Source organism: Flavobacterium algoritolerans, from assembly GCF_030010385.1.
GTDB lineage: Bacteria > Bacteroidota > Bacteroidia > Flavobacteriales > Flavobacteriaceae > Flavobacterium > Flavobacterium algoritolerans.
In genome coordinates, this window is the sequence record NZ_JASCRZ010000006.1 from 1 (window position 1) to 57,671 (window position 57,671).

At 32.8% G+C, this 57,671-nt stretch carries 51 protein-coding genes, 1 tRNA gene and 1 other RNA gene (1 of these 53 running past the window's edge); 18 read left to right on the top strand and 35 right to left on the bottom strand.

The window, feature by feature from the left end:
* Together QLS65_RS12705 and QLS65_RS12710 are read right to left on the bottom strand one after the other, a co-directional pair.
* A partial coding sequence (locus QLS65_RS12705) for an Ig-like domain-containing protein (protein ID WP_282718194.1) occupies positions 1–3,996 on the bottom strand: 3,996 nt, incomplete at its 3' end.
* A gap of 133 nt (positions 3,997–4,129) precedes the next feature.
* Positions 4,130–4,339 carry a hypothetical protein gene (locus QLS65_RS12710; RefSeq protein WP_282713073.1) on the bottom strand — a complete coding sequence of 70 codons (210 nt, stop codon included), beginning with the start codon at positions 4,337–4,339 and terminating at the stop codon, positions 4,130–4,132.
* 423 nt (positions 4,340–4,762) lie between these two features.
* On the opposite strand from QLS65_RS12710, the gene QLS65_RS12715 reads away from it, so the two are divergent.
* The 3 genes from QLS65_RS12715 to QLS65_RS12725 all read left to right on the top strand — a co-directional run bounded on the left by QLS65_RS12715 (position 4,763) and on the right by QLS65_RS12725 (position 8,324).
* Positions 4,763–5,248: a SixA phosphatase family protein gene (locus tag QLS65_RS12715; protein WP_282718196.1), complete on the top strand. Its 486-nt coding sequence runs from the start codon at positions 4,763–4,765 to the stop codon at positions 5,246–5,248.
* On the top strand, positions 5,245–7,332 hold the full coding sequence (ppk1, locus tag QLS65_RS12720; protein WP_282713071.1) for a polyphosphate kinase 1: 2,088 nt from the start codon (positions 5,245–5,247) through the stop codon (positions 7,330–7,332). Before QLS65_RS12715 ends, ppk1 begins: the two co-directional genes overlap by 4 nt.
* A gap of 101 nt (positions 7,333–7,433) precedes the next feature.
* Positions 7,434–8,324 (top strand): Ppx/GppA phosphatase family protein, encoded by an 891-nt coding sequence (locus QLS65_RS12725; RefSeq protein WP_282713070.1) that lies wholly within the window; start codon positions 7,434–7,436, stop codon positions 8,322–8,324.
* Positions 8,325–8,345: 21 nt separating this feature from the next.
* Here QLS65_RS12725 and QLS65_RS12730 read toward each other — a convergent pair whose 3' ends face one another.
* On the bottom strand, positions 8,346–8,762 hold the full coding sequence (locus QLS65_RS12730) for a DNA polymerase III subunit gamma/tau (protein WP_233206906.1): 417 nt from the start codon (positions 8,760–8,762) through the stop codon (positions 8,346–8,348).
* 7 nt (positions 8,763–8,769) lie between these two features.
* On the opposite strand from QLS65_RS12730, the gene QLS65_RS12735 reads away from it, so the two are divergent.
* The gene (locus tag QLS65_RS12735) at positions 8,770–8,898 is read left to right on the top strand and encodes a hypothetical protein (RefSeq protein WP_282713069.1); all 129 of its coding nucleotides are present in this window, start codon (positions 8,770–8,772) and stop codon (positions 8,896–8,898) included.
* Between the two features lie 97 nt (positions 8,899–8,995).
* Here QLS65_RS12735 and dnaX read toward each other — a convergent pair whose 3' ends face one another.
* The 3 genes from dnaX to QLS65_RS12750 all read right to left on the bottom strand — a co-directional run bounded on the left by dnaX (position 8,996) and on the right by QLS65_RS12750 (position 11,787).
* Positions 8,996–10,081: a DNA polymerase III subunit gamma/tau gene (gene dnaX / locus QLS65_RS12740; protein WP_282713068.1), complete on the bottom strand. Its 1,086-nt coding sequence runs from the start codon at positions 10,079–10,081 to the stop codon at positions 8,996–8,998.
* 224 nt (positions 10,082–10,305) lie between these two features.
* Positions 10,306–11,418 carry a class I SAM-dependent methyltransferase gene (locus QLS65_RS12745; RefSeq protein WP_282718199.1) on the bottom strand — a complete coding sequence of 371 codons (1,113 nt, stop codon included), beginning with the start codon at positions 11,416–11,418 and terminating at the stop codon, positions 10,306–10,308.
* Between the two features lie 60 nt (positions 11,419–11,478).
* Positions 11,479–11,787 carry a hypothetical protein gene (locus tag QLS65_RS12750; protein ID WP_282713065.1) on the bottom strand — a complete coding sequence of 103 codons (309 nt, stop codon included), beginning with the start codon at positions 11,785–11,787 and terminating at the stop codon, positions 11,479–11,481.
* Between the two features lie 121 nt (positions 11,788–11,908).
* Between QLS65_RS12750 and rnpB the strand changes: the two genes are divergently transcribed.
* An RNA gene (rnpB, locus tag QLS65_RS12755) (RNase P RNA component class A) lies at positions 11,909–12,226 on the top strand.
* 127 nt (positions 12,227–12,353) lie between these two features.
* Entirely contained in the window at positions 12,354–13,271 is a 918-nt protein-coding gene (locus tag QLS65_RS12760) for a ketopantoate reductase family protein (protein ID WP_282718200.1), read from the top strand.
* Between the two features lie 17 nt (positions 13,272–13,288).
* Here the strand turns inward: QLS65_RS12760 and QLS65_RS12765 are convergent, their stop codons facing one another.
* Together QLS65_RS12765 and QLS65_RS12770 are read right to left on the bottom strand one after the other, a co-directional pair.
* Positions 13,289–13,885 (bottom strand): RsmD family RNA methyltransferase, encoded by a 597-nt coding sequence (locus QLS65_RS12765; protein WP_121341989.1) that lies wholly within the window; start codon positions 13,883–13,885, stop codon positions 13,289–13,291.
* Positions 13,882–14,688, bottom strand: a complete 807-nt coding sequence (locus tag QLS65_RS12770) for a DUF3822 family protein (RefSeq protein ID WP_282718201.1) — start codon at positions 14,686–14,688, stop codon at positions 13,882–13,884. Before QLS65_RS12770 ends, QLS65_RS12765 begins: the two co-directional genes overlap by 4 nt.
* A 166-nt stretch (positions 14,689–14,854) precedes the next feature.
* Here QLS65_RS12770 and QLS65_RS12775 point away from each other — a divergent pair, with 166 nt between their 5' ends.
* On the top strand, positions 14,855–16,276 hold the full coding sequence (locus tag QLS65_RS12775; RefSeq protein WP_282718202.1) for an ATP-dependent DNA helicase: 1,422 nt from the start codon (positions 14,855–14,857) through the stop codon (positions 16,274–16,276).
* 102 nt (positions 16,277–16,378) lie between these two features.
* Positions 16,379–17,209 (top strand): 4,5-DOPA-extradiol-dioxygenase, encoded by an 831-nt coding sequence (ygiD, locus tag QLS65_RS12780; protein WP_282718203.1) that lies wholly within the window; start codon positions 16,379–16,381, stop codon positions 17,207–17,209.
* A 2-nt stretch (positions 17,210–17,211) separates the two neighbouring features.
* Here the strand turns inward: ygiD and QLS65_RS12785 are convergent, their stop codons facing one another.
* The 11 genes from QLS65_RS12785 to QLS65_RS12835 all read right to left on the bottom strand — a co-directional run bounded on the left by QLS65_RS12785 (position 17,212) and on the right by QLS65_RS12835 (position 30,798).
* The gene (locus QLS65_RS12785; RefSeq protein ID WP_282718205.1) at positions 17,212–19,758 is read right to left on the bottom strand and encodes a hypothetical protein; all 2,547 of its coding nucleotides are present in this window, start codon (positions 19,756–19,758) and stop codon (positions 17,212–17,214) included.
* Between the two features lie 1,111 nt (positions 19,759–20,869).
* Positions 20,870–21,694, bottom strand: a complete 825-nt coding sequence (locus QLS65_RS12790; RefSeq protein ID WP_282718207.1) for a fimbrial biogenesis chaperone — start codon at positions 21,692–21,694, stop codon at positions 20,870–20,872.
* 102 nt (positions 21,695–21,796) lie between these two features.
* On the bottom strand, positions 21,797–22,327 hold the full coding sequence (locus tag QLS65_RS12795; protein ID WP_282713059.1) for a DUF4402 domain-containing protein: 531 nt from the start codon (positions 22,325–22,327) through the stop codon (positions 21,797–21,799).
* Between the two features lie 910 nt (positions 22,328–23,237).
* Entirely contained in the window at positions 23,238–23,951 is a 714-nt protein-coding gene (pgl, locus tag QLS65_RS12800; RefSeq protein WP_282718209.1) for a 6-phosphogluconolactonase, read from the bottom strand.
* Positions 23,952–23,954: 3 nt separating this feature from the next.
* Positions 23,955–25,478, bottom strand: a complete 1,524-nt coding sequence (gene zwf, locus QLS65_RS12805; RefSeq protein WP_282718211.1) for a glucose-6-phosphate dehydrogenase — start codon at positions 25,476–25,478, stop codon at positions 23,955–23,957.
* A 17-nt stretch (positions 25,479–25,495) separates the two neighbouring features.
* Positions 25,496–26,902: an NADP-dependent phosphogluconate dehydrogenase gene (gndA, locus tag QLS65_RS12810; protein ID WP_282718214.1), complete on the bottom strand. Its 1,407-nt coding sequence runs from the start codon at positions 26,900–26,902 to the stop codon at positions 25,496–25,498.
* A 68-nt stretch (positions 26,903–26,970) separates the two neighbouring features.
* Positions 26,971–27,612 carry a 3-hexulose-6-phosphate synthase gene (hxlA, locus tag QLS65_RS12815; protein WP_282718216.1) on the bottom strand — a complete coding sequence of 214 codons (642 nt, stop codon included), beginning with the start codon at positions 27,610–27,612 and terminating at the stop codon, positions 26,971–26,973.
* A 46-nt stretch (positions 27,613–27,658) separates the two neighbouring features.
* Positions 27,659–28,225, bottom strand: coding sequence for a 6-phospho-3-hexuloisomerase (hxlB, locus tag QLS65_RS12820; RefSeq protein ID WP_282713054.1), 567 nt, complete (start codon positions 28,223–28,225; stop codon positions 27,659–27,661).
* Positions 28,226–28,503: 278 nt separating this feature from the next.
* Positions 28,504–29,391, bottom strand: coding sequence for an AraC family transcriptional regulator (locus tag QLS65_RS12825; protein ID WP_282718217.1), 888 nt, complete (start codon positions 29,389–29,391; stop codon positions 28,504–28,506).
* A 140-nt stretch (positions 29,392–29,531) separates the two neighbouring features.
* The gene (locus QLS65_RS12830; protein WP_282718219.1) at positions 29,532–29,951 is read right to left on the bottom strand and encodes a response regulator; all 420 of its coding nucleotides are present in this window, start codon (positions 29,949–29,951) and stop codon (positions 29,532–29,534) included.
* Positions 29,952–30,036: 85 nt separating this feature from the next.
* The gene (locus QLS65_RS12835) at positions 30,037–30,798 is read right to left on the bottom strand and encodes a LytR/AlgR family response regulator transcription factor (protein WP_282718221.1); all 762 of its coding nucleotides are present in this window, start codon (positions 30,796–30,798) and stop codon (positions 30,037–30,039) included.
* A 621-nt stretch (positions 30,799–31,419) separates the two neighbouring features.
* On the opposite strand from QLS65_RS12835, the gene kdsB reads away from it, so the two are divergent.
* Positions 31,420–32,148: a 3-deoxy-manno-octulosonate cytidylyltransferase gene (gene kdsB, locus QLS65_RS12840; RefSeq protein ID WP_282718223.1), complete on the top strand. Its 729-nt coding sequence runs from the start codon at positions 31,420–31,422 to the stop codon at positions 32,146–32,148.
* Positions 32,149–32,161: 13 nt separating this feature from the next.
* Here kdsB and QLS65_RS12845 read toward each other — a convergent pair whose 3' ends face one another.
* Entirely contained in the window at positions 32,162–32,827 is a 666-nt protein-coding gene (locus QLS65_RS12845; protein ID WP_282713049.1) for a spermidine synthase, read from the bottom strand.
* 61 nt (positions 32,828–32,888) lie between these two features.
* Between QLS65_RS12845 and QLS65_RS12850 the strand changes: the two genes are divergently transcribed.
* Positions 32,889–33,440, top strand: coding sequence for a 1-acyl-sn-glycerol-3-phosphate acyltransferase (locus QLS65_RS12850; protein WP_121341997.1), 552 nt, complete (start codon positions 32,889–32,891; stop codon positions 33,438–33,440).
* Between the two features lie 254 nt (positions 33,441–33,694).
* Here the strand turns inward: QLS65_RS12850 and QLS65_RS12855 are convergent, their stop codons facing one another.
* A complete protein-coding gene (locus tag QLS65_RS12855; RefSeq protein ID WP_282718224.1) occupies positions 33,695–34,171 on the bottom strand; it encodes a helix-turn-helix domain-containing protein in 477 nt (158 codons plus the stop codon).
* Positions 34,172–34,482: 311 nt separating this feature from the next.
* Here QLS65_RS12855 and QLS65_RS12860 point away from each other — a divergent pair, with 311 nt between their 5' ends.
* The 4 genes from QLS65_RS12860 to QLS65_RS12875 all read left to right on the top strand — a co-directional run bounded on the left by QLS65_RS12860 (position 34,483) and on the right by QLS65_RS12875 (position 39,401).
* A complete protein-coding gene (locus QLS65_RS12860; protein ID WP_282718225.1) occupies positions 34,483–35,637 on the top strand; it encodes a M14 family metallopeptidase in 1,155 nt (384 codons plus the stop codon).
* Between the two features lie 76 nt (positions 35,638–35,713).
* Positions 35,714–36,193 (top strand): Lrp/AsnC family transcriptional regulator, encoded by a 480-nt coding sequence (locus QLS65_RS12865; RefSeq protein ID WP_114755272.1) that lies wholly within the window; start codon positions 35,714–35,716, stop codon positions 36,191–36,193.
* Between the two features lie 96 nt (positions 36,194–36,289).
* The gene (locus tag QLS65_RS12870; RefSeq protein WP_282713043.1) at positions 36,290–38,875 is read left to right on the top strand and encodes a phosphoenolpyruvate carboxylase; all 2,586 of its coding nucleotides are present in this window, start codon (positions 36,290–36,292) and stop codon (positions 38,873–38,875) included.
* Between the two features lie 10 nt (positions 38,876–38,885).
* Positions 38,886–39,401 (top strand): DinB family protein, encoded by a 516-nt coding sequence (locus tag QLS65_RS12875; protein WP_282718227.1) that lies wholly within the window; start codon positions 38,886–38,888, stop codon positions 39,399–39,401.
* Between the two features lies 1 nt (position 39,402).
* On the opposite strand, the gene QLS65_RS12880 is transcribed toward QLS65_RS12875, so the two are convergent.
* The 7 genes from QLS65_RS12880 to aroB all read right to left on the bottom strand — a co-directional run bounded on the left by QLS65_RS12880 (position 39,403) and on the right by aroB (position 46,328).
* Complete coding sequence (locus QLS65_RS12880; RefSeq protein WP_282718229.1) at positions 39,403–39,879, bottom strand: DNA-deoxyinosine glycosylase; 477 nt, start codon at positions 39,877–39,879, stop codon at positions 39,403–39,405.
* A gap of 10 nt (positions 39,880–39,889) precedes the next feature.
* On the bottom strand, positions 39,890–42,001 hold the full coding sequence (recQ, locus tag QLS65_RS12885; protein ID WP_282718231.1) for a DNA helicase RecQ: 2,112 nt from the start codon (positions 41,999–42,001) through the stop codon (positions 39,890–39,892).
* 87 nt (positions 42,002–42,088) lie between these two features.
* Positions 42,089–42,496 (bottom strand): DNA primase, encoded by a 408-nt coding sequence (locus QLS65_RS12890; protein ID WP_121342003.1) that lies wholly within the window; start codon positions 42,494–42,496, stop codon positions 42,089–42,091.
* Positions 42,497–42,505: 9 nt separating this feature from the next.
* On the bottom strand, positions 42,506–43,477 hold the full coding sequence (locus QLS65_RS12895) for a deoxyhypusine synthase family protein (protein WP_282718233.1): 972 nt from the start codon (positions 43,475–43,477) through the stop codon (positions 42,506–42,508).
* Positions 43,478–43,570: 93 nt separating this feature from the next.
* On the bottom strand, positions 43,571–44,974 hold the full coding sequence (locus QLS65_RS12900; RefSeq protein ID WP_282713038.1) for a type III PLP-dependent enzyme domain-containing protein: 1,404 nt from the start codon (positions 44,972–44,974) through the stop codon (positions 43,571–43,573).
* Between the two features lie 50 nt (positions 44,975–45,024).
* Positions 45,025–45,204, bottom strand: coding sequence for a hypothetical protein (locus QLS65_RS12905; protein WP_282718236.1), 180 nt, complete (start codon positions 45,202–45,204; stop codon positions 45,025–45,027).
* 56 nt (positions 45,205–45,260) lie between these two features.
* Positions 45,261–46,328: a 3-dehydroquinate synthase gene (gene aroB, locus QLS65_RS12910; RefSeq protein WP_282718238.1), complete on the bottom strand. Its 1,068-nt coding sequence runs from the start codon at positions 46,326–46,328 to the stop codon at positions 45,261–45,263.
* Positions 46,329–46,420: 92 nt separating this feature from the next.
* Between aroB and QLS65_RS12915 the strand changes: the two genes are divergently transcribed.
* Positions 46,421–47,596: a proline dehydrogenase family protein gene (locus QLS65_RS12915; RefSeq protein WP_282718240.1), complete on the top strand. Its 1,176-nt coding sequence runs from the start codon at positions 46,421–46,423 to the stop codon at positions 47,594–47,596.
* 83 nt (positions 47,597–47,679) lie between these two features.
* Here QLS65_RS12915 and QLS65_RS12920 read toward each other — a convergent pair whose 3' ends face one another.
* Positions 47,680–49,467 (bottom strand): ABC transporter ATP-binding protein, encoded by a 1,788-nt coding sequence (locus QLS65_RS12920; protein WP_282718242.1) that lies wholly within the window; start codon positions 49,465–49,467, stop codon positions 47,680–47,682.
* Positions 49,468–49,678: 211 nt separating this feature from the next.
* Between QLS65_RS12920 and QLS65_RS12925 the strand changes: the two genes are divergently transcribed.
* Both QLS65_RS12925 and QLS65_RS12930 read left to right on the top strand, forming a co-directional pair.
* Positions 49,679–49,753: transfer RNA gene (locus tag QLS65_RS12925), tRNA-Val, on the top strand.
* A 273-nt stretch (positions 49,754–50,026) separates the two neighbouring features.
* Positions 50,027–51,571 (top strand): hypothetical protein, encoded by a 1,545-nt coding sequence (locus tag QLS65_RS12930; protein WP_282718244.1) that lies wholly within the window; start codon positions 50,027–50,029, stop codon positions 51,569–51,571.
* An 87-nt stretch (positions 51,572–51,658) separates the two neighbouring features.
* On the opposite strand, the gene QLS65_RS12935 is transcribed toward QLS65_RS12930, so the two are convergent.
* A complete protein-coding gene (locus QLS65_RS12935; RefSeq protein WP_282718247.1) occupies positions 51,659–53,116 on the bottom strand; it encodes an FAD-dependent oxidoreductase in 1,458 nt (485 codons plus the stop codon).
* Positions 53,117–53,503: 387 nt separating this feature from the next.
* Here QLS65_RS12935 and QLS65_RS12940 point away from each other — a divergent pair, with 387 nt between their 5' ends.
* Positions 53,504–53,941, top strand: coding sequence for a PepSY-like domain-containing protein (locus tag QLS65_RS12940; protein WP_282718253.1), 438 nt, complete (start codon positions 53,504–53,506; stop codon positions 53,939–53,941).
* 93 nt (positions 53,942–54,034) lie between these two features.
* On the opposite strand, the gene QLS65_RS12945 is transcribed toward QLS65_RS12940, so the two are convergent.
* The 5 genes from QLS65_RS12945 to QLS65_RS12965 all read right to left on the bottom strand — a co-directional run.
* Positions 54,035–54,325: a hypothetical protein gene (locus QLS65_RS12945; protein ID WP_282718259.1), complete on the bottom strand. Its 291-nt coding sequence runs from the start codon at positions 54,323–54,325 to the stop codon at positions 54,035–54,037.
* 265 nt (positions 54,326–54,590) lie between these two features.
* A complete protein-coding gene (locus QLS65_RS12950) occupies positions 54,591–55,523 on the bottom strand; it encodes a transglutaminase (RefSeq protein WP_099715573.1) in 933 nt (310 codons plus the stop codon).
* A 21-nt stretch (positions 55,524–55,544) separates the two neighbouring features.
* Positions 55,545–56,396, bottom strand: a complete 852-nt coding sequence (locus tag QLS65_RS12955) for a substrate-binding domain-containing protein (RefSeq protein ID WP_282718261.1) — start codon at positions 56,394–56,396, stop codon at positions 55,545–55,547.
* Positions 56,396–56,923, bottom strand: a complete 528-nt coding sequence (locus QLS65_RS12960) for a GNAT family N-acetyltransferase (protein WP_282718263.1) — start codon at positions 56,921–56,923, stop codon at positions 56,396–56,398. The genes QLS65_RS12955 and QLS65_RS12960 overlap by 1 nt, the downstream gene beginning before the upstream one ends.
* 114 nt (positions 56,924–57,037) lie before the next feature.
* Positions 57,038–57,671, bottom strand: partial view of an SDR family oxidoreductase gene (locus QLS65_RS12965; RefSeq protein WP_282718265.1) — the 3' portion only. Its footprint extends 491 nt past the window's final position; the window shows 634 of its 1,125 coding nt (coding positions 492–1,125); its start codon lies beyond the right edge, outside the window — the gene reads right to left on this strand; its stop codon occupies positions 57,038–57,040.

A 57,671-nucleotide genomic window follows, 5' to 3' on the forward strand; every position in this document is an offset into this window, starting at 1 on the left:
CGCAATCGGATAGGCTCCCACATTAGAGAACTGAGTCGCGGTAGTAGCTAAGGTATAGTTGATGGTATCTCCATTAACCGCACCACTAACAATAGCAGTAAGTGCAGGATTAAGGTCCCCGTATACTTTGGTTTGATCATCCGCCACCACAGTCACATTAAGGACTTTCGGAGTCACAGTCAACGTAGCAGGATCAGTAGTTGTATTGATACATGTTCCAGTTAAAAGAACACGATATTTGTAATTACTCATTGCAACTGTAGGGTTTGCAATTGTTAATGTTGGTGTTGTAGCATTAGAATAAATACTATTATTTGTAATATTTGTATATCCAGTACCATTATTTACTTGCCATTGATATGTAGTTACATTAGTCGCTACTACTGAAAAACTTATATTATTACCATAAATAATATTCTTATCTGCTGGTTGGCTAGTTATTACAGCTTTAGGATTAATTAAAACAGTAATTGCTTTTTTGGGTCCTAGGCAAGAATTACTTTCTTCAGCCACATAGTATGTGAATTGTCCTGCAGTACTTGTGCTAGGAGTTAAAACAGTTTGCGGTGTTGAATTTAATGAAGAAAAATAATATAGATTATTGGCAGGATTACTAACAGTTGCTGTTAGTGCTTGGGGGATGTCTCCTTGACAATATTCAACATTGTTAGCATTTGGTGTTCCTGGTAATGGATTGATAGTTAATTTAACGGCTGTTCTAGTTATACTAGAGCAAGTGCCGTTGGAAGATTGAGCATAATATGTTTTTGTTCCTATGCCAACTTGAGTAGGAGACGAAACTACATTACCTGCAGTTGCTGCATCATACCAAGTGATGGTTCCACCCGTTGCAGTTGCAGTCAGAGTTTGAGTAGTAGTTCCATCAGTACATACTGTTTGATTACTAGCAGTTGGAGCTGCAGGAGCTACATTGATAGTTAATTTAACAGCAGTTCTAGTTAAGCTTGAACAAGTACCGTTATTAGCTTGTGCATAATAAGTTTTAGTACCTACACCAACTTGAGTAGGAGAAGAAACTACATTACCTGCAGTTGCTGCATCATACCAAATGATGGTTCCGCCCGTTGCAGTAGCAGTAAGAGTTTGAGTAGTAGTTCCATCAGAACATACTGTTTGATTAGTAGCAGTTGGAGCTGCAGGAGCTACATTGATAGTTAATTTAACAGCAGTTCTAGTTAAGCTTGAACAAATACCGTTATAAGCTTGTGCATAATAAGTCTTAGTACCTACACCAACTTGAGTAGGAGAAGAAACTACATTACCTGCAGTTGCTGCATCATACCAAGTGATGGTTTCGCCAGTTGCAGTAGCGGTAAGAGTTTGAGTAGTAGTACCATCGGTACATACTGTTTGATTACTAGCTGTTGGAGCTGCAGGAACTACATTGATAGTTAACTTAACAGGGGTTCTAGTTGAGCTTGAACAATTATTGTTAGAAGCTTGCGCATAATAAGTCTTAGTACCTACACCCACTTGGGTAGGAGAAGCAATTAAATTACCTGCAGTTGCTGCATCATACCAAGTGATGGTTCCTCCCGTTGCAGTAGCGGTAAGAGTTTGAGTAGTAGTTCCATCAGAACATACTGTTTGGTCATTAGCTGTTGGTGCTAAGGGATTAACACAAGACAAGCTTGCACTATTCGAAGTCACACTAGCACAAACATTATTTAAATGTTTAATAAGTACCCTATATTGATAGCCCTTCATATTAGTTGTAACTTGACTAATACTCAATGTAGCGGTTGTTGTATTTGCATATAATGGATTTGTTCCTCCGTTAGAAATATTCACCCAATTTAATCCAGTATTAACCTGCCATTGATAAGTTAATGAAGAACTAGAATCTATTGCAGGTGGTATTGTATAATTAGGCGTTCCGGATGAGAAAGTAGTTGTACTAACTGCAGTAGCTGTAACTGAAAAAGTAGCACTTTGTCCAACTGTTGTAAATGTATCTACAGGATTAGTTGATGACGTAATTTTTGTAGCAATTTTAACATTTGGTGATGGAGTAGTATTGTAATTTTTGCCTGTACTATTTATTCCTGCAGCAATAACTAAACCGTTATTATTTACTTGAGTAATACCTACAACTCCACTATAAGTACCATCGCCATTAGTATCAGCATTAATAGAGCTATAAGCCTCGTTAGCATCTGAACAATCATCATTGTCTGAATCATAATCTAAAGCATTAGGCATTGAATCACCATCTGTATCATCACATAATAATGTTAATGCTCCAAAAATAAAACCATATTGATCATTACCCTCTGTTCTTAAATTAAAAGAAGTAATGTCATCCGGTAAATAGTAAAAAGTATAACCATTAGGTGGTGCTACAGAATTTGCTATTAATGGATTTGATGCCATAATAGTCCCGACTTGTCCTTCAACAGGAGGTGTAGAACCATCAAAATAAGAGTATTTACCAGTATTAAAAACATCAACATTGCCTATTACTTCTAATGGAACGGATGAAGTTATTTTACCTGCAGCATTTGGATCAGATAAGCCAGCAATACCTATAATATATCGATATTTATAATTACCGGAATTTAAACTTTTTGAAGTAACTTGATAATCAAGTTTAACTGTTCTTTCGATAACTTTTGGATTAGTATAAGCTCCTATCAAATCTAAATATTTCGTTGCAAAATTTGTAGGGTTTCCTTGTATGCTAATTGAAGCATTTATTACTGTAGGTTGATATATTCTCCACTGTTGTGAAGATGTAGAAAATCCTGAAATTACACTAACATTGACTCCATTTTGTGGTAATACAGCAGGTCCAAATGGGTCAAGAGGGAATAAACCTGTACCTGAAGTATTTAAAGAGTTTACTATAGCATCTGTTGGATTTGCTAGTACACTTGTAAAATTACAACCTTCATTACCATCAGTGATCCCATCATTATCATCATCCAAATCAATATTATTAATTATTCCATCTGTATCTGTATCTAAAGGTGGGGTGATTTTATAAGTTATTGTTATTGTAGCAATGTTTGACGTAAGATTAGTTAAATCCTTCAAAACATAAGTTATCGGTGTTGGATTACCAATGAATGTTATCAATGGAGTAAAAGTTACAATTCCATTGCTATCAACTTTCCATTCTCCTTCATTTGCAACTGTCAATTTAGTTTGTATACTGCTGGTTGAAGTATTTAAATCTATTGTTGATTTATTGATGTTTTGGTTAGCATCTGTATCGTTAAGAGTTACATCTATGCTTACAGGTCCATTAGTTTGATTTAACTTACTATCATCATTTGCAACAGGGGCTTTAGGTATATCATATGTTACTTCACCAAAACTAATTGAGCTTTGTCTATCATTTGACTCATTAGTACTTCCAAGTCTAAATTTTACAGAGTTAACACGCCCGTAACTAACAGAAGCAATATAGGCAGTATTTGTAATACTTATTGGATCAACTGATTCATTAGGTCCGGTAAATCTGGTGTAAGGAGATACGGTAGAAACAGTAATTTTTGTAGGTGATTCTAGTGTATAATTTGCATTTGTGGGTATAACAATATCAAAAAATTCTCCACCATCAATATCTAAAGTTTCTATAGTAAAAGAATTTAAATCAATTTTTAATTCTAATGCTGTACCATAAGTTCCTGATTTATAAAAAGTAAAATCAAACTCTACATTACCTCCAGAAACAGTACTTCTTATAACGGGTTGGAATCTATTTAGTAAGCTTCCACCTCCATTATTAGGATTGTCAATATCTACAAGTACTACATTTGTAATTGATACAATTGTTACTACGGCATCAACGCTTGTGCCATCTACAGTAGTTACCCCAGTATATAAATATTTAGCTCCAACTGAATTAGCTGTTCCAGATTTTAATGATGGATTTGAAAAAATTGGTGTTTGAGAATATAGATTTAGCGTCGCTAAAAGGAATAAAATGAAAAATATTATTTTATTTGTTTTTAAAGTAATTTTATTCATAAATTTATAGGATTTTTGGTAGTAAAATTCTTTCTTTTAATGTTTTTTATAAAAGCATTTTGAAACATAATCAATCATAAAAAAAATTAAAAAAAGGCATTAATTTCTTTTTAAGTGACTAGTTTGAATTTATTTATAAATCAATTTTTAGGGTTAAATACGAAATTTTTAAAATATTGGTTTTAAATAATTCTATTAAATCAATATTTTGATTAACTACAATTATTTCAAAAAAGAGGATGGTAAAAAATAAAATACCTATTATCAATGAAAAGTATATATTATGTTGAATGAATAAATCGTATTGTGGGTTAACAATTTTATTTAGTAATATTTCAATCATTAGTAGGATTTTTAAATTATAGGAATTTATTTTAAATTCGGTATTTTGGCAAAGGTAAATAAATAGAAATATCTTATATTTTTTTTCTGCCAAAAGCCAATAAACTCGTTAAATGACACTTTTTTAATCGTAGTAATTAATTTTTATTCCTTTTTCACTGATTATTAGGCTTTTTTTACTTGATTGCGGTTCGTTTTTTATTAAAAAGTAAGAGTAGAATTGAGTATTTAACAAGCTGATTGGGAGTGTTTTTATTCTTTATTTGATAATGTTTAACGAAATTTTTTTGCTAAAAAAAATATTTTTTTTCAATGATATTTTCATTATCTAAAATTAAATAAGCAATTGCATTTAAATTTTATTTTGTAATTTGTAAACTCAAATGAATTGATATGATGCCATTGAAAAATAAATATCGGTAATATGAAAAATCTAATTTTAGTTCGGCATGCAAAATCAAGCTGGGAAGTCCCAATGCACGATAAAGATCGTGGTTTGACTTGTCAAGGGATGAAAGATGCACATCTTGTTTCTGTTTATGCTAAAGATTTTATTCCCAAAACATATATTATTTGGGCTAGTACCGCAAAAAGGGCAACAGACACAGCGTTAATTTTTGCTCAAAATTTAACTTATCCTGTGGAAAGTATCGTTTACAATGACGACCTTTATACCTTTGATGAGAAAAAACTGGAGGATATTATTAAATCATGCAGTAATCTTTTCGAAAGTGTTATTGTTTTCGGACATAATGGTGCCATTACAAATTTTGTTAATAAATTTGGGGATGATTATTTTGATAATATTCCTACAAGCGGTTTTGTATCCATGAAATTTGATACCGATGATTGGAAAAAAATTAAAAAAGGTAAAATAAAAAAAACAATATTTCCCAAAGATTTAAGATGAATAAAGTATTAGAATATAAATACATTGATAGAGAAAAAAGTTGGTTAGCTTTCAATGCCAGAGTACTTCAAGAAGCTGGTGATAATTCAGTTCCACTATTAGACAGATTACGATTTTTAGGTATATTTTCGAATAATTTAGATGAATTTTTCAGAGTTCGTTTTGCCGCTATAAGACGATTAAGTCTAACGGGAATCACTGGAGAAAAGTATCTTGGAGGGATTTCTGCTCAGCAATTAGTAAAAGATATAACTGAAATTGTAATCCAACAACAATCAGAAAGTTTACGAATATTAAATATTATTGAAGCTGAACTTGAGACTGAAAATATATTTATTATTACTGAAAATGATATTACAATTGAGCAGGAAATCTTTTTGAAAGACTTTTTTATTCAAAAACTAAGTCCTGAATTAGTAACCATAATTTTGAATGATTTAGCAGAATTTCCCGTGTTGAAAGACACTTCGGGATATTTAGCCATTAAACTGGTTATGAATAAAAATTCTGAAGTTCGTTATGCCGTAATCGAAATTCCAAAAACAATTAACCGTTTTGTTGTTTTACCATCTAATAATGAAAAGCATTATATCATACTTCTGGATGATGTGATTAGACATAATTTGAGCAGTATTTTCAATATTTTTGACTACAAAAGTGTTTCTGCACACATGATAAAAATTACCAGAGATGCTCAATTAGACATCGATAGTGATTTAAGCAAAAGTATGATTGAAAAAATATCATTGAGTGTTAAAGATCGTAGAATTGGTGAACCGGTTCGCTTTATTTACGACCAATTAATAGAAGAAGATACCTTGCAATTTTTTCTTGATAAAATGAAAATCGTTTCTACTGACAGTATTATTCCTGGCGGGAGATACCATAACAGACGCGATTACATGAATTTTCCAAACCTGGGTCGATTCGATTTATTATACAAAACCAATGATCCTTTGCCAATTCCTGGATTGAGTCTTGAAGGCAGTATGTTAGAAAAAATAAGCGAAAGAGATTATTTGCTAAATGCTCCATATCAATCCTTTTCCTATCTGACAAAGTTTTTGCGTGAAGCGGCATTAGATCCAAAAGTAACTTCAATTAAAATTACTTTGTATCGATTGGCCAAAAATTCTCAAATCATTAGTTCTCTTATAAATGCAGCCAAAAACGGAAAAAAAGTAACCGTTCAAATCGAATTGCAAGCTCGTTTTGATGAAGCTTCCAATATTTCGTATGCTGAGCAAATGCAAACAGAAGGCATCGAGTTAATTTTTGGAATAAAAGGACTAAAAGTTCACAGTAAAATATGTGTTATTGAAAGAAATGAGAATAATAAAATAAGACGATACGGCTTTATTTCGACAGGGAATTTCAATGAATCTACTGCAAAAGTGTATACTGACGTAACTCTTTTTACGAGTCATCAACAAATTCTGAAAGATATCATGCGAATATTTGAGTTTTTTGACATCAATTATAGAGTACATCGCTACAAACATCTTATTGTTTCCCCGCATTACACCAGAAGCCGATTTATAAAATTAATTGATAGAGAGATTACGCATGCATTGGCAGGAAGAAAAACACATATAAAACTAAAAATGAATAGTTTATCTGATTTTGAAATGATAGATAAATTATATGAAGCGAGTAGAGCAGGAGTGAAAATTCAACTTGAAGTTAGAGGTATTTGTTCATTGATACCAGGAATTCCCGGAATGAGTGAGAATATCGAAGCAATCAGTATAGTAGATAATTATTTAGAACATTCTAGGATTTATATTTTTGGTAATGCAGGACAGACAGAAGTTTACATTTCTTCAGCTGATTTTATGACCAGAAATCTCGATGGGCGTGTTGAAGTTACCTGTCCAATATACGATCAGGAAATAAAAAATGAGTTAATTGACAACTTCGATATAGGTTGGAAAGGGAATGTAAAAGCCCGTTTTCATTCTTATAAATTAGATAATAAATACAGAGTCCGAAATCATAATCCTGTTTTTAGAGCGCAATTAGAAACTTACAAATACTATCAGAGTAAAGTTGAATTAGAGTCAAAAACGGAAAAAATAGTATAATTATTTGTTCAAGTTTAGTTTAATATTTCAATAATTTTTTGATTTTAGAATTAATAAATAAACCAATTAATTACTAAAAGAATAAACGAATCAAATCCAAAATGATTAAAATAAAAAAATATGCAGCAATCGATATTGGCTCTAATGCCATGCGTTTATTGATTGTGAATATTGTAGAACAAGAAGGAAAAGAGCCACAGTTTAATAAAAGTTCATTAGTGCGTGTTCCAATTCGTCTTGGCCAAGATGCCTTCACTGTCGGTGAAATTTCAGAAGAGAATTTAGAAAGAATGTGTGATGCTATGAAAGCTTTTAATCTTTTGATGAAGGTGCATAAAGTGGAACGGTATATGGCATTTGCAACCTCAGCTATGCGTGAAGCTTATAATGGTAAGGAAGTTGTAGCTCTGATTAAGAAAAAAGCCGATATAAAAATAGAAATTATAGATGGTAAAAAAGAAGCAGCAATAATTGCTTCAACTGATTTGCATCATTTGTTAAAAACGGATCAAACTTATCTTTTTGTAGATGTTGGTGGTGGAAGCACAGAGTTTACCTTATTTTCTAATGGTAAAATGATAAATTCAAGATCATTCAAAGCAGGAACAGTACGCTTGCTAAATGATATGGTTTGTGATGTTGTATGGGATGAAATTGAAAAATGGATTAAGACAAATACAGAAGAATACGATGAAGTTATTTTAATAGGATCTGGCGGAAATATTAATAAGCTTTTCAAGATGTCCGGAAAAATACAAGAAAAACCATTGTCATATATTTATATGAATTCCCAATACGCTTTCTTAAATTCACTTTCGTATGAACAAAGAATCTCAGAATTAGGTCTGAATCCTGATCGTGCTGATGTAATTATTCCTGCTACAAGAATTTATCTGAATGCCATGAAATGGAGTGGAGCAAGAAATATCTATGTTCCTAAAATTGGGCTTTCTGATGGTATTGTAAAAGCGATGTATTATGGAAAGATATAATTTTCTTCAGAGTTAATTATCTTAAGCATCTAAATCTAATCCAAATGTTGTTCGTAAGAGTTCAATATTTGGATTTATTTCATGAAGTCTGTTGTAGCGATCTTGGTCGTTAAAGCTTCTTTTACTTTCAATACTTTCATTCACAATAACCTCAATTGTGATGTCGTGATTGTGCAAATGCCCTTTTAAATGTCCTAAAAGTCCATTCAATTCTTTTTCAAAATCTAATTTAGAACCTTCATTTGGTAATTCAATTGTGATAGCAGTTCCATTTAGTTTAGGATCGTTAATAAGCAATAACGACTCCATAATTTTATAACCTTTATCTCCTAAACGTTGGGCATATTTGTTCCAATGCAGTAACATTTCTGTTTCGGTAAAAGATTCTGTTGGCAAATGTGCCACTTCTTTTACAATTCCTCTGGTACTTTCTTCCAATACTTTTTTGGCACGGATACTCGATAATGAAAACGCAGAAACCTTAGGTTCGTTAGATTGTGGAATCTCGATTTTTACTGTAGGAGTTGAAACAGGAATTGAAGTAGCAACTATAGCTTCCGGTTCTTTTTCTTGAACTGTCGCTGCAATTGAAGTGTTTGCAATACTTTCTATTTTAGCTTTTGGACTTTCTACAATTGAGTAATCGTTCTTTCTAAAATAAGTAGGTGGAATTATAAATTGGTCAACTTTTTTTTTTCTCCATCAAAAGTGATAGAGGCAAGTTGCATCAGGCAAAGTTCAACAAGAAGTCGTTGATTTTGGCTGAGTTTGTATTTTAAATCACAATCATTTGCAATTTCAATTCCTTTCAAAAGAAAGTCTTGACTGCATTTTTGCGCTTGCACGCCATACATTTGTTGTGCTTGTTCCCCAACTTCTAATAAAAATAAAGTTGCGGGCGTTTTAGAAACTAATAAATCTCTAAAATGCGAAGCCAATCCGGATACAAAATGATGAGCATCAAATCCTTTGGCAAGAATATCGTTGAAAGCGATTAGTAAATCTGGAATTTTGTTTTCCAGAATCAAGTCGGTGGTATTAATATATGTTTCGTAATCCAACACATTCAAGTTTTCCGTAACGGCCTGACGTGTTAAATCTTTTCCACAAAAAGAAACTACTCGGTCAAAAATGGACAAAGCATCACGCATCGCGCCATCTGCTTTTTGAGCAATAATATGCAAAGCGTCATCTTCAAAGTTAACACCTTGACTAGTGGCCACTTCTGCAAGATGTTCTTTAGCATCTTTTACGGTAATTCTTTTGAAATCAAATATTTGACAACGAGATAAAATCGTTGGAATAATTTTATGTTTTTCGGTCGTTGCCAAAATAAAAATGGCATGTTTTGGCGGTTCTTCTAATGTTTTCAAAAAAGCATTAAAAGCGGCCGAAGACAACATATGAACCTCATCAATAATATACACTTTGTATTGTCCCGTTTGTGGCGGAATACGAACTTGGTCAATTAGATTACGGATATCATCAACGGAATTGTTTGAAGCAGCATCTAATTCGAAAACATTAAAAGCAAAATCTTCGTTTGGATCGTCATACCCCGGTTGATTGATTTTTCGAGCGAGAATACGGGCGCAAGTAGTTTTTCCAACGCCACGAGGTCCTGTGAATAATAATGCCGAAGCTAAGTGATTGCTTTCTATGGCATTCAATAAAGTATTGGTAATGGCTTTTTGTCCTACAACATCTTTAAATGTTTGAGGACGATATTTACGAGCCGATACAACAAATTGTTCCATAGAATTTTTATTCGAAAGCAAATATAGGTTTTAATTTAATGATGGAAAAATTTAAGTATTGAAAGATTTTATAATTTTTCAAAGGGTTTTTATATACCAAATTTCCTAGCATAGATAAAAGTGGAAATCCTTATGAATCGTGGTTCGGCGAATAAGATTGTAACGGATAGCTGGACATGAGTGAAGCGAACAGTAGAATAAATTGCTCCTGATAAATTGTAATTTCAAGTGTTTAAAACTCTTGAAGAATTTAAAAATTTCAATCCCGAAAGTGGATATTCCGAAACTCCTTTTTGTTGTATTAATACTTTGAATTTCATACCCATATCCATTAATAATCTATAATTTATAAGTGATTCTTGCATGGCTAATGCTATATTATTTGGATTATTATTTAATATTGAATTTTGATATTCTTTTATACCCAGTGCCAACAAAAATTCTGCTTGATTCACAATTCCACAAGGCTCTATCCCGTATTGTAAACCCCAATGAGATAAAGCTGAAAAGTTAATATGAGTTGTGATGTCTTGTTGGCCAATAAACTGATACGGATTATCGCTTTTATGATGTTTATAATAACACAGGAGTGTCCCGAAACTTCTCCGATTGTTGTATAATTCAGCCGATAATGATCCATAATCGATAGTGATTACGTAGCCTTTTTGTAAAGATTGAGAAATTTCTTTTATCCAAGATACAGCTTCCAAATTGACTTCTGTTCGAAATCCTTCAGGCAAATACACCTTTAATGTTTCGAAATATTGAATGAGTTCAGTCTTTGCAGGTTTTAAAATTTCAATAAAACCTTCTTTGTAATCAACGAACACTTCTTTAAGCTGTTCTTCCATAATTACTTTATGAACAGAAAAATTATCAATCAATTCATTTGATAACACACAGCCGTTAATTTCAGGGATATCTTTAATGGAGTTGTACCAGTTTACTTTTTTTCGTAAATGTTTCTTTTGAATCTCCCGCATACTGGTACTTTTCTCGATAATGCAGTAGTTTAGGTTCTCATATAAAGGAATGTTGTTTTCGAGATAATCTAAAATATCATGACACAATAAACCGGTTCCAGCACCATATTCAATGATTTTAAAAGGTTTTTTTTCTAAGTTTTGCCACATTTCTTCGATTTGGCGTCCTATCATAGCGCCAAAATCAGCAGTAAGATTTGCACTGGTGTAAAAATCACCATCTGCTCCAATCTTGTTTTGGGCCGAATTATAATATCCTAATTCCGGGTAATACAATGCCATCTCCATAAAATCCCGAAAAGAGATTGGTCCTTCTTTCTTAATCCGCTCTATTATGATTTCGGAAAGTAGCATCGAACTTAATAATTAAATTTCTTGAAGTTCTATTTTTTAAAATAAGAAGCTATACAATATTTAGAGTTTGCATTGCCCACTGGATTCAATGCATAATTTTTCCAGAACAAGCGCAGCTTCATTATCTGAATTTGCGGAAAAACCAGCTACAAAAACTCCTTTTTCTCCAGAAGCAGCACTGATACCATAAACCACAGATTCTTCTCCGGGGTCAGTATCTCCTTCATAGCGATACACATGATTTACTTCAAATTTATGTGGATTTGCTTTAATATCATCCTGATGAATATTAAAATCATAGGTAAAACCTTTTTCTTTTAGATCTTCTAAAGCTTCTATTACGGTGGTATAATGGTACGTAGGTTTCATGATTAATTGAAGATTAATTGTTATTTATAAAGATAACTATTTTATTATTAAGTCATTGTGAAATGGTTGTTAAAGTAAATAATCTAAAATTGAGATACATGAAAAATTGTTGTAATTTCGCACCGCAGACCGCCTTATCGCCGTTTTGAGCAATCAAGAGGGAGGAAAGTCCGGACACCATAGGGAAGCATAGCGGGTAACTCCCGTCGGTTCGAGTAATCGGATTAGGACAAGTGCAACAGAAAGTATGTACAGGTAATGCTGTAGTGAAACCAGGTAAACTCTATGCGGTGAAATATCAAGTATATCAGCATTTAAGGGCGTCTCGTTCGTTGCTGAAGGGTAGATAGCTTGAGTCCCGAAGTAATTCGGGATCTAGATAAATGATAAGGCTCCGATTTATCGGAGACAGAATCCGGCTTATAGGTCTGCATTTTTTTATTAAACCATTTAATAAAAGTAAGGATTGTTAAATCTAAAAGAGAACCATTAAGAAATTAAGTTTCATTAAGTCGCAAGGCATAATTTTCTAAATTTCTTAATGGTTTAATTTTTAAATAGCAGGTATGAAAACAAGAATTGGAATTTTAGGACTCGGTGGAGTAGGTGGTTATTTTGGAGGATTATTAGCCAAAGCTTATTTTGAATCAGATACTATCGAAATCATATTTATTGCTCGTGGCGAAACCCAAAAAGCAGTAGCTCAAAACGGATTGAAACTTATTTCTGACACTAATGAAATAACTGTTTTTCCTAGTTTAGTTTCGAATAATTCAGAAGAAATTGGGAAACTCGATTACCTTATTTGTGCGACTAAAACCTATGATATCGAAACCAGTTTTGAATCCATAAAAAACTGCATTATTAACAAAACGGTAATCCTACCTTTATATAATGGTGTCGATGCCACGGAACGCATACAAATACTATTTCCTGAAAATACGGTTTTACAAGGTTGTGTTTATATTGTTTCGATGATTGAATCTCCGGGAATTATCAAGAAAATAGGCCTTTATGAAAAACTGTTTTTTGGTTCTAAAAATGCTCCAGTTTCCAAATTGAATGAACTGCAATCCATTTTCGAAAATGCCAATATCGAAAGTTATTTGGTAGAAAATATTGAAGAAACGGTGTGGGAAAAGTTCATTTTTATTTCCGCATTGGCTTCCGCTACTTCCTATTTGAACCAAAATATAGGAGAGATTTTGAAGCATCCTGAAAATAAAGCAGTTTATATTTCATTGTTAAACGAGATAGCCGCTGTCGCTTTGGCAAAAGGGTTAGCATTACCAAATGATATTGTTAATCAAACAATTATCAAACTCGAAAAAACTCCAAAAGATGCTACCTCATCTATGCACAGAGATTTATTGGCAGGAAGAAATACCGAAGTAGTTTCCTTGACTGAATATGTTGTAAAAGAAGGTTTGAAATATGGAGTTACTACTCCAATATATAAGAAAATATTGGAGAAACTATCTTAAAAAATAAATAGCTAAAACTATTCTTCTTCACCATCGTTTTGGTCTGATTCGTTTTCAGAATCTTCTTTATCACCAGAGCCTATTTCGAAGAAACTAAAAATAGAACCTCCGTAACTTTTTTGGAACGAAAAGTGAATCATGTGATCCAGTTTGGTATATTTCGAATGCTCGATTACCATCATTCCTTCTTCATTAAGTAATTCTTTTTCGAAAACTAACAAGATGATTTTTTCGAAAGTTTTTTGGTCTAAAGCATAAGGCGGATCTGCAAAAATAATATCGTAAGACGTTTTACATCTTTCTAAATAGGTGAAAACATCACTTTTTGTGGCTGCAATATTAAAATCATATTCGGCTGCGACTTGCTTGATAAATTTTACACAACCAAAATCACCATCAACAGAAGTGATTGGCGTACTTCCTCTTGAGGCAAATTCGTAACTGATGTTTCCGGTTCCTGCGAATAAATCTAATATTTTAAGTCCTTCAAAACTGAAATGGTTGTTCAAAACATTAAATAATGCTTCTTTAGACATATCGGTTGTGGGACGAACGGGTAATCCTTTTGGTGGAAAAATGCGTCTTCCTTTGTATTTTCCTGAAATGATTCTCATGAGTTGAAAAGTATAAAATGATTTCTGTTTTCGGCCTCAGAAAAATAATTGTTCCATCGCAAATCCTCTACATCAATAAGAGAAACATTGCGAATGTATTTGTAAGCGATTTTATAATAATCACTTTCGGTATCAATATTTCCGATTAGTTCCAATGGGAAGTTCTCGGGATTTAAATTCAATTGTTCGGCAGTGAATAAAATGTAATACAAGAAATCTTCCGGTGTGTTGTAATCGAAAGAATTGAAAAGTAATAATTTTTGGTTCTGAACCACAATGATTTCAAAATGACCGGTATTAATATGTACAAACATTTTTTTATCATCCTTATTTTTGGATGCTACCAAAAGTTTCGAAACCAAAATGCTATTGGCATGTTTGTAATCGAAAGCACCAAATTGATCAATGAAAAAATTATTGATATTCACATACGGAATATACACCGCATTCATTTGATAATTTGGAATTTCATCAAAAGCGAAAAAATCGGTTTCAAAAACTTTAGTGTTGTATTGGAGATAACTGCCTAAAAAGTTTTCGTCAAATAACGGTTCCGGAACAAAAGTAGAAAGGTTGTTATTATGAATCACTAAAATTTCATCATACGAATCCTTTAATTCTGGATAATCTCTAAAAGCATCGGCAAACAAATCTTCAATTTTTGTGGCTTTGTGAAAGGTCTCAAAATGGACTTCGTTAAAGGAAGTTACTGTATTATTTAGCGTGTCAAAGCAACAAAAAGAAAGCCCCGTCAAGGAAACTTGAATGGAAAGTTTTTTATATTTTTTTTCGGCTATGTTCATAATACTATTGATTTTTTCAACAACGCAAACTTACAAATTTTAAAATCAATAACAATATCAATTGCAATGGCAATGGCAAAAATCAATAGTAGTAATTGAAAATTGAAATTGCTATTGGCATTGAAATTGAAAAAACATTCTTTACTTTGCAGTCAAATAATACGAAATGAATTCCTCCCTGTTTTATAGTCTTTTACAAAAAAAGTTCCCTTTTCAACCAACGTATAAACAGGATATTTTTTTTCAAAAAATTGCTATTTTTTTAACCGAAACGGATAATAAAACCATCTTCGTATTAAAAGGATATGCAGGAACGGGAAAAACAACCGTGATTTCTACGATTGTAAACAGTTTATTGGACATCAATAAAAAATATGTTTTGCTGGCGCCGACAGGTCGTGCGGCAAAAGTAATTGCTAATTATTCGAACAAACCGGCTTTTACAATTCATAAAAAAATATATTTCCCCAAGAAATCTTCCGGTGGTGGCGTTTCGTTTACGTTGCAACAAAACAAACACAAGAACACGATTTTCATAGTCGATGAAGCTTCGATGATTTCGGATACGAATTCCGATTCTAAGTTATATGAAAATGGTTCCTTATTAGATGATTTGATTTCGTATGTATATTCAGGAACCAATTGCAAAATGATTTTATTGGGAGATACCGCTCAGTTGCCTCCTGTGAATTTAGATATCAGCCCCGCTTTGGACATTCGTACTTTGGGAATGAATTATGATAAGGAAGTAGAACATATTGAGTTGGACGAAGTCATGCGTCAGGAAGAAAATTCCGGGATTTTGCATAACGCTACGGAACTTCGGGAATTATTGAAAGATTCCTTTATAGATGAATTCAAATTTGATGTCAAGAAATTCAAAGATATTGTTCGGTTGACCGATGGCTATGATATTCAAGATGCCATCAATTCTGCCTACAGTAATTATAGTATTGAAGATACCGCGTTTATTGTTCGTTCCAATAAAAGGGCGAATCAATATAATGAGCAAATCAGAACCAAAATCCTGGATAAAGAAAGCGAACTATCAACTGGAGATTTCCTGATGGTGGTAAAGAACAATTATTTTTGGTTGAAAGATTCTGATGAAGCCGGTTTTATTGCCAATGGTGATATTATCGAAATATTAGAAATTTTCAATATCAAAGAATTGTACGGTTTTAAGTTTGCCAAAGTAAAAATACGAATGATTGATTACCCCAATCAGATTCCATTTGAAACGGTATTGTTAATGGACACCATAAAAAGTGAATCGCCATCTTTAACCTATGAAGAATCCAATAGATTGTATCAGGAAGTATTGAAAGATTATGAAGGTGAAACCAAATTCCAAAAATTCCAAAAAGTAAAAGCCAATGAATATTTCAATGGCTTGCAAGTGAAATTCTCGTATGCAATTACGTGTCATAAATCACAAGGTGGACAATGGAATACCGTTTTTATAGAACAACCGTATTTGCCGGATGGCATCAATCGAGATTACATTCGCTGGTTGTACACTGCAATGACCCGAGCAAAAAATAAATTATATTTGATAGGATTTAAAGATGAGAATTTTGTAGAATAATTTTTTTAAATTAAACCATTAAGAAATTTAAGGTTATTAAGTCATTATAGTAACACCTTAAATAACTTAAATTTCTTAATGGTTTAAAAATAAATATTTATTATGAATACACTAAACGACTTACATAAAATTTCAGGTTCTTTTTCGAATACCGAAAAAATGCCGGTGCTGTTTCTAGGGCACGGAAGTCCGATGAATGCCATTGAAGAAAATCAGTTTGTGACGGGTTTTCGAAACTTGGCTAAAACGTTACCACAACCAAATGCCATTTTGTGTATTTCGGCGCATTGGTTTACCAAAGGGACAAAGGTTACCGCAATGGATATGCCAAGAACGATTCATGACTTTGGTGGTTTTCCGCAAGCGTTGTTTGACGTGCAATATCCCGCGAAAGGAAGTCCGGAATTAGCGATCGAAACCAAACAATTGTTGACTCCGGTAGAAGTAGAGCTGGACGAACATTGGGGTTTGGATCACGGTGCCTGGAGTGTCATCAAACATTTATATCCAGAAGCGAATGTTCCCGTAATTCAGTTGAGTATTGATTATACAAAATCTGGGCAATACCATTTTGAGTTGGCTCAAAAACTAAGCGAGTTGCGTACCAAAGGAATTCTGATTGTAGGCAGCGGAAATATTGTGCATAATTTAAGGTTGGTCGATTATCACAATTTCGATAAAGACAATTACGGTTACGATTGGGCAATTGAAGCAAGGGAATCAGTAAACAATTATTTACTGGACGGGAATTTCCAACCATTGATTGATTTTGAGAAACAAAACAAAGCGTTTCAATTAGCGATTCCTACACCAGAACATTATTTGCCTTTGATTTACACTTTGGGATTAAAAGGAAAATCCGAAGAACTGAGTTTGTTTAATGATAAACTATTGGCGGGTTCTTTAAGTATGACCTCTGTGAAGATAAAGTAGATTTACTTATTTTTTTTTTGAAGTACAAACTTAAGTGTATCCACAAAAGCCCCATCAACACCATTATCGATTTCAAAATTCTGGTAGGAGGGATCTGCCATCATTTGTAAATTTTCTAATTGAAGTGAGTCTATTTTTGCAACATACTGCCCCGATTTTAAACCTAAGAAACTAAAATAGCCATCAGGCTCCGAAAGAATATGGGTGATAAATGTACCGTTCAGGTCATAAATAGTTATTTTTAAGCCACCAATTCCAGAAAGTTGCTGATTTTTTCTTTGATACACCATTCCAGAGACTTCTCCAACAACTACAAGCGGAATTTCAATTATTTTTAATTGATTGGGATTTAATGTACAATTTAAAGTTTTGTTTTTTATGCGCCAAGCAATGGAATTAACTTTGTTAGTGTTAAGCTCTACATAATTTTTAATATAGGGTTCTAATCCAGTTATAATGGTAGTTCCATCGGGATTAACGAGCTGACGGCCACCGCCCATAAATACAATATTTACTCCTTTTACCAAAGGTTCTTCAGTATCTCTTTTTCCATTTCTATTGATGTCTAAAAATGGAATAAATTTTATACTTCCTCTACCGACACTTATTCGGTTATTAAAACTTACAAAATCAGATTGGGGTTCAAAGATTATACTTCCGGTAGCAGATTGCGAAAAAGAAGCACTATTTTTATAAAAAATACTAGAAAATCCGGTATTGATATGATCGAAATTATGCGTGAAACTAATTTGAAAACTACTATTTTGATTTTTAAAATTATAATCTAAAGAGGCTTGAATATAGCCTTTTTTAAAAATTGGTTTTCTCAATTGTGTTTGCAATGAGGCCATGGCATCAGCATCATATCCGTACCGTAATTGCGGTACAATGACAAATTTTTCAGGAAGTTGTAAGGATATAGAAATATTGCTGTACACTAATGGTTTGTTCGTTTCGGTAAAAAAGGCATTAGTTGTAAAATTTAAATTAAAACCAAACGAATTTCCGGAGAGCAAAAATTCGGAAGTGGTAAATTTTGTGGTATTAAACAGGTTTTGTTGAATGGTAAATCGGGAATTCCCTGAAAAGAAAGGACTGCGTATCGGCATTGAAATACTTGCTTTCCTAATTTCAGAATAATTGAATCGAATGGCTTGTTGGTTCTTGTCGTATTTACTGTAATCAAAGTCAAATCGAAGGTTTTTCGCTGTCGTATAGTTCAAATTTATTTCATAAAGAACTTTAGCATGATAACTTCCCAAAAGAAATAATTGGGAAGCCAATCTAAAGGAAGAATTTAAAAAGGGAATAATTTTATTAGATTCAAAAGAGGAAATATATTCCGCTCCAGCGCCCAAAGTAATATGATTGGAAAGACCATAATTTGCTTTTGCACTGCTAAAAACACTACCTTCTCCATCCTCAATAATCCCGGAACTAATTGTATATTCGATTTCCTTTTTTGGAAGAAAAAGAGCAGGAACTACAAATTGATTGCTGAAAAATTGCTCTTCTCCCCAAGGTCCATAATATCTTAGAGTAACTTCGGTTCGTCCGTACATTAGAGGAACGTTAAACGAAAAAAAACCGTTTGTGTCCGCCTGGAGATAATCGATTAATACATTATTGATGTAAAGTTCAACCATCCAATTGGCTTGGGTATGTTCGCTCAAAATATAGGTGCCGAAAGATTTTCGGATTCGAGTAGAGGCATTCGATAGCTGTACTCCGATAATAGGAAACAAAATTGTCGCTTTAGAAGGAGCTGAAATTTTCCCTAGTGTAAGTTGCTTAATATATTTGTTTTCATTATTCACATACCGCCATCGATAAAACTGGTTTTTAGCTACAATTGCCTGGTTGCTGGTATAATTTAGGGAAGTGGTCAGTTCGCCTCCAGCTACAATACTGCCTAAATTGAGGAGCATTCTTTCTGAATGACTTCCTCCTGATTGCTGGATTGAATTAAAGGCCCAATTTGCTGTTCCAAAATGAAGTAGTGGTTTGTCTCGTACTACTGTCGTATCTGCTATAAATTCCAATTTCATTTTGTTTAAATTATCTCGCATACTTTGTAAACGAGCTTCTCTAATAGTAGGAAGTTCGAGTTTTGAAGACAGGTTAACTGATAAACTTCTAAAGCTGAAGCTGTTTTCCAGATTAAATACTTCATTAAAATAAGAAGCTTTCAAGAATAAATTGGTAGTGGTAGAAATTAAATCATCAGATTTTAAGCTAAAGACCTGTTCCTTGTAGGTAATTGTGTTGGTGCTTTGGTCAATTTTGAAGGTATTCTTTTGATTGATAAAAAATCCATCAATAACGCTAAAATTAGAATTTGGATTATTTTTTATTTTTATAAAATCGAATACTTCAGATACCGAAAGATAGACTTCGGATTTGCATATTATAGAGGAAATTTCGCTATCTCCAATATATTTGACTTTGAGTAGTACTAAGACTTCATCACACTCTTTCTCTTGTGCCGCACCAGAAAAGGATATCGTGCAGAACAATAAAAGGTACAGTATAAAAGACAGTTTAGTCATGTAGAGCGTAGAGATAGCAAGTACTTTTGCTAAAGAAAGTTAATTTTTAAGAATGAGTTGTGGTTTGGCACAGTAGGAGGTTTTAATCAAAAATCTGGATATGATGTAATTAATCAATACTTTAACCAAATTGTTAAGTAGTAGGATTTTTGCACGACTGGTTGCAAACTATTATCATTATTGAGTTGTTATGTAAATAAAATTAATTAGAATTTATTTGCCCATAAATGTTTTCACTTCGAATTTTATCTAAAAAATCCGTCAAAGTCCTTGTAAACGTGTCTAGTTCAGCAACTGAATCTTTTAAATAATTACTGATACTTTCTAACTCTTCTTTTGATATATTGTTAGAATCCACATGATTAATAAGACCTTGAATTCGGCATATAGGACTTCGAATTTGATGGGATACTTTAAAAAGCACTTCACTAATGGAATTTAAGTACTTCTCTTTTTCTGTTTCTTTTAGAATCTTTAAATCCTTGTATCTGAGAATAACAAAGTAAGATATCCAGATAGTAATAATTGACAAGGCTCTGTTAGTAAAAACACTATAATGTACCTCGGAGCTGTAGTAAATGATTGTGTCAATTAATGTTAAAGTAGTCGATACTATGGTGAATATAAGTATTTTATTTTTGCTTAAGGGATAGGAAATAACTAAAGGGACTATATACAAGACTGCTATTGCTGCACCTAACGGAATTATCAAGTCGATAATAAATATAAATAGGATTACACTCGTTATTAGAAGTTTCGTTATTTTTAATTTTTTGATAATACTCAATATTGTATCAATTTAGAGGTTGTATACTTTATAATCTTTTGTGTCTGCAACCTAATTTTTTTTCTCTTTCTATATTTTATTAAATGTAAAAGAGATGAGACTTTTTTTGTATGTTTTAAAAAAGTAGTTTAATTATTTATTTTCCTTTTAGTTACAAATACTTATAAATTGCTGTTTTCGTTATAATTATCATGAAAAACTAGTCCTACCTAACAAATTTTAAATTGTGATTTTTAACTGTGATTTTATAAAAAATCAAAACAAATAACAGAAGAGGAATTCTTATTTGGTGCCATTATTAATATCATCAGACCAAATTCTTTTCTAGGCTGACAAATCTAAGAATGACTCTGCGTAAACAGCTTCTTGATTAAGAGTGAAATAAGTCACTTGTAGTTTTCCCTTGGAAAAATCAATACTTGGAATAGTATTTAGTTTAATTTTGGTTTTACGCAAATTTCCTGGTGCATATATTGCATAGCCTTTTATTAAACCCACATTAGTGCTAATTCCCTCCGGAGAAATATAATTTACATTTAGTTCACCATATGCCGATTGATTACCGGTGCGGTTAATATCCAGGGTTAATTCCTGCGGAGTAAGTAAAGCCAAATTAGATAAGGTCACTACCGTATTTGAGGTTCCTATCGTTATAATATTTGCAATTGAAATCCCATAAATGGGGGTTAATTGAATATCTAAACCCTTTGGCTTTAACGTATCTGTTGCGGGTGTTTCGATTTCTAAAAGTTTAGTTTTAGGAACCGCACGGAAATAAAGATGAGAACGGTATTCGCCTTCTTTTAATTCGCTAGTTTTAATGAGTTGAATTTTTACTATTTGCGATTCATTGGGCGCCAAAGTTACGGTGTGAGGATAATAGCGAAGATACGGTGAGGCAAAATTTTGATTTTCTTCTGGATGTTCTATCGTATTGAATCTACCATCTTTATCCATTTGAATCTGATTATAAGACAATCTATAGGTTATAGTGTCCTTTCCAGTATTGGATAAATTAACATTTTGAACAACGTTTTTAATTCCGTCAAAAACAATGCGTTTAGGGAATACCATTAAATCGCCTTGTGCCAGTAATGGAAACGAAAAATTTAATAAAAGGACTAGAATAAGAACACTTTTTTTGGTCATGAAAATAATTGATTTTGTGGTATTTATTTTTCTATTTTATGGATTAGGCATCCTCAAATTATAAAAAAAGGGTGCTTATTTCTAAGCACCCTTTTATACAATCTAGTTATAATTTACTGTAACTGTGAAGCCAGTAGTGTTTTCATATAAACCAATAGCTTGATCAATTCCAACATTAAGTGTAGCACCAACAGTGAAGTTTTGGGTACCACTAGCCAAAGCACCTATTCCACTAGCAAGTGAACTTGTAAAAGTATCAACTACCATAGTTTTAATTGTTCCTGTACCTGTAGTTGCAGTCGTAAGTGTAAGTGAACTAGGTAATGTAACTGTATAACCGTATGATCCTTCACCTGTTACTGTAAATGCAGCAGCAGTAGGGGATCCAGTAGCTGCAGTTAATTTTACTCCGCCAGTTGAAGTTCTAACTGCTTGAGGACTCATAACTAATGTACCTGCAGTACCAGTTGCAAAAGAACCGAAAGTCATTGAGGTTGTTTTGCTAATTGCAATTGGAGCAACAATAGTAGTACTAGCAGAAGAAGTAGCAGAAGCAGTTTGTTGTGCCAATACACTTGAACTAAAAACAGCAGACAAAGCCATAATTGATAAAAGTAATGTAATTTTTTTCATGGTAAAAAATTTTGAGGTTAAAATTAAGGGGCAAGTACAGGTTATGTCCTCATCCTTAATCAGTTTTAAATAATTGATTTTGTGTTAGTAAAAGCACCAACTACGTCACAAATGTATTTAGTATGTTGATATCTGTAAAACGAGAAGTAACAACTGATGCCTACTACGTCATAAGTGATAAATAAGCAAGGGGAAGACTTTTGATAAAAACCAAGAAAAGCTTTTGTTTTGTTAATTACTTGTTTTTAAAGGCTAAAAAAAAACGTTAAAAATTTAAATTTAACTAAAATAATTTGAATTCAATAATTTGAGTTTTTCAAAAAACTGTTAAAAACTGTTGTGTGTAATTCCATATACTTGCATCAGGTTGACTCTTTTGGCTGGATAGAGGTTATTTGTCTGAATAAATACAATTGGATTTATTTCAAACAGTAAGCGTTAAATTAAAACATTAAAAAGAATAAATTAAAAAGACTAGTAACCACAACCTTATATCTTCAGAAAATTAAGGAAAAGAATAGATAGCTAATGTGACTGAGCTATATAAATGACGGTAAGAGTTCGAGGAGTTTGAGCAAGATTTGATTCTTCATTCCGAAAGAGGTATTTATTAGGACTTGCAAAAATTTTGTAAAAATCTGTAGTTCGGTAAGGAAAAATAGCAATATTAATTTAGAGCGCATAGCAGGAATAATACTGCAGCTTAGTGCTCATTTAAACTAATAAAAGGCAAACAAACTAATTTCTTTCTAAAAGGGGACTAAAAATTGTTAAACCATCACATTTTACACAATTAAAAAAGAAAACAGGACGTTTTTAATTATGTCATTATAGAAGAATTTTAACAATTTAGTTAATTATAAAATGTAGCCAGACTAAATGTAGAGTTTTTGTTTGCATATTTAAGTATTTACCCACTCACAGCGGCTTTATCGGTCAAGAACAACAAATTTCCATCTAAAGGTTTAATTAATTGCATCGGAAATTTTTCGGGATTGTAATCTCCATATAAAACTTCATTTAGTGCATGCGCTTTATTTTCTCCAAAAGTTACTACCACAATTTCCTTTGCTTTATTAATGATAGAAGCAGTAAGCGTTATTCGATACATACTTTGCGACTCAAGATAATAGGCCGATACCCATTTATGATTCTCTTGTAATACAGCTTCACCTGGAAAAAGTGAAGCGGTATGACCATCATCTCCCATTCCTAATAAAATGAGGTCAAATTGTCCATTTTCTCCTGTAAGACCTTTAATCGATTTTTCATATTCCAAAGCATATTCTTCAGGTAAAAAACCTTCCTTATACATTGGAAATATGTTGCTTTTTGGTATTTCAACATGACTTAGTAGGTAATCATATGACATTTTTGCGTTACTGCGAGCATCCTCAAGCGACACCCAGCGCTCATCACCCCAAAAAACAAAAACATTATTCCAATCTATTTTAGTTTTGTATTGGGGAGTTGCCAAAAGCTTATAGATGGAAACAGGAGAAGAACCGCCGGTAAGTGCTACTAAAAAACGGCCTCGTTGCTGTATTGCATTTTGTGCAGCAGCTATAAATATATTGGCTGCGTGGGGTGCTATTTCTTCTTTATTATTGAAAATACTTATCATTTGTTACTTTTTTTCTTCTGGTTCTACGTCATTAAGTGTGTTTGATGCCCAGGCATGTCCCTGTCGGGCTAGTAATTCATTTGCTGCTTCAGGCCCCCAGCCGCCCGCTTCATATTTATATAAACTTGAAAATTTATCATTTTCCCAGGCTTCCTGAATGGTGGTAACTACATCCCAAGCTTCTTCAACCTGATCCGAACGCATAAATAATGTGGGGTCTCCCTGCAAAGCATCCAGTAATAGTGTTTCATAGGCTTCAGGTGATTGTGTAGAGCATGAAAAATAATCAAACACCATCTCAGCAGGTTTCAGCGAAAGAGACAGGCCCGGTTTTTTTGTCATAAACTGTAACCGAATATCCATTGCTGGCTGAATGTTTATAATTAAGCGGTTTGGCATCATATTTTCTTTCCCAAAAGAAAAGGTTGAATGGGTTACCGGATTGAACTGTATGACGATAGAGGATTGTTTTTCTTTCATTCTTTTGCCCGTTCGAACATAAAAGGGAACATCCTGCCACCGCCAGTTATCCAAGTAAAATTTCATCGCTACAAATGTTTCTGTATTTGAATTTGCCCCAACACCTTTTTCCTGTAAATATCCGGGTACTTGTTTGTCTTTTATCGAGCCCTTATCATACTGACCCCTTACCGTGTAATGTTTTACTTCCTCAGCAGTTATGCGGCGTATTGCTTTTAAAACGTCAGCTTTGCGATTTCTTATCTCATCTGCTTGTAATGAGTTAGGAGCTTCCATTGCCACCATAGTTAAAATTTGCATCAAGTGATTTTGTATCATATCTCTTAACGCTCCGGCACCTTCATAAAAACTGCCACGGTCTTCAACCCCCACTTCTTCTGCAACAGTAATCTGTACAGAATCAATAAAGTTACGGTTCCAGAGCGGCTCAAACATTGAATTTCCAAAGCGGAAAGCTAGGATATTCTGTACTGTTTCTTTGCCCAGATAGTGATCTATTCTGTAAATCTGTTTTTCTTTAAATGTTTCTGACAATAACTTATTTAGCAACTCTGCAGAACTTTTATTGTAACCAAAGGGTTTTTCAATAATGATACGATCCTGTTCCGGATTAGCGGCAAGGTCTAATTTTTTTATATTGTTAGAAATCGTTACAATGAATGAGGGTGCTATTGATAAGTAAAAAAGTCTATTGGCACGTTCACCAAAGGACAAATCTATGGCGTCCAATTTTGATTTCAGGATCTGAAATGATTCTTCTTGGTCGATATCATTTTGTAAATAGGTGATATGGGAAGCAAATTTCTGGTAGGCTTTTTCAGAGGTTATTTTATTTCTGGAAAACGCTGTCAAGTTAGTACTCACATTACTTCTAAAGGTATCATCGCTACTTTTTGCTCTTCCGAGCGCAACGATCTCAAACTTTTCTGGCATTCGACCATCAAGGTAAAGATTATAAAAGGCAGGGAAAAGCTTTCTTTTTGCTAAGTCACCTGTTGCCCCAAAAACAAGAATGATGGTTGGCTTTATAGTATCGAGATTATTCATTTTGTTCCATTTAAAATTTAGTCATTCCACTCTGTGTGAAATATACCGTTAGTGTCAATGCGCTCATAGGTGTGTGCCCCAAAGTAATCTCGCTGCGCTTGTATAAGGTTGGTAGGAAGTTTTTCGGATCGGTAAGCATCAAAATAGGCTAATGAATTCATTAAACCCGCAACAGGGATTCCTTTTTGAACTGCGAATTGTACTGTAGTCCTAATGCTGGATTGATTTTCATTTATAGTCTTTGCAATAGCATCATCGAGCAGTATGTTTTTTAGTTCTCCATTCTTGGCATAAGCCTGACGGAAATCTTCAAGTACTACCGAGCGGATAATACATCCACCGCGCCAAATTTTGGCTATGGTTTCTAGGTTCAGATCATAATTATACTCTTGTGAAGCTTTGGTTAATAAAGCTAATCCTTGGGCATAGGTTATTAATATAGAAAAATGTAACGCTCCTTTAAGAGCTTCAATAGCCTTAGGCAGGTCCGTGTTACTTTGTTCCGTATTCCAAATTAATTTTGTTGAAGCTATGATTCTTTCCGGTTTGTTTTTAGACATATTACGCAGCGTTACTGCGGCGTCTATCGTGGGAAGTGGCACTTCTAAATCCATTCCATTTTGTGAGGTCCATTTTCCCGTTCCTTTAGATTTTGCCCAATCGGATATTACATTTATAAGTTTTTGGCCGTCAGTATCTGTTTTCTTTAAAATATGTCCTGTAATTTCAATCAGGTAAGATTGAAGTTCAGTATCATTCCAGTCTTCAAATACGTGTTGAATCGTAGTGTCGTCTAATTCGTACCCTCGTTTCATAAGATCATATACCTCAGAAATAAGCTGCATAATACCATACTCAATTCCGTTATGAGCCATTTTTACGTAATTACCTGCAGATCCGTTTCCTAAATAAGCTACACAAGGTTCTCCGTCTACTTTGGCTGCTATGGATTCAAAAATAGGGCGAAGTCTTTCATAGGCTTCTTTATTACCGCCGGGCATAAGGCTGGGGCCAAATCGAGCTCCTTTTTCACCACCGGAAATACCCATTCCAAAAAAGTGAATCCCTTTGGCGGATAACTCTCTAAATCTACGGTCGGTATCCGTAAAATAGGTATTGCCACCGTCGATAAGAATGTCTCCTTTATCTAGGTGGGGCAGTAGGCTTTGAATTACAGTGTCTACAGGCTTTCCTGCAGGTACTAATAGCATAATAGCTCTAGGTTGTTTAAGAAGTTCGAGAAACTCTTTTACTTCTGTTGTGGCCTTAATTTGGTGTTGGGGATTAGCTTCCTGTGTTAGAGATAAAACTTTTTCCGTATCCAAGTCCAAGCCTGCCACAGCATGTTTTTGGTCAGCCATATTTAAGAGTAGATTCCGACCCATTACCCCTAGGCCAACTATACCAAAATCAAATTTTTTCATAATTATCTAAATTTATAATACAAAAAAAGGCTGGAATTTATTTATAAATTCCAGCCTTAATCCAATAGTTACGCTACAGTTACACTGTTTATAGCGTCTTTTAATGCTTTAGCAGCAGCAGCAGGATCTTCAGCGCCATATATGGCACCACCTGCAACAGCTACATCTGCACCAGCAGCTACAACATCTTTTATTGTATCGATGTTTACACCACCTGCAACAGAAAAGGGAACTTTTGCTAATGTTCCTTCGCTAATCAGTGTTTGTACAGAGTAACCTGCTAATGTTTGTTCGTCAAGACCAGCATGTAACTCTACAAAAGCAACTCCAAAAGCAGTTACCTCTTGAGCTCTTTCTACTCTATTTTTAACTCCAATAGTATCAACTACTACCTTTTTACCGTGTTTTTTTGCAGCTTCTACCGCTCCCTTTATGGTAGCATTATCAACAGCACCCATAACAGTAACTAAATCTGCACCTGCTAAAAATGCGATCTCTGCTTCTAGGAAACCAGTATCAGCAATTTTCATGTCTGCAAAAATTAATTTGTCAGGAAAAGCGGCTTTCATTGCCGTTACAACCTTAAGGCCTTCTGATTTAATTAACGGTGTTCCTAATTCTATAATGTCCACGTAAGGTGCTACTTTGTGTGCCAATTCTAATGCTGCTTCTGTAGTAAGTAAATCAATTGCGACTTGTAATTTTGTCATGTCTAAATGTATAAAAAAAATTAATAATAAATAATATAAAAAATTGTTATTCTAGGTTGGCGTGTTTGGGCCATAGATCTTCTTTAGTCAAACCAGATTCTTGCCATAAGGTCATAAAAACACTTTCTAACACCAGTAATGTAAACTGTTCAAAAAGGCTTCCTGCATATTGTTTAGAAACGGAAACACCGAAGTCTGTTTTTGTCGCAGCGTTTACTAGTATGATAGTGTCTGCTAATACTGCTAATTTGCTTTCTGCATCCGCAGTAATAGCAATTACAGTAGCTTGTTGACTCTTCGCTTTCTCAGCCGATGAAAGCACGGAAGCTGTAGTTCCGGAACCAGATGCCAGAAGGAGTAAATCTCCTTTTAAAATAGCAGGTGTGTTTGTCTCTCCTACAATAAATACAGTATATCCTAAATGCATAAACCGCATGGCTGCCATTTTTAATGCAAGTCCGCTCCTCCCAGCTGCCATAACAAAAATTCGTTTGGCGGCTTTAATTTCGTGAACCAAAACCTTTATCTGTTTAGGATTTATCTGATTTGCCAGTTGTCTATTTTCCTCTAAAATAGCAAGCAGATTATTGTTTGTCAAAGTATCCGTGTTCATTTTGTTTTATTTAAGTAAAGTCATGCGTTCCTTTAAATATTCCAATTCTTAGTAATACGATTGGGTAATTCCAGCATGCTGTTCTCGAGTGTTTGCCTTTTGGTTTTGCGTAATTAAAATTACAGTATACCTTTTTTTAATTTCTCCTAAACAGCATCAAACTAAATAATTAAGCTGAAATCGCTTTTTAGCAACTGCAGTGAGTCTTTATTTGAATAGTATTAATTACTGGTGCAAAGATATGGCAGCAGTGAAGGTGGGATGTTATATAAACAAGACTATGCGGTATAAATTTGCGCCAGTCCGTGTTGGAGGTCTGTTGGAGTTTCCTTTAGTTTAGATTTTACAAATTTATTAAGTGCAGATGGTGAACTAAACCCAAGGTCAAATGCGATTTCTTTGTGAGAGTGATCAGAAAATAATAATTGTCTTTTAATTTCAATAAGAATGCGGTTATGGATTGCATTTATTGCAGTTTCGCCACAATATTTTTTAGTTAAGGAATTGAGTTTTTTAGTACTGATAGACAGTTTAGATGCATAATACTGTACGCTGCGCTCAATTTTATAGTGATGGTTTAAAAGTTTTTTAAAAGCAATATAAATATGTTGGTTTGGTCCTTGCGTGTCGTGATGCAAAACAGGATGTTGCCCGTGTATTGATTCTATAAGTCCTAAAAGAAAAATTTTGATATAAAAACGAGCCTGCTCTTTTTTAACTAAACTTGGGGTATTGTAAATATCTTGTATATTCTTAACAATTGGGATAATATTTTTAAATTCAGGATCAGAAAGCACAGTGTTATTAAGGTGTGACGATAGATTTACATTATAAGCACTAAGTTCATTTTTCAATATATCGGAACAAAATAATACTTCTTCAAATAGTATAATTTTACCAGCCAAATCATTACTTAAATTTGAAAGAAAGTGTATTTGATCAGGAAATATAATAGATATATTTCCTGATTTTAATAAATATATTTTATCTTCAATATGAACTTTAATATTTCCCGACTCGACTAGAATAATACAAAAATGATCTTTTTTATGTGGCTTTAAATAATCTTCAGTGCTTTGAATACCGAGTTCAAAAACACGAAACGACAAGTTTTTATCATCAGTTTTTTGAATATTTTTCTTGATTTCAAATCTCTTTAAATCCATAAGATATATTTTTATAAAAAAGTGCTCCCCTTGCTTTACTCTTATCAGTCAAGTTTGATAGATATGATATGAACGATACTCTCTATGTTAATTTTTTAAATTCAAAATGCTTACATTTTAGTATTACATTTATTATCAATTCAAAAATAAATTTTTTCGGGTATAATTCGATCCAGGAATTTCTTTGTAATTGGTTTTTGTTGAAAGGAAACCACATTTTGATCCCTGTAAACTCGAGCAATATCTACATCGTCAATTGTGTTTGAAATAATAAATACCTTAGAATTATTTTTCACAGTCAGCGGTAATTTGTCATAAGCTTCCAGAAATTCAAAACCCGAAAAATGTGGCATGTATAAATCTATAAAAATTATCTGAGGCATCTGATTTGTATTTTTCTGATTTTCTAAATAACTTATGGCTTCACTTGCTAGTGAGAACTCAATGACTTTTTTTCCAAAATTATTATTGAGAACTATTCTAGAAAAACAGTATCGTTCGATGGGATTATCATCAATAATAATGACTTTTTCGAATTTTGGTTCTAACTCATTTTTCATAATTTTTGTTTTTAAGTGCAGTAATAAAGGGAATACTTAACGTTTTAAAACGAGAAAAAAACTCCTTTATTTTAATATGAAATTACTATTCTTTTAATTTAATGAATTTATTAAAATCTTCTTGTCGTCTTTTGGCTACGGCTAAAAGCACACCATTAGGAAATTCACAAAAGTAACCTTCTTTTTTAGAAATTTTGACTAAGTGACGCAGATTAATAATATAGGAGTGGTGAATTCTAAAAAAATAGTTAGGATCTAGAATCGCACTATACTCTCCTAAATTTTTACTGGACATAATCTTCTTTCCATTCCGGAGAAAAAAAGTAGTATATCTTCCTTCTGCCTGGCAATAAATAATTTCTGCCTTAGTAATGAGTTCAATTTTATCTAAAGAGGATACGGCAACATAATCGTTTGGTTGATTTAAAGAGTTTAATAGCTCAATAGCCTTAATTTTCTGGTTTTGATAAGATCGCTCCATTTTTGTTCTTTTAATTGTTTTGTAAACAGCTAAAATTAGAGAATTAAAATCGACGGGTTTTAAAATAAAATCAATTGCATTTTGTTTAAATGCTTTTACAGCATCTTGCTTATTGGCAGAAATGAATACCAGTTTAGGAATACTCATTTCTAATTCATTGAGCATATCAAAAAAAGTATCGTCTTTAAAGGAAATATCTAATAATACGAGATCTGGTTTGTGTAATTGAATGTTAGTGATTCCTTCAATTATAGAGGTAGTTTCGTTTACTATTTTAAGAATCATAAAGTTTTCTTTTTCAAATTTTTTAATGATTTGTAAAGTGTCTTTTTCTTTCGTAATAATTACTGCATTAATGGGGGTCATAGGTTTGTACTTAAGGGATAATTTATCTTTAAAACCGACGAATATCATTAAATTTTAATGTAGAGTATTCATTTAAGTGTAATAGAAAAAAGATAAAAGATAATTTTGTGTTTCGAAAATAAAATAATAAATAGCACTATTATGCAGTAGTTTTTTTTAATAAAAGTATTAATCCTTATGATTCCTGGATTAAGTGTTGTTAAAAAGGTTGTTTTGCTTAAACAGTATTACTTTTTTTACTTTAATTTTGGTGTTTCCATTAGGACAATGGAATTCATGCTTTTTCTTTTATTTGTGGTCGAAAAAGGATTCAGAATTCACAATCAAATAGTAGTCTTTTGATTAGTTTTAAGGTAATTTTAGAATTTATCCATTAAATGGTTTTTTTAGCAAGGTAGCATTGATTCTTGATAAAAAGAACTGTTTTTGAAAGTATGTGCTTATTTTGGTTTTTACTACATGATTATCAGTTAGTTATCTAATATCTTGTTGAGAGTAATGCAATTGTAAGAAAAATTCCTTATAGAATATTACAAAGTAAATTTAAGTTGAGAATGGATAACAATTTTAGAAATCCTAAAAAAACATGCTAATTTAGCACTTTAGTAATTCCATATAAAAATGAAAATAATAGCAGTCATTCCCGCCCGTTACGCTTCGACACGATTTCCCGCAAAACTGATGCAGGATTTGGGAGGTAAAACGGTCATTTTAAGAACTTATGAAGCAGCCATAAATACGCAATTGTTTGATGATGTTTTTGTGGTAACGGATTCCGATTTAATTTATAATGAAATCGTTTCTCACGGTGGAAAAGCTATTCAAAGTATCAAAGAACATGAATCGGGGAGTGATCGAATTGCGGAAGCAGTCGAAAATCTGGACGTTGATATTGTAATCAATGTACAAGGAGACGAACCATTTATTGATGCAGAACCTTTGGCAAAAGTGATTGAAGTTTTTAAAAATGATTTGGATAAAAAAGTGGATTTGGCTTCTTTGATGCGCGAAATCACAAATGAAGACGATATCAATAATCCTAATAATGTAAAAGTGGTAGTGGATCAAAACGGATTTGCTTTGTACTTTTCACGTTCGGTAATTCCATATCCAAGAGAGAAAAATGTGGGCGTTCGCTATATGCAACACATCGGGATTTATGCTTTTAGAAAACAAGCTTTATTAGATTTTTATAGTTTACCAATGCAATCTTTGGAGGCATCAGAAAAACTGGAACAATTGCGTTATCTTGAATTTGGAAAAAGAATAAAAATGATTGAAACCACTCATGTCGGAATTGGAATTGATACTCCGGAAGATTTAGAAAAAGCCAGGAGAATGATAAAATAAAAAGGCTTTTGTTTTAGGCTATTTTTTCAATAACAATCAACTCATTATGGACTTCAACTCTAGGAATGGTTCTTATTTTAAATTGGTTTTTGTAAAATTCAGAAACGTATTTTTTATTTCTTAGATTTTGGCTTTCGTTCAATAGCATTGTATTGAAAAGAATAAAACCACGACTTTTTAAAAGGGAACAAATTCTATTGATAAAAAAAGTTTCAAATAGAAAATTAGGCATTGTAGTATCTTGGAAAATATCGATAATAATTAAATCGTATTTGGTTTTGGTTTTTAAAACAAATTCGAAAGCATCATCAATTACTATTTCAAGATTTTTTACTTTATCTAATTTAAAATAGGTGTTGGCTATATTTATTATTTCTGGGTCAATTTCTACTCCAGTGATTTTTCCCTTATATTTTATTTCATCAACCAAAGTTTTTATAACGCTTCCGCCGGCAACTCCCAAAACTAAAATATGATTCATTGGAACTATTTTTTCATAGCCAATGTTTTTTAATCCTAATCTTAAGATGCGCTGCAAACTGCCATACGAATAATTTGCATTTTCAGAATCTAAAACCAATTCCCCATTTGCCCAAGTCACCTCTATTGATTTACTCAACGAAGATTTGGTCTCATAAATTTTTATTGGAATTAGATAACTGAATATTTTTTTAATCATTGCTGGCAGTTTTACCCAAAAATAAGATATAAATTATTTATTTTGTACTAAATAATAAAGAATGAAGAAACAATTTTACAAATGGATATTTTTCAAGCTTATGGGTTGGAAAATAGTTGGGACAATTGATGCGGATATCAAAAAATGTGTCATGATGGTGATGCCGCATACAAGTGCGCATGATTTTTATTTGGGAATTTTTACCAGAGGAATAACTGGATTAGAAATGAACTGGGTTGGTAAAAAGGAATTGTTTCGTTTTCCTTTCGGATTTTATTTTAGGTATATGGGCGGCGAACCATTGGATCGTTCTGGAGGTTTGAACAAAGTCGATTCTATTGCGGCAATTTTCCAAAGAAAGGAAATTTTTCGTTTGGCTGTTGCTCCGGAAGGAACCCGTGAAAAAGTTACGGAACTAAAAACCGGATTTTATTATATTGCTTTGAAAGCAAATGTTCCTATTATTCCTGTAGCTTTTGATTTTGGTAAGAAAGAGGTAAATTTAGGAAATCCAGTTTTCCCTTCTGGAAATATCGAAAGCGATATGACTATTTTGAAAAAACATTTTATAGGTGTTGAAGGTAAAATTCCAGAAAAAGGATATTTATTTTAGCAAAAGTTATAATAGTATTAAAAGGTTAAAACCAAAACTTTGAATTTTCCGTAAATACAATTATATTCTAAAAATGATTCACGCGAAAAGTTTATTTGTTAGCTCCGCTTTTTTGATGTTGCTTTTCGCTTAGTGCGATTAATATGTAGAAGTCGAAGCTAGTGTAACTTCAGTTTTTTTTAAGAAAATAAAATTACAATTTAGTTTTTTTTTTGAATGACCCCAATTTGGAAATCTGAATTGGGGTTATTTTTTTAATCGGGGATATAACTTTTAAAAGTTCCATTTTTATAAAAAATTACGATTTTATCAATTTCATCAGAATGCAATTCTTTGGAGCTATTTTGATTTTCTATTTTTTTTGTTTCCAATGCAGAAATTGGATTTGGAATTTTTATTTCCGAAAATAAATTCTCAGGAATTATTTCAGTAAACGGAGGAGTAGCAATATTTTGTTTTACAATTTGCTCAACGCTGTTTTCTTTTTTATCAAACTGTTCTGAATTTTTGGGAAAGTTTCCTTTTCCATTCAAAATCCAATACAAATCCACATCGGGGAAAACCTCCAATATTTTAAGTATAAAATCCAAGCTGGGTTTGTTTCTTCCTGAAAGTAGGTGAGACAAACTGGAACGCTGTACGCCAATTTTATCAGCAAAAGAAGAAGCATTCAAACTGTAGTAATCCAGTATAATTTCTAATCTTTTTATAAAATCTTCTATGTTTACCATTGTAAATTAATACTGAAAATTAACTATTTACAAATGTAATTAAAATAGATTGAAACACCAAAATTACAAGTGTAAATAGTATTTATTACAGTAAATAATGTAAAGTTTAAAATGATATAAATACATTTAACTGTCTGATAAATAATAATATAATTTGCATTCTAAAAATAGATAACAATTGTCAATTATAGGAAGTGGGTTTAGCCGGGCTAGACGCTAAAAACTGTTTACATCATTGAAATATGTGAATTACGAATAGTTTACAAATGTAAATATAAAGATGTTTACTTTTGTAAATCAAATAAAACAGCATGAATTTAGAACAGTTATTCAGTCAATATAAAGAAGAATCTATTCGAGGTCGTTACATAACTTTAGATTCGATTGAGCCATTATTACAAAAATTAAACACCAATAATCAACTAAGTATTATTGGTAAATCAGTTCTTGGAAAATCTATTTATTCGTATGAAATCGGAGCAGGTAAAACTAGAATTTTTCTTTGGTCACAAATGCATGGAAATGAAAGTACAACTACAAAAGCGTTGTTTGACTTTTTAAATGTATTGCATAGTGGTTCAGAATTGGCTCAAAAATTACTAAATACATTTACTTTTTGTAGTATTCCAATGTTGAATCCGGATGGGGCAACATTATATACAAGGGAGAATGCTAACAAAGTAGACTTAAATCGAGATTCGCAAGATCTCACACAGCCAGAAAGCAAGCTTTTAAGAGAGACTTTCGAGACTTTTAAGCCGGATTATTGCTTTAATCTTCATGATCAGCGTACTATTTTTGGCGTAAACGATACGGGTAAACCTGCTACATTGTCATTTTTGGCGCCATCATATAATGAAGAACGAGAAATTAACGATTCTAGATTGAAAGCTATCAATTTGATTGCGAGTATAAATGAAGTGCTTCAGGAATATTTGCCAAATCAAATTGGTCGTTTTGATGATTCGTTTAATATCAACTGTATTGGAGATACGTTTCAGTATTTAGGAGTGCCTACTTTATTGTTTGAAGCTGGGCATTTTGTAAATGATTATGAAAGAGAAGAAACACGTAAATTTGTTTTTATGGCGCTGATTTTGAGTTTTACATCACTTTGCGAAAACGTTATAGTTAGCAACGGAATTAATAAATATTTGAATATTCCTCAAAATAAAGTCGTTTTTTATGATTTTATGTATAAAAACATCAAAATAAATTATGATGGTATCGAAATAATCACCAATTTTGCATCTCAATACAAAGAGGAGTTAATTGAAAATCGGGTTTGTTTTAATGCCTATGTTTCACAAATAGGAAATTTAGAGAATTATTTTGGTCATTTTGAATACGATGCTAAAGGAGCTCTGTATAAAGATAATTTTGATAATATTCCTAAATTGAATCAAAAAGCTGATTTTTATTTAGATAATAACATAAAATTTGTTAACGGAATGATAAAAATTTAATATTTATGTCTTTTTGTTGTTTTTATGTATATTTTTATACTTTGTTATAGCAATTAATAATATTAATTTAAGAATTATGAGTAAATTTCGTTTAGATGAAGTAGATCACCAGATTTTAGATATGTTGATAGACAATACAAGAGTCCCTTTTACGGATATTGCAAAAAAATTATTGATTTCTGCAGGAACTGTTCATGTAAGGGTTAAAAAAATGGAAGATGCCGGTATTATCATGGGATCTTCATTAGTTCTTGATTATGATAAATTAGGATATTCTTTTATCGCTTATGTTGGTGTTTTTCTAAACAATACCTCTCAAACTAAATTTGTTTTAGAGCGGATTAATGAAATTCCTTTTGTGACCGTAGCTTCTGTTACCACAGGGAAATTCAATATCTTTTGTAAAATTAGAGCTAAAGATACCAAGCATGCTAAGGACGTTATCTTTATGATTGATGATATTGAGGGTGTTTACAGAACTGAAACTATGATCTCACTTGAGGAAAGCATAAATGATAAAAAGCGATTGATGCATACTATTTTTAAAAATATGTAATTAATCTTGAACACGCTATATTATAAATATAACCTCAAGTTAATTCTTGGGGTTTTTTTATGACAAATTAACTAACTAAACCAACTACAACTGATTATGTACACGCTACCAAAAATTGAACGTTTCAATCAGGACGTTCTTTCTAAATACAATATTTATAATAGTGTTTTTATAACATTACCCTTTGATTCTATAGATAATACAGGGGTTTTACTTCCTTTATTTACAGATGTTTGTGAAATCGGTTTCAAGAAACAGGAAACACCTAAGGAAATAGTCGACTTTTTTGCAAAAAGATATATGCAGAGTGCTTCAGAAACAGAAAAAATTGATTTAATGTTTCGTTTCATTCAATATATAGAACGTCAAATTGTATTGTTTGATGCTATTGAGGACGCTGCTTTTCCAGTTGTTAATAATATGGAAGGAAGAGGTTCTTTAAGAGATATCAAGGAAAAGTCAGATGCAAAAGACAAGAAAGAAGAATTGATTGATTTTCTGGAAGATTTCAATGTGAGAACGGTTTTGACTGCGCATCCTACGCAATTTTATCCTGGTGCTGTTCTTGGGATTATCAATGATTTGACAGAAGCTATTCGAAAAAACAACTTACTGGATATTAAGCAATTGTTGGCTCAATTAGGTAAGACGCCTTTTATTCAAAACGAAAAACCAAATCCTTTTGATGAAGCGGTAAGCTTAATCTGGTATCTTGAAAATGTGTTTTATCAAACTTCTGGAGAGATGGTGCATTATCTTCAAAAGAATATATATAATGGTGACTCCATAAAAAATCCATTGATTAAACTTGGATTTTGGCCAGGTGGTGATCGTGATGGAAATCCTTTTGTGACAACGGAGATAACTTTGAAAGTGGCGGAACGTTTACGAACGTCTATTTTAAAGTGTTATTACGTAGAAATGAGAAATTTAAAACGAAAATTAACTTTCTCAGGTGTAGATACTTTGGTGACCGAATTAGAACAAAAACTTTACAGGTCAGTTTTTTATTCTAAAGGTGAAATTTTTATCACTTTGAATGAATTTAAATCGCAATTGAATAAAATAAAACAAATTGTTATAGACCAACACCAGTCTTTATATCTGGATGAATTAGATGCGCTTTTGATAAAAGTTAATCTGTTTGGTTTTCACTTTGCGTCTTTAGATATTCGTCAAAACAGTAAAATACACGATGCCGTTTTTAAAGACGTAGTAGGATTATATTCAAATTCGAATACATTAGTTTTTCCTAAAAATTATTATGAGCTTTCTGAAGAAGAGAAATTTTCTGTATTGTCTAAAGTTAAAGGTAATCTTGACCCGATTGTATTTGAAAATGAGATGACAAGATCTACAATTGAGTCAATTCAAGCCATAAAAACGATTCAAGAAAATAATGGGGAATTTGGTGCAAACCGTTATATAATAAGTAATAACGAAAGTGCTCTTAATGTGATGGAGACTTTTGCATTATTCCGTTTGAGTAATTGGGAAAATCCATCCGTTGATATTATTCCGCTTTTTGAATCTGTTGATGATTTGCAAAACGCGCATGAAATCATGGAGAAATTATATACAAATCCTGCTTATGCTAAGCATTTGACCAACAGAAATAACAAGCAAACAATCATGCTTGGTTTTTCTGACGGGACAAAAGATGGCGGATATTTAATGGCCAATTGGAGTATTTACAAGGCAAAAGAGGAGCTTACTGCAATCTCTAGAAAATATGGCATAAAAGCAATTTTCTTTGATGGCCGTGGTGGACCGCCAGCTCGTGGTGGTGGAAAAACACATAAATTCTATGCTTCATTAGGTCCAAACATTGAAAATAACGAGATTCAGGTTACGGTACAGGGACAAACGATTAGTTCTAATTTTGGGACTTTAGATTCTTGTCGTTATAACTTGGAGAATTTGTTAAGTGCCGGTGTAACCAATCAGGTCTTTAGTAAAGGACAAAATGAGTTGACTGTTAATGAAAAAGATATTTTAGATCAATTAGCAGGTTTAGGATATGAAAAGTATTTGAGTTTTAAAAATCATCCTAAATTCATTCCGTATTTGGAGCAAATGAGTACGTTGAAGTATTATGCTAAAACAAATATTGGAAGTCGTCCATCTAAAAGAAGTAAATCGGAGCATTTAGATTTTGCTGATTTACGTGCGATTCCTTTTGTGGGTTCTTGGAGTCAGTTGAAGCAAAATGTACCCGGATTTTTTGGAGTAGGTACTGCTTTAAAGCATTTTGAAGATACGGATCAATGGAATAAAGTTCAAGATTTATATGATAATTCGTTGTTCTTTAAAACCTTGTTAGAAAACAGTATGATGTCATTGGCAAAATCATTTTTTCCATTAACGGCTTACATGAAAAAAGATCCTCAATTTGGTGCTTTTTGGCAAATAATTTATGACGAATTTTTAGAAACAAAAAGATTACTTTTGAAAATTGCCGGTCACAAAGAGCTTATGGAAAATTACCCTGATGGTAAAGCATCAATACAAATAAGAGAGCGTATAGTATTGCCATTGTTGACAATACAACAATATGCATTACTTCGTATAAATGAATTAAACAAAGAGGATAAGCCAGATGAAGCTTTAATAAAAGTATACGAAAAAATCGTTACCCGTTCTCTTTTTGGAAACACAAATGCCAGTAGAAATTCAGCTTAATTATAAAAAAATGAAAACAGATCAATTGCCTGTAAACGAGTATTCAAGTTTTAATGCAACTTATATTCAAGCTGCCGGAAATGTTGAAATGATTGAAGAATTAGAAATTTCTCTTCACGATTTTATTCGTTTTGTACAAAATATTCCGATGGATAAATTTGATTATAGATATGCCGAAGGAAAATGGACAATCAAAGATATTATTCAGCACATCATAGACACAGAGCGCATTTTTGCCTATAGAGCATTGCGAATTTCCAGAAATGATGAAACGCCTTTACCGGGTTTTGATGAGAATCATTATGTAGATAATACGGACGCTAATAGTAGAAATATTCAGGATTTATTAGCAGAATTCTCAGCGGTTAGACATGCTAATTTATTTCTTTTTAAAAGCTTTTCAGAAGAGCAAATGAAAAGAACCGGAACAGCTTCTAATGCAGTTGTCTCAGTTCGTGCAATTGCTTTTATAATTATAGGTCATTTAAAACACCATCAAAAAGTTTTTCAAGAAAGATATTTATAATTTATTCGAAGCAAGTTGACCAAATTTTCAGCTTGTTTTCAAATGACATGGTATTAGCAGGACTAGTGGAAGCCATCACATAATACGTGATGCCTTCTATTTGTCCAAATTTTTTCAGAAAGTATTTATGACTTTCTTTTCCGTTAAAAATGATTTTAGTGATTCCTGGGAATTCTCTAAACAAGGTTTCAAAATCATTTTCCTTTTGATTTTTGATATGAATATCCAGACTTCCTTTTCTTTCGCAATTTTCTAAAACATCCCAAAGTCCTATTTTATTCGCTTGGAGTAATTGTATTTTTTCCTCGAATTTTTCAGATATTGGTAAATTATGCAATAGCGTATACATTATTTTCCAAAAATGATTTCTTTGATGTGCATAATATTCCTGCTTTTCCAGAGAGGCGATTCCAGGCATTGTTCCCAAAATCAAAATTTCGGTTTGAGAATTTACAAAAGGAGGGAATGAATTGATCATTTTAAGTTTTTTAAAGTGCTGTATTTTCTTTTTCTAGTATTGCTAATGCCAAACGGATTTTTCCATAATCTATTTTTTCTTCTAAATAATCAAAATAAGGTTTTAAGGCATTTGGCGATTCCAGTTTTATTTGCGCTTCAGCAATTTGAGAAACTTCTTCTTTTGAGATAAACGGATTCAAATCTACATCAGCTCCATCAACATAAAGTTTCGCTAAATGCGACATAATCGTACTTAAACCTAATTTTCTTTTTTGGGCAATTTCCTCGACTGACAATCCACTTTTATAAAGTTCTAATGTTGCTTTATAAGTTGTGGCTTCTTTCTTTTTTCTGACAACTTTAGATTTTTGAAAATCAATAATTGCTTTGATAAAAGCATCACCATATTTTTCCAGTTTTGCTCTACCAACGCCATCAATTGCTAACAATTCGGTATCACTCATAGGTCTTTCGGTTTCCATTTGGCGTAAAGCCGCATCGCTAAAAATTACATAAGCAGGAACTTCTTCTTCTTTGGAAATCTCATAACGCAATTTTCGTAAGGTTTCAAAAAGTGAATTTACAACCGATTTACTTTTCGTTTCTTTGACTTCATGCTTCTCAATATTGATTTTCTGAACCGTGGTTAGTTGTACTTTTTCGCCTTCAAACAATACTTTTTTAGCAAGAGCCGTTAATCTGATTTTGTTTTGTTTATGAAAAGCAATTTCGCAATAGCCCAGATTGATGAGTTGGATTAAATATTGATTCCAATCAAACCACGAAAGATCAACTCCAACGCCGTATGTTTTCAGATTTTGGTACTGTTTTTCGTAGATATAAGCATTCTTTGAACCGCGTAGAACGTCAATGATTACAGGTAAAGGTTCTGTTTCCTGCAAACGAATAATTGCCGATAATGCTTTTTGAGCAATCACCGTTCCATCAAAAAACAGCGGCGGATTCTTGCAAATATCACAATTTCCGCAATTTTCAGTAATGAGTTCCCCAAAATAGGAAAGCAATATCTTTCTGCGACAACTTAAAGCATCTGCATATTGTTTCATTCGCTCCAGTTTAGCCAGTTGCACTTCGGCATTTAAGCCTTCGGAGGCAAATTTCTGCAATTGAATCACATCGCCATAACTCTCAAACAATACTGTTTCTGATGGCAAACCATCTCGACCGGCACGACCAATTTCTTGGTAATAACCTTCGATATTTTTCGGCAAATTATAATGAATGACCCAGCGCACATTTGATTTGTCAATTCCCATTCCAAAAGCAATGGTTGCACAAACCACTTTACAATCATCGTTGATAAATTCGTCTTGTGTTTTAGAGCGAATTTTAGTGTCTAAACCAGCATGATAGGCTTTTGCACTAATACCAATTTTTTGTAGTTTATCTGCAAGTTCTTCTGTTGTTTTTCTGCTTAAGCAGTAAATAATTCCAGATTCATTTGGTTTTTCTTGAATGAAATCTATAATTTGTTTGACTCTGTCTAAAGCGGGACGCACTTCTAAACTTAAATTTTTTCGATCAAAAGAAGCTACAAATAATCTAGGGTTTTTTAAATTTAATTGTTCGCTAATGTCTTTGCGTGTAGCTTTATCGGCTGTGGCAGTTAAAGCTAAAATTGGAGTGGAAGGGAAGCGGTTTTTTAGATATCCTAAATTAGTATACGCTGGTCGAAAATCATGTCCCCAAGACGAAATACAATGCGCTTCATCTATTGCAATGAGGCTTATGCTTAAACTGTTGAAGATAGAATCCAGAAAAGATAGACTTTCGGGAGCAATGTAAACTAACTTAATTGTGTTAGATTTTAAACGTTCCAAATAAAACTGTCGTTCCTCTTCGGTTTGGCTGCTGTTGATGTAACAGGCTTCAATTCCGTTTGCTTTCAAGCCATCTACTTGATCTTTCATCAAAGCAATTAGCGGGGAAATTACGATTGTAATTCCAGTAAAAATTAGAGCAGGCAATTGAAAGCAAATTGATTTTCCACCACCCGTTGGCATTATTGCTAATGTATCCTGACCGGAAAGAATACAATTTATAATATCTTCTTGATTGGGTCTGAATTTTTCAAAACCAAAGTTCTCTTTCAGTTTGGCGTGTAAAATTTCATGGGTCATTGTGGCGTGTATTTAGAGGTCTAAAGTAATAAAAAAAGGAACTCGTGTTGAGTTCCTTTATAAATGTATTTTTAAAAATGAGATTAATTAATCCTCATCTTCTTCGTCATCATCTTCATCAGAAAAGTCTTTTTCGTCTGAATCGTCATCGTCGTCATCATCTCCTGAATCAGAATCTGGTTTATCGATAGCGTCTTCATCATCGTCATCATCAATATCGTCATCTAAATCTAAACCTTTGATTGGTTCAACAACATCGTCTATGATTATTTCATCATCTTCATCATAATTTTCAATTCTATCAGCAAGTTTAGTGCTCACTTTTACTAAATAAATAGTGTCCTCAGTTCGTACTTCAACTGCTTCAACTAATTCATTTTTAGCGTTTCTAAAACTAATAATGTTTGAATCATCATAACCATCTGGAAATTTATCCACCAATAGGTTTAAAATTTCATTGGTAAGTTTTGCGTAATCAACAATTACTCTTTTCATAAAAATATTCTATAAGTCTAATAAATAAGCGAAAATTAAAGGTGCTACAATGGTAGCATCGGACTCAATAATAAACTTTGGAGTTTTAATGTCTAATTTACCCCAAGTAATTTTTTCATTTGGCACCGCTCCAGAATACGAACCATAACTGGTCGTTGAATCTGAAATCTGACAGAAATAACTCCAAAACGGAATGTCATGCATTTCCATATCTTGGTATAACATTGGTACAACACATATTGGAAAATCTCCAGCAATACCACCACCAATTTGAAAGAAACCTACGCCGTTTTTACTGTTTTTTGGATACCAGTCTGACAAGAAAACCATATATTCGATACCGGATTTCATTGTAGAAGCTTTTAAATCTCCTTTAATTACATACGATGCAAATATATTTCCCATGGTACTGTCTTCCCAACCCGGTACAATAATAGGCAAATTTTTCTCAGCAGCTGCATACATCCAACTGTCTTTTAAGTCAATTTCGTAATATTCTTCAAGAACACCAGAAAGTAACATTTTGTACATAAATTCATGCGGAAAATATCTTTCGCCTTTATCATCAGCATCTTTCCAGATTTTGTAGATATGCTTTTGCAAACGGCGGAATGCTTCATGCTCAGGAATACAAGTATCTGTAACACGATTTAAACCTCTTTCTAGTAAATCCCATTCATCTTGAGGAGTCAAATCACGATAATTTGGCACTCTTTCGTAATGAGAATGAGCTACTAAATTCATGATGTCTTCTTCAAGATTTGCACCAGTACAAGAAATAATATGCACTTTGTCTTGACGGATTATCTCGGAAAAAATCTTTCCAATCTCTGCCGTACTCATAGCGCCAGCCATGCTCACCATCATTTTTGCACCGTTGGCTAATTGTTGTTCGTAGGCCTTAGCTGCGTCAACTAAAGATGCAGAATTAAAATGCAAATAATGCTTTTCAATAAACTGACTGATTGGTCCTTTGCTCATTTTTTAAAATTTAAATACTTAAAAATCAACATGTTAAAAATGGTATTTCAAATTTAACGAATTTTTAAATTGACTAATTGAATTATTGTGAATTTATTTTTTCTTATCGTACCCTAATATTTTCAGAACGTCTTCAGAGGTTTGTTGCTCTGAGAATACCTCAGTTGCCAAAAATCCGTTTTCGTCTCTGTCGATCAATATGTGTTTGGGCTGTGGAATCAAACAGTGATGCAAACCGCCGTAACCTCCAATTGTTTCCTGATAAGCACCCGTATTAAAGAATCCAATGTATAATGGTTTTTCTTTATTGTATTTTGGCAAATAGATGGCATTCATGTTTTGTTCTGAGTTGTAATAATCATCACTGTCACAAGTCATTCCTCCCAATAGTACCCTTTCGTATGTATCATTCCAGCGATTGACTGCCAGCATGATAAAACGTTTGTTGATTGCCCAAGTATCTGGTAAAGTAGTGATGAAAGATGAATCAATCATGTTCCACTTTTCTCTGTCATTTTGTTGTTTTTGATACAAAATCTGGTAAATAGCTCCACCACTTTCACCTACGGTATACGAACCAAATTCAGTAAAAATATTTGGAACATCTACTTCGGCTTCGTCACAAGCTATTTTAATCTGATTGATGATTTCGTCAATCATATATTGATAGTCGTACTCAAATGCCAATGAGTTTTTTATTGGAAAACCACCACCAATATTTAATCCGTCAAGAGTAGGACATTCTTTTTTTAATGCTACGTAAACCTTGATACATTTTACTAATTCATTCCAATAATAAGCATTGTCATTGATCCCGGTATTGATAAAAAAGTGCAACATTTTCAGTTCCAATTTCTTATTTTCTTTGATTTCCTTTTTGTAAAACGGAACAATGTTTTTATATCCAATTCCTAATCTTGATGTATAAAATTCAAATTTAGGCTCTTCTTCTGCAGCAATTCTAATTCCTATCTTAAACTTGTTTTTAATCTGACCTTGAAGTAAATCAAGTTCTTCATAATTATCAATGATTGGAATTGTATTTTTATGACCAGTATTAATAAGTCGCGCTATGTTCTCGATATATTGGTCTCTTTTAAAACCATTACAAATTATATACGTGCTTTTATTTATTTTACCGTTTGCTAATAAATTCTCAACAATATTAATGTCGAAAGCAGACGATGTTTCAATATGGATGTTGTTTTTGAAAGCCTCATTCATAATATATTCAAAATGAGAGCTTTTTGTACAATAGCAATAGTAATATTTTGCCTCATACTTATTTTTTTCCATTGATTTACGAAACCAGCTTTTGGCTTTGTTAATGTTGTTGGAAATTTGAGGTAAATAAGTAAATTTTAATGGCGTACCATATTTCTCTACCAGTTTCATCAAATCAATATTGTGAAACTGAAGATTGTCTTTGTTTAAAGTAAATTCTTCTTGTGGAAAGTAATAGGTTTGATTGATTAAATCAGAATATTTTGTATTCATTGTATTTTAGAATTATAGATTAAAATAGTGTGTATAACTTAATCTAAAATTCAAACTCTGATATTTGCATAAACAATCTGAAGCTTCTCGTTTTCTGCTTTCATGTATTGAAAAATATCAAAACTGAAGTTTCCTTTAATAGAATAAAACCGTTTCAATATTCTTAAAAAAGAGATATTGTTTCGGGTTTTATTAGAACTATAATTTGGCTTGTTTTGACTTTTTTTCATTGATGCAAATGTAAAAAATATTATATACGCAATGCAATCCTTTTCATAAAAAATAATTAAGATTTATAATCTTGAAATGCTTCAAGAATTAATTCATTTTCAACAGATTGATTGATTTTTATTTTTCCGATACCTTCTATTAAAGCAAACTGTATGTTTCCATACTCGTTTTTTTTGTCGTGTATGAGTAATTCCATGATAGGTTCGATGTCATTTTCATCAAAAATAATGTCGTCATATATAGACTTTATACTTGATTTTATCTGAAAATACTCTTCTTGACTGATGAGTTTTTTATGTAATGAAATGTAGCTTTCCAATATCATCCCAACGGCAATAGCTTCTCCGTGCAATAAAGTGATTTTATTTTCATTTTCCAGAAAATAACTTTCAATGGCATGACCTAAAGTATGACCAAAATTCAATGATTTTCGAATGTTTTTCTCAGTAGGATCTTGCATTACAATTTCATTTTTTATTTCGACAGAACGGTAAATTAATGCATCAAAATCAGCAAAATCTATAGATTTTAAATCTAAAAATTGTTCCCAATATTCCTTATCATATATCAAACCATGTTTTAGCATTTCGGCAAGACCGGAACGCATTTCATTTTGCGGAACTGTTTCAAGATATTGGGTATCGATAAGCACCATTATTGGAACATTAATAACACCAATTTGGTTTTTTAAATTCCCTAAATCAACACCGTTTTTCCCACCAACAGAAGCATCAACCATCGATAGTAGCGTAGTAGGAATGTGAATAAAATCAACTCCACGTTTGAATGTTGAAGCTACAAATCCGCCTAAATCAGTAACAACACCGCCACCCAGATTAATTACAAGACTTTTTCTGTCAGCACCAAGTTCCGTTAATACATTCCAAATTTGGACGCAAGTCTCAATATTTTTATTCTCTTCACCGGCATCAAATTCAATGATTTCAATAGTAAGATCGGTTTCTAAAAAAGGGAGAAATTTTGGTATGCAAAATTCATTCGTCTTACTGTCTACAATAATAAAAAGTTTTGAATACTTATTTTCTGTCAAATGAAGGTTTAAGGCTTCATATCCTTTTTCGTTGAAATGAATCGGATAACTGTTGGCTTGAATTGATTGCATCTGTATTGATTAATTGGAACCGCAAAATAAGGCAATTTTTGCTAAATAATATTCAAAACTCTGTCTATATTTGTACAAAAATTTAACAAATAATGGAAAAAATATTCAATAATACGCAAGTTGCCTTTTCATTAAAAAGTGATACGGAGCTTGATAGAGCTTATTTTCTTTTCAAAATGATTGATAATCAACCACTAGTTCGAATAGGAACTGCGGTTACAAATTTTGCCCTAAAAGCGAATCTTCCTGTGGAAGGTTTGATACGTGCTACGGTTTTTGACCATTTTTGTGGCGGAGTAAATGAAGTAGACTGTCTTTCGGTAGTTGATAAAATGTACACTAAAGGAGTTTCATCTGTTTTGGATTATTCTGTAGAAGGAAAAGAGGAAGAAGATCAGTTTGATGCGGCACTTGAAATGACTTTAAAAACCATTGAATTTGCCAAAGAACGTCAAGCAATTCCTTTTGCAGTTTTTAAACCAACCGGTTTTGGTCGTTTTGAATTGTATGAGAAATTGGGCGAAAAACAAACGTTAACTCCTGAAGAGCAAGCGGAATGGAATAGAGTAGTGGCCCGTTTTGATTTGGTTTGTAAAGATGCTCATGCAAAAAATGTTGCCTTACTTATTGATGGTGAAGAAAGTTGGATGCAAGATGCGGCGGATGATTTAGTGACCGAAATGATGCGCAAATACAATAAAGAAAAAGCCATTGTTTTCAACACGTTGCAAATGTATCGCTGGGATCGTTTGGATTACCTGAAAAAATTACACGAGCAAGCCAAAAAAGAGGGATTCTTCATTGGAATGAAATTAGTTCGTGGTGCTTACATGGAAAAAGAAATTGCACGTGCAGAAGAAAAAGGATATCCATCGCCAATATGCGCTTCAAAAGAAGCTACCGATGAAAATTACGACGCTGCAGTTCGCTATATGATTGAGCACTTAGATATGATGTCAATTTTTGCAGGAACCCACAATGAGTTAAGTACGTATACTCTAATGGAATTGATGCAGCAAAAAGAGATTAAAACAAACGATGATAGAATTTGGTTTGGTCAATTGTATGGAATGAGTGATAATATCAGCTACAATTTAGCCGCTCATGGCTATAATGTTGCTAAATACCTGCCTTTTGGTCCTGTAAAAGATGTGATGCCGTACTTGATTCGTCGTGCTGAAGAAAATACTTCGGTAGCGGGACAAACTAGTCGTGAATTGACATTAATAAAAACAGAACGTAACAGAAGAAAAGGGAAAATAGAATAAAGTGTTAAGTGATATAAAATTCTATAAAAAAACTCCATTCAGCTATTGAATGGAGTTTTTTTATGCCAAATGAATAATAAAATTTAAGAATTGCTAAATTGTAAATTGCTTAAATTTTTATAGATACCATTTTCTAAAGCTATTAATTCTTGATGCGTTCCTTGTTCGGTAATTTTTCCTTTATCCAAAACCAAAATTTGATCGGCACTTCGAATGGTTGAAAGACGGTGTGCGATAATAATACTGGTTCTTCCTTCCATTAAAATTTCCAACGCTTCTTGAACTAGTTTTTCACTTTCACTGTCTAATGATGATGTGGCTTCATCCAGAATCAAAATACTTGGGTTTTTCAATAATGCTCTCGCAATTGCAATACGTTGCCTTTGTCCTCCGGAAAGTTTAATTCCTCTTTCTCCCACAATAGTTTCAAATTTTTCAGGAAAACTTTCGATAAAATTATAGGCATTTGCTTGTTTTGCAGCTGTAAGAATTTCTTCTTCGGTTGCATTTGGTTTACCATAAGCAATATTTTCTCTGACGGTTCCTCCAAATAGAATAACATCTTGCGGTACAATACTCATGTTTCCGCGAAGGTTTTCTAAATCAAAATCATAAATATTTTTTCCGTCAACTAATATTTCTCCTTCATCAATATTATAAAAACGTAATAAAAGGGAAGCAATAGTCGATTTTCCCGTTCCACTTGGACCTACAATAGCAATTTTTTGACCAAAATTGGCAGTAAAACTGACGTCTTTCAATACTTTAATTTCTTTTCTAGAATGATAACTGAACGCTACATTGTTGAACGTAACATTACCTTTTATTTTCTGGGTTTCAGCAGCCTCTTGAACTGAATTAATTTTTTCAGGAGTTTCATCCAATAATTCAAACACTCTTTCCGTGGCACCAATCGCTTTTTGGATTTGGGCATAAAGTTCAGCGATTCCTCCAAAAGAAGCTCCTACAAATGTAGAATACAATACGAAAGAAATCAATTGTCCCACGCTCATTTCGCCGCTGATGCTCAATCGAACACCAAACCAAACTACGGCTACAATAGCTCCAAAAAGACAGAAAATAATGAATGAAGCAAAGTATCCTCGGTATTTTCCACCTTTGATGGCTAATTTTACAACTTCTTTAATTTTACCATTATAGCGGGCAATTTCATACCATTCATTGGCGAAAGCCTTAACAATACTGATTCCTTGCATGGTTTCTTCAACAATTACCTGGCTTTCGGCAACTTGATCTTGTACTTTTTTAGAATATTTCCTGATAAATCGTCCAAAAATAACGGCAGCAACAGCCACAAGCGGAACTACTGATAACATCAACAATGTCAATTTGATGCTTTCATTTGCCAATAAAAGAACACCTCCAATGATTAGAATAAATTGTCTTAAGAATTCGGCAATTGTAGACGTTAAAGTGTCTTGTATTTGTGTTATATCAGAACTGATTCTACTGTTTAATTCTCCAACACGCTTTTGTGAGAAGAAAGACATGGGTAGTTTTACCAAATTACTGTAAAGCGATAATCTAAGATTAGCTAAGGTGTTTTCAGTAAAATTGACAAATAAATACAATCTGAAAAACGAAAATATAGATTGAAGAAATAAGATGATTATTAAACCTCCTGCAATCATGTTTGCCTGAGCGTTATCCTTATTTTTCACGCAATCGATAAGCATCCCCATCAATTTTGGAAAAGCTAAAGCAGTAGCACCGGTAAATAATAAAAAAATTAAACCTACATAAAATTTCCAACGATGATTTCCAGCATATTGAAATATTAGAATTGCCTTATTGAGAGAACTTGCAGTTATTTTTGATTTTGGTAAATCATTTTCTTTGAACCTTGCCATTATGTATTGTTTATGTCACAAATGTAAGACTATAACGAATCAATACAAAAAAATAGTAGTGTTTCATGCGAAACATAAAGTACTATGATAGAGCGTAAAAGCAAATAGGCTCAATATTTTATTCATTTTTTTTACAGTTTTGCTTGCAGATACGATTTCTAGCTGTATATTTGCACTCGCAATAAGGAAATGAAAATGACTGCATTGTTTAGGGCGATTAGCTCAGCTGGTTCAGAGCACCTCGTTTACACCGAGGGGGTCGGGGGTTCGAACCCCTCATCGCCCACAAGAAACTCCATTAGAAATAATGGAGTTTTTTTATGTCTTGACTTTTTCACTTGTGCCTTACTATTAATACTCCATACTTTTTTATATTCTCGCTTTTGAGCATATTTTAAAACTTCTTTTACAAAAATTTGATTTATATAACTGCTAATTCACATCTATTAAAACATTTGCTGTAAAAATCACATATCTTAGCATAAAATACTTTGTACTAAATGTAACGTCTATGAAATGTTTATGGATATTAAGAGCAATAACAATATAACAAACACATATGTTAAATGATAGTATCTTTTTTGTTGATAAAATTGAGGAAATTTCAATTTGTGATTCCACAATGTACTATTTTACTGGAAGCTCCTTTTCACGACCAACTGATTTCAAAAGAATAGAAAATGAAAATCATAATTTAAAAAATTGCAAGCATTGCAAAAAAAATCATCAACTTGTCTTAGAAAGACTTGAAAGCAGACTAAAAAATTTTCCTTTTTGTTGTGATTTCCACAAAAAATTAATCAATGAAAAATGGTTCAATAAAAATGATTTTACTGAGGTTGCAAAATTGTCTGCGGACAAAATCTATTTTACTTGGGATTTTATAAAAAAATTTATTGACGAACCAAATTGGGAAGAAGAAATTACTGATTATTTAAGCCATGTAATTGACACATTTGGAAGTTTTCCCGTAGATCATGGAGAACCCTTGTTTTTGGGTTCTTATTTAAATGGTGCAAAAGACCTAGTTAACAGTTTGGATGAAAAGAAATATAAAAAAAAGAAACGTATAATTCTTGATCACATAAATAGCTATTATTTAAGTAATGGTGAGAAAAAGCAAAATACAGATTTTAATATTCTTTTATCTATATATGACAAATGGTTTAAGACATTTCCATTTGATATTAGTATTTTCAAAGGTCTTAAAGAAAAATTTTCAAGAACCCTTCCAATAATAGAGAAGACTAGATATAACAAATATTCAGGATTAGCCATTGCATCTCCTAAAACAAAAAGCAATCTTATAAAATTACTTTGCGATATAACCAATCAAATTGTTACTCAAATTAATTCATTAAAATTATATGAGGAAGGTAAATTAAACGATATAGAAAACTACAAATTAGAAATAATAATTCAAAAAAGAAAGCTTAAGATTAAAGAAGGATATCAAAATAATATTAAAGAACCAAATAGTCGTTACAGAAATATTTTAAAGAGCTGGTTTTCGGATGAAATTGAATTCATTAAAGAGCTTGAACCTACTTTAAAAACAATTGAAAATAAAAAAGATAATTTATATTTAGATATATTATATGCATGTAGTAAAATGCAAGAAAATAAAATTTTTTGGAAAGCAGATGAAAATACTAGAACCAAACAAATTTTAGATCTTCTAGAAATTAGTTACCATACCAAAGATCAATCACAGATTGGAGTTTCTGCAACTGGAATTAAACCAGGATCAATTGATGGAATTGTTATAGATAGCAAAAGAATACAGTTTATTATTGAAGCTTTGAATCTCAAATATCTAAATAAAAAATACATCCAAGATCACATAAGTAAACTTGAAATAAATTATGACAACAAAGGTTTAAAAACGAAATTCCTTATTTCATATTGTGACATCGTAAATGGTACATTTCAAGAGTTTTACGAAAAATATATTTCATTTATTAACTACGAAGTTAAATTTCAAAATCTTAAAGAAAGTTTCGAAAACTTAGAACCAAATTATGCAAATCAAAGAATCTTAAAAACAGTTCACAGTTGTGAAAAAGTGAGTGTTACCATTTATCACATTTTATTAAAAATGTAATAAATCCGTACTATGCGAAGTCTACCGACTTTGCACAGGGGTGGCAATAGACATAACCAACGATTTAAGTTTAGTTAAAGCACCTTATTATACGTCTTTTTTCTTTAGACATCGTCCTCTAGGCTCATCACCCTCATGAAGCACAATATCGGAATGTAGGAACTGTGCGGCAGCTGCAGAGTCATTCACTTTAGTAGCACTGCGTGCTAACATTTCTGATTCAAACTCCGTTAATACACTTTTCCTCAGTCCGACTTTTCGCCATTGAGAAAAAGGTCTGCATCCTCTTGATATCACACGAGCCAACGATAGTGCGTCCAGCAGCGCTTGATTTGCACCTTGTCCTTTGAATGGACTCATAGGGTGAGCCGCATCTCCAATCAGGGTTACTTTCTGTGCTTTCGCCAATAATTCTGGTTCAAGTAATTCTCGGTCATAAACGGGATAACCAGAAATCTGAGCTTCTAGGGTTGACGCTAAAATCTGAGGAATAGGGCTGTGCCACAGAGTTCTACGACAGGCTTCTTCCTTGAGTGCTTGAGGTCCTTTAGCACTTAATGCCTTAGCCTCTTCTTCTGGCATTGGAAAACTCAATTGCCACATTACGGAGTCTGAAGTATAAGGCATGATGTAGATTCGTTCATTGCCATTGGCGGTCTGAAATACAGTGGCCGAGTCCAGTAAAGAACTGTCAAGATTTTCGAGTGCTTTCAAAGGACAGATACCTAATATCACTATACAATCCAAGTAACGTAAAGGGCTGATATCGGCACCAATTAGCAACCTCCGCACTGAACTGCGAATACCATCCGCACCAACTACAAGATCCGCTTTGGTATGCTTGATTTCCCCATTCACTTGAAAACTTAAATCAACACCGTTACCATCACTTTCCTTATAATCTAATAACTGATGTCCCCATTGTAGCGCATCCTGTCCGCCGAGTTGTTGAATTAACGCTAAGCGCAAAGATTGTCGTGCAATATGGATATTAGTACGTTTTTGAAAAGTTTTTGTATCTGACTGTATCCATTTTCTGACTCCCCATTCACCGATTATTTTCCCTGCTGTCGTATGAACCAAATGTCTAGTTGAAATTACTCCTTCTTCCAGCGAGAAAATACCCAATCCCTCAATCGCTTTACTAGCTTGCTGTAGAGTGAGTCCGTAGCCCTGAGATCTGGCTTCGAAATTATTATCGCGTTCATATAAGGTAAAAGGAATTCCGCGATGCAAACAAGCCACAGCAAGAGCCACACCGCCAATACCACCACCAATAATGGCAAGGTGTGGATAGTTTTCTTTATCCGCTACAGTTGGACTGGAGGAACGAAGTAGCCCGGATCCGGAACATTTTGGGCAGGAGTGAAGGTGGCCTTTAGGAGGAACTGGAGCCGTTCCTTCGCCATTAGTCTTTTTAAATTGGTCTAATGCTAGCTGGTGGAGTAGCCGTGCTTTCTTAGTTAGTCCTCGACTTTTCTTGCCTCTTCCTTGACATTCTGCGCACATAGTCCAGCTTACTTCTTCATTTTCCACTTTTTTCACTTCGGTATTGATTTAACTATGCTGGTCCTAATTATTAACTTCTATATAATGTAACGGCAGAAACTTACATTTTTGAGCTTTTTGCCGCTTGTGGCAGTTGCGTAAGTTTAGGATAAAAGATTTACAACACAAAACTACTTTTTCAAATTGAAATAGAAAGGATTTCTCAGTGCTATTTTATTGAAATCTTGCAAAAAAAAGGTTGTAAACAGGTTCACAAGGAGGACAAGACAAACTTCATTAGAAACAATGGAGTTTTTTATTTCTTAGAGTTTGGCAGATATAAGTATTAAAAAAGTATCATAAAAATTAAAGGTTTCTTAAATTGATTTGAATGCATTTTTACTTATCGTAATTTAGCAATACGATAACCTAAATTTGGAAACCATGAAAAGGAAAATCACTTTAGTCGCATTATTACTGGGTTTTGTATTATCGGCGAGCGCGCAAAAGAGAATAGAAATCACTGAATTACCAATAGCAGCTCAGGATTTCCTTCAAAAATATTTTAGCCATACATCAGTTAATATCGCCAAGAAAGATGCGGAATATGGTGAAAAAGGCTATGAAGTCAAGCTTAAAGATGGTACTGAGGTAGAATTTTGGAAAGATGGTTCTTACCGTGAGGTAGATGGTGGCAAGAAACCGATTCCAACCGCATTCATTCCCGCAACAGTCAAAGATTATGTGGCAAAAAATTATCCGAATGAAAAAATTACACATATTGATTATGGACACAAAAACCTCGACGTTGATTTAACGAATAATATTGATTTAGAATTTACCAAAGAAGGACAAATTTTAAAAGGAAAAAAGCTAAACTAAAAAAATGGTTTGTAATTAAACTTGTTTTAAATGTATAAACTCCATTAGAAATAACGGAGTTTTTCATTTCTTTTAGTTTATGATTTGCGCGGTTTATTCTAAATCCATCATCATTAGTTCTATTTTAATGAATAATTCACCCACGCCTAATGCCGCCCAAATAATAAAAAGACCCAATAGAATTTTTATTACAAGCGGAATTGAAAAACCAGTTATTTTCTTGAAAATTACATTTGTCGGTGGGAAATAAACGACAGAAATTACAATGAGGAAAACTCCAAAACCTAGATCATTTCCCCAAAAAGTATTTATAATCCCGATTACCAGAACAACTATTCCAAACCCCCAACTTATTATATTCCAAACATTTGATTTATTATCCATATTTTTAATTTTTAAAGGTTTAAACTTTTTTTAATTACTTGTTTAATGCTGTATTTTTTAAAAGTACTTTGTAATTCAAAGTTAAATAAAATATTTTATTTATTGAACTTTTTTAAAATATTATTTTTAAATTGAAGATACATTTAAGACTACTTTAAATGGCTAACATTTTAAATCTAACATGAAATAGTGTTTAATATAATTCGTTTTGATTTTAAAAACGCGTCATTTATTTAAAGATTTTTTTAATGCTTTTGAAGTGTTATTAATCCAATGTCAAGGCACCTAAAATTTCTTCAGACATGAAAGGTCCTCCGGGATATTTGGCAGTATAATCAAGATTCATCCAGATTTGACCGCGCTCATCAACGTGATAATGAAGTTTTTGTTCATTGCTTTCATTGACAAATAATACATTTTTAATTAGAAAATTTACTTTTTCTAAATCAGTCAAAGAGCCTATCAGTATTTCGGGATAAATATGTCCGGTAGTATGGATTAATCGGGGAGTTCCACCGATAGACTTGATACTGGCAGCCATTAATATGGAATGATCATCACAGTCACCAGAAAAATAAAGCAGTGATTCTGTAGCTGTAGCGATATAATCACGTGCTTTTGGATCGCTTACATAGTTCCATCTGCTGTTAATTTCCTTGAAAACAGCAAAGCATTGTATAATAGTTCTGTAATCAGAATATCCTTTTATGTCTTTGAAATGTTTTGATGTTGCCATAATCGCAAAATTCCTGATTTTAGGATTTTGATATTCTATGGCATTGATGATTTTTGATTTATTGGGAAACGGAAGCAATTTTGCAATGATAATATCTTGTGGATATGGATTGTCTGACATTGTGTACATAATTGAATTATAATCTTCAAAAACGCTGTTAAATCCATAGTTTCCAATTGTCGAACCGTACACTAAAACCAATAAATATAGAATGATACAAAAGAGAATAATTGTTCTCAAGAATCGAAGGATAATTTGAATAACAACAATCATCAATAGAAACAAAACGACTCTGTCGATGTTCAGAAACCAATTGGGATTGATTAAGTTTTGATGAACAATAATAAAGAGTGGAATAGCAATTAATATATTTAGGATAAAAATAATAACGTCGTCCCAAGGTTTTTTGACCTGGAATCGCTGTTTTATACCCTGAAAATTAATTTCTTTTATTTTTATCATAGTAAAAATAAAAACAGTAATCTAGACTGTTTTTACAATATCCTCAAAAGTACCTTTTTTCTCGATAATTTTAAGTTGAAAAAGTTGATTTTGAACTTTGTTTAACATTTCTGCTGATAATGGTTTTTGTGACCATTTTGTTAACGATAACCATTCTTGAATATCTTCAATTTTTTGATGGTAATTTGAAGCCAACGTTTTATCAATACTTGGGATATCTTTGAATTCCTGTGTAATTTGATTAATGATTGCAAGAATTTTTGAAATAAGGACTGGATTTTTTTCCAAAACTTCCTCACGAACCGCAATTACAAAACAAGGCCAAGGAGTAGGGCAATCAGCAATTCTTCTGAAAATACCTTTATCGACTAATGGTTTGGTCATAAAACGTTCCCACATAAAATAATCAGCGGTTCCGTTTGTTAAAGCTTCGACAGCGCCATCGATAGTATTTACGATTTCAAACTGAAGATTATCTGTTCTCCAACCTTGATTATTCGCATTGATATAAGCCATTAATTGGGAACCGGAACCCAATCTGGAAATTGCCACTTTGGTATTTTCTAAGTCAGCAAATGTCTTGTAATTTGATTTTTCTGCTACGTGAATTCCCCAAATCAAAGGACTTTCAACATAAACCTGAACTATTTTACTCGGGTTTCCGGCAACAATATCTTTTACGATTCCTTCCGTTAGGATTACGGCAATATCTGTTTCGCCATCACGCAGCATTTGACACATTTTTCCGGTTCCTTCAGGAACGTCAGTCCATTGCAAATCGATATTTTCTTTTTCGAAATCTCCATTTTCTATTGATAAATGCCAGGGAAGATTGAAATGTTCCGGAACACCCGCTATTTTTATTATTTTCATTATAGGTTAGGATTTTTTAATTCGTACCAATTCCAAGAAACGCCCTCCTCCAAGTATTGTTCGGTCATTTCCAGTCCAATTTTTTGCAATATTCGGTTTGATGCGATATTGGCAGTATGCGCTGCGGCTTCCATAATTTTGATATTCATTACATTAAAACCATAATCGAGCCAAGCAAAACTGGCTTCACTTGCATATCCTTTGCCCCAGAATTTTTCGTTTAACCGATATCCAATGTCGTAGAAATGAATTTTATTATTCACCATTTCAGTGTTGTATTTTAATCCGGCCCAACCAATTAATTCATTGGTTTCTTTCAAAACAACAACAAATCGTCCAATGTTATTTTGGATGTATTGTTCTCTGACAAGCTTGATATACGCATGTACTTCGCTTATATCAGTCAATGGTTTGTTCCAAAGATATTGATGTACATTAGGATTGCTGTCCATTTCAAATAATGCTTCGGCATCTGAAACTAGCATTTCTCTTAAAATTAATCGGTCGGTTTCTAAAATAAGATTCATGTTTTACTAAAATTTGATGGTTCCCGATTTAGCCCTGATAGCAGTGAAAATCCTTTTCCTTTTTTCTTTAAAAAGGAAAAGATTGCAACGTATAGCGGGAAATAGCTCCTAAAATTACACATTAATATCTTTAAAATTATTCAATCTCGCATACCGAATCATATTGGTAAATGCCTCCTGGTCCAGTTTTGGTATTTCAAGAATGGAATTCAACAAAGTGGTATCGTATTCATTGGCAGCTGTTGTAAAATAAGGGTTTAAATGTTTGCCAATACTTTCATAATACAATTTTTCGATAGTATTTTTGTATTTGAAGTCTAACGAATTTTGTATTAAGGTAAAATTGGTATAACCAACTTCCTTCATAATTAACTGCAATCCATTTACCATATTGAAACTTTTATGATGTACAATATTAAGCTGTTCAATATCTTCTCTTTCGAATGTATTTACAATCACTTTTGCCACATAATCGACAGGAATAATGTTCAAAACGGTGTCTTCATTGACTATAAAACGCACATTTTCTTGATCTCCTTTTCGTTGGGAAGTGAAGTGAAAGAATTTAGCCAAAAGATAAAAAACCATATATTTCGAAATAAAATACTGGTTTTCGTTCCCCAACATTTTGCCTCCAATCACACTTGGGCGAAGAATTTGAAAGGGCAAGCCTATTTTTTTACATTCTTGTGCTATAAAATTTTCTGAATGGAATTTGGCATTTTCATACGCATTGCGGTGCTCCGGT

What these genes read in the sequence shown, in the direction of transcription:
- QLS65_RS12960 (WP_282718263.1), bottom strand. Translation starts at nt 56,923, where the DNA reads ATGAATCTTATTTTAGAAACCGACCGATTAATTTTAAGAGAAATGCTA.
- zwf (WP_282718211.1), bottom strand. Translation starts at nt 25,478, where the DNA reads ATGAATAATCTCGATACTATAAAGCCAACCATCATTCTTGTTTTTGGG.
- QLS65_RS12770 (WP_282718201.1), bottom strand. Translation starts at nt 14,688, where the DNA reads ATGAACATAGCCGAAAAAAAATATAAAAAACTTTCCATTCAAGTTTCC.
- QLS65_RS12745 (WP_282718199.1), bottom strand. Translation starts at nt 11,418, where the DNA reads ATGCTACTTTCCGAAATCATAATAGAGCGGATTAAGAAAGAAGGACCA.
- QLS65_RS12775 (WP_282718202.1), top strand. Translation starts at nt 14,855, where the DNA reads ATGAATTCCTCCCTGTTTTATAGTCTTTTACAAAAAAAGTTCCCTTTT.
- QLS65_RS12750 (WP_282713065.1), bottom strand. Translation starts at nt 11,787, where the DNA reads ATGAAACCTACGTACCATTATACCACCGTAATAGAAGCTTTAGAAGAT.
- QLS65_RS12725 (WP_282713070.1), top strand. Translation starts at nt 7,434, where the DNA reads ATGATTAAAATAAAAAAATATGCAGCAATCGATATTGGCTCTAATGCC.
- QLS65_RS12860 (WP_282718225.1), top strand. Translation starts at nt 34,483, where the DNA reads ATGAATTTAGAACAGTTATTCAGTCAATATAAAGAAGAATCTATTCGA.
- kdsB (WP_282718223.1), top strand. Translation starts at nt 31,420, where the DNA reads ATGAAAATAATAGCAGTCATTCCCGCCCGTTACGCTTCGACACGATTT.
- gndA (WP_282718214.1), bottom strand. Translation starts at nt 26,902, where the DNA reads ATGAAAAAATTTGATTTTGGTATAGTTGGCCTAGGGGTAATGGGTCGG.
- dnaX (WP_282713068.1), bottom strand. Translation starts at nt 10,081, where the DNA reads ATGGAACAATTTGTTGTATCGGCTCGTAAATATCGTCCTCAAACATTT.
- QLS65_RS12715 (WP_282718196.1), top strand. Translation starts at nt 4,763, where the DNA reads ATGAAAAATCTAATTTTAGTTCGGCATGCAAAATCAAGCTGGGAAGTC.
- pgl (WP_282718209.1), bottom strand. Translation starts at nt 23,951, where the DNA reads ATGATAAGTATTTTCAATAATAAAGAAGAAATAGCACCCCACGCAGCC.
- aroB (WP_282718238.1), bottom strand. Translation starts at nt 46,328, where the DNA reads ATGCAATCAATTCAAGCCAACAGTTATCCGATTCATTTCAACGAAAAA.
- QLS65_RS12835 (WP_282718221.1), bottom strand. Translation starts at nt 30,798, where the DNA reads ATGACCCCCATTAATGCAGTAATTATTACGAAAGAAAAAGACACTTTA.
- QLS65_RS12825 (WP_282718217.1), bottom strand. Translation starts at nt 29,391, where the DNA reads ATGGATTTAAAGAGATTTGAAATCAAGAAAAATATTCAAAAAACTGAT.
- QLS65_RS12845 (WP_282713049.1), bottom strand. Translation starts at nt 32,827, where the DNA reads ATGATTAAAAAAATATTCAGTTATCTAATTCCAATAAAAATTTATGAG.
- QLS65_RS12900 (WP_282713038.1), bottom strand. Translation starts at nt 44,974, where the DNA reads ATGAATACAAAATATTCTGATTTAATCAATCAAACCTATTACTTTCCA.
- hxlB (WP_282713054.1), bottom strand. Translation starts at nt 28,225, where the DNA reads ATGAACACGGATACTTTGACAAACAATAATCTGCTTGCTATTTTAGAG.
- QLS65_RS12855 (WP_282718224.1), bottom strand. Translation starts at nt 34,171, where the DNA reads ATGGTAAACATAGAAGATTTTATAAAAAGATTAGAAATTATACTGGAT.
- QLS65_RS12875 (WP_282718227.1), top strand. Translation starts at nt 38,886, where the DNA reads ATGAAAACAGATCAATTGCCTGTAAACGAGTATTCAAGTTTTAATGCA.
- QLS65_RS12865 (WP_114755272.1), top strand. Translation starts at nt 35,714, where the DNA reads ATGAGTAAATTTCGTTTAGATGAAGTAGATCACCAGATTTTAGATATG.
- ygiD (WP_282718203.1), top strand. Translation starts at nt 16,379, where the DNA reads ATGAATACACTAAACGACTTACATAAAATTTCAGGTTCTTTTTCGAAT.
- QLS65_RS12950 (WP_099715573.1), bottom strand. Translation starts at nt 55,523, where the DNA reads ATGATAAAAATAAAAGAAATTAATTTTCAGGGTATAAAACAGCGATTC.
- QLS65_RS12945 (WP_282718259.1), bottom strand. Translation starts at nt 54,325, where the DNA reads ATGGATAATAAATCAAATGTTTGGAATATAATAAGTTGGGGGTTTGGA.
- QLS65_RS12760 (WP_282718200.1), top strand. Translation starts at nt 12,354, where the DNA reads ATGAAAACAAGAATTGGAATTTTAGGACTCGGTGGAGTAGGTGGTTAT.
- hxlA (WP_282718216.1), bottom strand. Translation starts at nt 27,612, where the DNA reads ATGACAAAATTACAAGTCGCAATTGATTTACTTACTACAGAAGCAGCA.
- QLS65_RS12765 (WP_121341989.1), bottom strand. Translation starts at nt 13,885, where the DNA reads ATGAGAATCATTTCAGGAAAATACAAAGGAAGACGCATTTTTCCACCA.
- QLS65_RS12795 (WP_282713059.1), bottom strand. Translation starts at nt 22,327, where the DNA reads ATGAAAAAAATTACATTACTTTTATCAATTATGGCTTTGTCTGCTGTT.
- QLS65_RS12895 (WP_282718233.1), bottom strand. Translation starts at nt 43,477, where the DNA reads ATGAGCAAAGGACCAATCAGTCAGTTTATTGAAAAGCATTATTTGCAT.
- QLS65_RS12880 (WP_282718229.1), bottom strand. Translation starts at nt 39,879, where the DNA reads ATGATCAATTCATTCCCTCCTTTTGTAAATTCTCAAACCGAAATTTTG.
- recQ (WP_282718231.1), bottom strand. Translation starts at nt 42,001, where the DNA reads ATGACCCATGAAATTTTACACGCCAAACTGAAAGAGAACTTTGGTTTT.
- QLS65_RS12930 (WP_282718244.1), top strand. Translation starts at nt 50,027, where the DNA reads ATGTTAAATGATAGTATCTTTTTTGTTGATAAAATTGAGGAAATTTCA.
- QLS65_RS12920 (WP_282718242.1), bottom strand. Translation starts at nt 49,467, where the DNA reads ATGGCAAGGTTCAAAGAAAATGATTTACCAAAATCAAAAATAACTGCA.
- QLS65_RS12870 (WP_282713043.1), top strand. Translation starts at nt 36,290, where the DNA reads ATGTACACGCTACCAAAAATTGAACGTTTCAATCAGGACGTTCTTTCT.
- QLS65_RS12890 (WP_121342003.1), bottom strand. Translation starts at nt 42,496, where the DNA reads ATGAAAAGAGTAATTGTTGATTACGCAAAACTTACCAATGAAATTTTA.
- QLS65_RS12850 (WP_121341997.1), top strand. Translation starts at nt 32,889, where the DNA reads ATGAAGAAACAATTTTACAAATGGATATTTTTCAAGCTTATGGGTTGG.
- QLS65_RS12955 (WP_282718261.1), bottom strand. Translation starts at nt 56,396, where the DNA reads ATGAAAATAATAAAAATAGCGGGTGTTCCGGAACATTTCAATCTTCCC.
- QLS65_RS12905 (WP_282718236.1), bottom strand. Translation starts at nt 45,204, where the DNA reads ATGAAAAAAAGTCAAAACAAGCCAAATTATAGTTCTAATAAAACCCGA.
- QLS65_RS12830 (WP_282718219.1), bottom strand. Translation starts at nt 29,951, where the DNA reads ATGAAAAATGAGTTAGAACCAAAATTCGAAAAAGTCATTATTATTGAT.
- ppk1 (WP_282713071.1), top strand. Translation starts at nt 5,245, where the DNA reads ATGAATAAAGTATTAGAATATAAATACATTGATAGAGAAAAAAGTTGG.
- QLS65_RS12915 (WP_282718240.1), top strand. Translation starts at nt 46,421, where the DNA reads ATGGAAAAAATATTCAATAATACGCAAGTTGCCTTTTCATTAAAAAGT.
- QLS65_RS12710 (WP_282713073.1), bottom strand. Translation starts at nt 4,339, where the DNA reads ATGATTGAAATATTACTAAATAAAATTGTTAACCCACAATACGATTTA.
- QLS65_RS12785 (WP_282718205.1), bottom strand. Translation starts at nt 19,758, where the DNA reads ATGACTAAACTGTCTTTTATACTGTACCTTTTATTGTTCTGCACGATA.
- QLS65_RS12790 (WP_282718207.1), bottom strand. Translation starts at nt 21,694, where the DNA reads ATGACCAAAAAAAGTGTTCTTATTCTAGTCCTTTTATTAAATTTTTCG.
- QLS65_RS12940 (WP_282718253.1), top strand. Translation starts at nt 53,504, where the DNA reads ATGAAAAGGAAAATCACTTTAGTCGCATTATTACTGGGTTTTGTATTA.